The 57,547-nt window shown below is 41.3% G+C and carries 62 protein-coding genes (2 of these 62 cut by a window edge); 18 read left to right on the top strand and 44 right to left on the bottom strand.

The features are described 5' to 3' along the window. A protein-coding gene (locus MHI23_RS07320; RefSeq protein WP_342492405.1) for a nucleotidyltransferase crosses the window boundary here: on the top strand, nt 1-624 show its end. It extends 624 nt beyond the left edge of the window; only the last 624 of its 1,248 coding nucleotides appear in the window; the start codon falls outside the window, past its left edge; it ends in the stop codon at nt 622-624. 233 nt (nt 625-857) lie between these two features. On the opposite strand, the gene MHI23_RS07315 is transcribed toward MHI23_RS07320, so the two are convergent. Both MHI23_RS07315 and MHI23_RS07310 read right to left on the bottom strand, forming a co-directional pair. Further along, nucleotides 858-1,886, bottom strand: a complete 1,029-nt coding sequence (locus MHI23_RS07315) for a SepM family pheromone-processing serine protease (RefSeq protein WP_024424271.1) — start codon at nt 1,884-1,886, stop codon at nt 858-860. Nucleotides 1,887-1,890: 4 nt separating this feature from the next. Next, nucleotides 1,891-2,670, bottom strand: coding sequence for a patatin-like phospholipase family protein (locus MHI23_RS07310; protein WP_326160955.1), 780 nt, complete (start codon nt 2,668-2,670; stop codon nt 1,891-1,893). 156 nt (nt 2,671-2,826) lie between these two features. Between MHI23_RS07310 and ylbJ the strand changes: the two genes are divergently transcribed. Beyond that, nucleotides 2,827-4,035: a sporulation integral membrane protein YlbJ gene (gene ylbJ / locus MHI23_RS07305; protein ID WP_042968177.1), complete on the top strand. Its 1,209-nt coding sequence runs from the start codon at nt 2,827-2,829 to the stop codon at nt 4,033-4,035. A 14-nt stretch (nt 4,036-4,049) separates the two neighbouring features. On the opposite strand, the gene coaD is transcribed toward ylbJ, so the two are convergent. From coaD to MHI23_RS07260, 9 genes are all read right to left on the bottom strand, one after another. Further along, nucleotides 4,050-4,532, bottom strand: coding sequence for a pantetheine-phosphate adenylyltransferase (coaD, locus tag MHI23_RS07300; RefSeq protein WP_024424274.1), 483 nt, complete (start codon nt 4,530-4,532; stop codon nt 4,050-4,052). A gap of 1 nt (nt 4,533) precedes the next feature. Next, entirely contained in the window at nt 4,534-5,091 is a 558-nt protein-coding gene (rsmD, locus tag MHI23_RS07295) for a 16S rRNA (guanine(966)-N(2))-methyltransferase RsmD (protein WP_034623702.1), read from the bottom strand. A gap of 310 nt (nt 5,092-5,401) precedes the next feature. Next, on the bottom strand, nt 5,402-5,674 hold the full coding sequence (locus MHI23_RS07290) for a YlbG family protein (protein WP_024424276.1): 273 nt from the start codon (nt 5,672-5,674) through the stop codon (nt 5,402-5,404). 65 nt (nt 5,675-5,739) lie between these two features. Beyond that, entirely contained in the window at nt 5,740-6,189 is a 450-nt protein-coding gene (locus tag MHI23_RS07285; RefSeq protein WP_007499807.1) for a YlbF family regulator, read from the bottom strand. A gap of 57 nt (nt 6,190-6,246) precedes the next feature. Next, nucleotides 6,247-6,657, bottom strand: coding sequence for a hypothetical protein (locus tag MHI23_RS07280; RefSeq protein WP_225315492.1), 411 nt, complete (start codon nt 6,655-6,657; stop codon nt 6,247-6,249). A gap of 70 nt (nt 6,658-6,727) precedes the next feature. After that, on the bottom strand, nt 6,728-6,976 hold the full coding sequence (locus MHI23_RS07275) for a YlbE-like family protein (protein WP_024424278.1): 249 nt from the start codon (nt 6,974-6,976) through the stop codon (nt 6,728-6,730). 19 nt (nt 6,977-6,995) lie between these two features. Beyond that, nucleotides 6,996-7,409 carry a YlbD family protein gene (locus MHI23_RS07270; protein WP_024424279.1) on the bottom strand — a complete coding sequence of 138 codons (414 nt, stop codon included), beginning with the start codon at nt 7,407-7,409 and terminating at the stop codon, nt 6,996-6,998. 110 nt (nt 7,410-7,519) lie between these two features. Then, complete coding sequence (locus MHI23_RS07265) at nt 7,520-8,563, bottom strand: CAP domain-containing protein (protein WP_024424280.1); 1,044 nt, start codon at nt 8,561-8,563, stop codon at nt 7,520-7,522. Nucleotides 8,564-8,685: 122 nt separating this feature from the next. Beyond that, nucleotides 8,686-9,135, bottom strand: a complete 450-nt coding sequence (locus MHI23_RS07260) for a CBS domain-containing protein (RefSeq protein ID WP_024426912.1) — start codon at nt 9,133-9,135, stop codon at nt 8,686-8,688. A 134-nt stretch (nt 9,136-9,269) separates the two neighbouring features. Between MHI23_RS07260 and MHI23_RS07255 the strand changes: the two genes are divergently transcribed. After that, nucleotides 9,270-9,635: a YugN family protein gene (locus MHI23_RS07255; RefSeq protein WP_342492404.1), complete on the top strand. Its 366-nt coding sequence runs from the start codon at nt 9,270-9,272 to the stop codon at nt 9,633-9,635. 156 nt (nt 9,636-9,791) lie between these two features. Next, a protein-coding gene (locus MHI23_RS07250; protein ID WP_098677243.1) for an IS3 family transposase occupies nt 9,792-10,942 on the top strand; the annotation gives its coding sequence in 2 pieces (ribosomal slippage) (nt 9,792-10,065 and nt 10,065-10,942; 1,152 coding nt in all). A gap of 57 nt (nt 10,943-10,999) precedes the next feature. Here MHI23_RS07250 and ctaG read toward each other — a convergent pair. The 6 genes from ctaG to cyoE form a co-directional block, all read right to left on the bottom strand. Then, nucleotides 11,000-11,878 (bottom strand): cytochrome c oxidase assembly factor CtaG, encoded by an 879-nt coding sequence (gene ctaG, locus MHI23_RS07245; RefSeq protein WP_024424782.1) that lies wholly within the window; start codon nt 11,876-11,878, stop codon nt 11,000-11,002. A gap of 30 nt (nt 11,879-11,908) precedes the next feature. Further along, nucleotides 11,909-12,238, bottom strand: a complete 330-nt coding sequence (ctaF, locus tag MHI23_RS07240; RefSeq protein ID WP_024426910.1) for a cytochrome c oxidase subunit IVB — start codon at nt 12,236-12,238, stop codon at nt 11,909-11,911. A 2-nt stretch (nt 12,239-12,240) separates the two neighbouring features. Next, nucleotides 12,241-12,864, bottom strand: coding sequence for a cytochrome c oxidase subunit III (gene ctaE / locus MHI23_RS07235; protein WP_087977219.1), 624 nt, complete (start codon nt 12,862-12,864; stop codon nt 12,241-12,243). Then, nucleotides 12,861-14,732 carry a cytochrome c oxidase subunit I gene (ctaD, locus tag MHI23_RS07230; RefSeq protein WP_034621096.1) on the bottom strand — a complete coding sequence of 624 codons (1,872 nt, stop codon included), beginning with the start codon at nt 14,730-14,732 and terminating at the stop codon, nt 12,861-12,863. Before ctaD ends, ctaE begins: the two co-directional genes overlap by 4 nt. A gap of 175 nt (nt 14,733-14,907) precedes the next feature. Then, nucleotides 14,908-15,975 (bottom strand): cytochrome c oxidase subunit II, encoded by a 1,068-nt coding sequence (gene coxB / locus MHI23_RS07225; RefSeq protein WP_024426909.1) that lies wholly within the window; start codon nt 15,973-15,975, stop codon nt 14,908-14,910. A 279-nt stretch (nt 15,976-16,254) separates the two neighbouring features. Beyond that, nucleotides 16,255-17,172: a heme o synthase gene (cyoE, locus tag MHI23_RS07220; protein ID WP_024424777.1), complete on the bottom strand. Its 918-nt coding sequence runs from the start codon at nt 17,170-17,172 to the stop codon at nt 16,255-16,257. 393 nt (nt 17,173-17,565) lie between these two features. Here cyoE and MHI23_RS07215 point away from each other — a divergent pair, with 393 nt between their 5' ends. After that, nucleotides 17,566-18,489: a heme A synthase gene (locus MHI23_RS07215; RefSeq protein WP_024426908.1), complete on the top strand. Its 924-nt coding sequence runs from the start codon at nt 17,566-17,568 to the stop codon at nt 18,487-18,489. Nucleotides 18,490-18,526: 37 nt separating this feature from the next. On the opposite strand, the gene MHI23_RS07210 is transcribed toward MHI23_RS07215, so the two are convergent. The 5 genes from MHI23_RS07210 to glsA all read right to left on the bottom strand — a co-directional run bounded on the left by MHI23_RS07210 (nt 18,527) and on the right by glsA (nt 26,345). Continuing rightward, entirely contained in the window at nt 18,527-19,963 is a 1,437-nt protein-coding gene (locus tag MHI23_RS07210) for a deoxyribodipyrimidine photo-lyase (RefSeq protein WP_268749031.1), read from the bottom strand. Nucleotides 19,964-20,063: 100 nt separating this feature from the next. Next, nucleotides 20,064-23,510: a pyruvate carboxylase gene (gene pyc, locus MHI23_RS07205; protein WP_034621095.1), complete on the bottom strand. Its 3,447-nt coding sequence runs from the start codon at nt 23,508-23,510 to the stop codon at nt 20,064-20,066. Nucleotides 23,511-23,589: 79 nt separating this feature from the next. Beyond that, a complete protein-coding gene (ftsW, locus tag MHI23_RS07200; protein ID WP_034621092.1) occupies nt 23,590-24,801 on the bottom strand; it encodes a putative lipid II flippase FtsW in 1,212 nt (403 codons plus the stop codon). 210 nt (nt 24,802-25,011) lie between these two features. Next, nucleotides 25,012-25,293: a YlaN family protein gene (locus MHI23_RS07195; RefSeq protein WP_003212509.1), complete on the bottom strand. Its 282-nt coding sequence runs from the start codon at nt 25,291-25,293 to the stop codon at nt 25,012-25,014. Nucleotides 25,294-25,415: 122 nt separating this feature from the next. Next, nucleotides 25,416-26,345, bottom strand: coding sequence for a glutaminase A (glsA, locus tag MHI23_RS07190; RefSeq protein WP_034621090.1), 930 nt, complete (start codon nt 26,343-26,345; stop codon nt 25,416-25,418). Between the two features lie 120 nt (nt 26,346-26,465). Between glsA and MHI23_RS07185 the strand changes: the two genes are divergently transcribed. Then, nucleotides 26,466-26,948, top strand: coding sequence for a hypothetical protein (locus MHI23_RS07185; RefSeq protein WP_024426903.1), 483 nt, complete (start codon nt 26,466-26,468; stop codon nt 26,946-26,948). A gap of 15 nt (nt 26,949-26,963) precedes the next feature. Here MHI23_RS07185 and MHI23_RS07180 read toward each other — a convergent pair whose 3' ends face one another. Next, nucleotides 26,964-28,286, bottom strand: a complete 1,323-nt coding sequence (locus MHI23_RS07180) for a PhoH family protein (protein ID WP_025092370.1) — start codon at nt 28,284-28,286, stop codon at nt 26,964-26,966. 140 nt (nt 28,287-28,426) lie between these two features. Here MHI23_RS07180 and MHI23_RS07175 point away from each other — a divergent pair, with 140 nt between their 5' ends. Continuing rightward, entirely contained in the window at nt 28,427-29,044 is a 618-nt protein-coding gene (locus MHI23_RS07175; protein WP_342492403.1) for a YhcN/YlaJ family sporulation lipoprotein, read from the top strand. Between the two features lie 99 nt (nt 29,045-29,143). After that, complete coding sequence (locus MHI23_RS07170) at nt 29,144-29,377, top strand: YlaI family protein (protein WP_223250959.1); 234 nt, start codon at nt 29,144-29,146, stop codon at nt 29,375-29,377. Between the two features lie 31 nt (nt 29,378-29,408). Here MHI23_RS07170 and MHI23_RS07165 read toward each other — a convergent pair whose 3' ends face one another. Both MHI23_RS07165 and typA read right to left on the bottom strand, forming a co-directional pair. Beyond that, a complete protein-coding gene (locus tag MHI23_RS07165; protein ID WP_003210819.1) occupies nt 29,409-29,732 on the bottom strand; it encodes a YlaH-like family protein in 324 nt (107 codons plus the stop codon). 54 nt (nt 29,733-29,786) lie between these two features. Then, the gene (gene typA / locus MHI23_RS07160) at nt 29,787-31,625 is read right to left on the bottom strand and encodes a translational GTPase TypA (RefSeq protein WP_024424768.1); all 1,839 of its coding nucleotides are present in this window, start codon (nt 31,623-31,625) and stop codon (nt 29,787-29,789) included. Between the two features lie 113 nt (nt 31,626-31,738). Between typA and MHI23_RS07155 the strand changes: the two genes are divergently transcribed. Further along, on the top strand, nt 31,739-31,918 hold the full coding sequence (locus tag MHI23_RS07155) for a DUF5325 family protein (protein WP_024426900.1): 180 nt from the start codon (nt 31,739-31,741) through the stop codon (nt 31,916-31,918). Nucleotides 31,919-32,193: 275 nt separating this feature from the next. Beyond that, nucleotides 32,194-32,829 carry a hypothetical protein gene (locus tag MHI23_RS07150; protein ID WP_024424766.1) on the top strand — a complete coding sequence of 212 codons (636 nt, stop codon included), beginning with the start codon at nt 32,194-32,196 and terminating at the stop codon, nt 32,827-32,829. A gap of 41 nt (nt 32,830-32,870) precedes the next feature. On the opposite strand, the gene MHI23_RS07145 is transcribed toward MHI23_RS07150, so the two are convergent. From MHI23_RS07145 to MHI23_RS07120, 6 genes are all read right to left on the bottom strand, one after another. Further along, entirely contained in the window at nt 32,871-33,167 is a 297-nt protein-coding gene (locus tag MHI23_RS07145; RefSeq protein WP_024426899.1) for a zf-HC2 domain-containing protein, read from the bottom strand. Next, nucleotides 33,164-33,682 (bottom strand): sigma-70 family RNA polymerase sigma factor, encoded by a 519-nt coding sequence (locus tag MHI23_RS07140; RefSeq protein WP_029707654.1) that lies wholly within the window; start codon nt 33,680-33,682, stop codon nt 33,164-33,166. The genes MHI23_RS07145 and MHI23_RS07140 overlap by 4 nt, the downstream gene beginning before the upstream one ends. Beyond that, nucleotides 33,682-33,945: a hypothetical protein gene (locus MHI23_RS07135; protein ID WP_034623302.1), complete on the bottom strand. Its 264-nt coding sequence runs from the start codon at nt 33,943-33,945 to the stop codon at nt 33,682-33,684. Before MHI23_RS07135 ends, MHI23_RS07140 begins: the two co-directional genes overlap by 1 nt. Further along, nucleotides 33,935-35,860 carry a hypothetical protein gene (locus MHI23_RS07130; RefSeq protein ID WP_342492402.1) on the bottom strand — a complete coding sequence of 642 codons (1,926 nt, stop codon included), beginning with the start codon at nt 35,858-35,860 and terminating at the stop codon, nt 33,935-33,937. Before MHI23_RS07130 ends, MHI23_RS07135 begins: the two co-directional genes overlap by 11 nt. Before the next feature lie 112 nt (nt 35,861-35,972). Continuing rightward, on the bottom strand, nt 35,973-36,779 hold the full coding sequence (locus MHI23_RS07125) for an inositol monophosphatase family protein (RefSeq protein WP_342492401.1): 807 nt from the start codon (nt 36,777-36,779) through the stop codon (nt 35,973-35,975). A gap of 133 nt (nt 36,780-36,912) precedes the next feature. Next, nucleotides 36,913-37,101: a hypothetical protein gene (locus MHI23_RS07120; RefSeq protein ID WP_024424761.1), complete on the bottom strand. Its 189-nt coding sequence runs from the start codon at nt 37,099-37,101 to the stop codon at nt 36,913-36,915. 277 nt (nt 37,102-37,378) lie between these two features. On the opposite strand from MHI23_RS07120, the gene MHI23_RS07115 reads away from it, so the two are divergent. After that, nucleotides 37,379-38,014, top strand: a complete 636-nt coding sequence (locus tag MHI23_RS07115; protein WP_171464198.1) for a DUF1054 domain-containing protein — start codon at nt 37,379-37,381, stop codon at nt 38,012-38,014. A 227-nt stretch (nt 38,015-38,241) separates the two neighbouring features. Here the strand turns inward: MHI23_RS07115 and MHI23_RS07110 are convergent, their stop codons facing one another. Next, complete coding sequence (locus tag MHI23_RS07110; RefSeq protein ID WP_024424759.1) at nt 38,242-38,511, bottom strand: UPF0223 family protein; 270 nt, start codon at nt 38,509-38,511, stop codon at nt 38,242-38,244. Between the two features lie 189 nt (nt 38,512-38,700). Here MHI23_RS07110 and MHI23_RS07105 point away from each other — a divergent pair, with 189 nt between their 5' ends. Beyond that, entirely contained in the window at nt 38,701-40,173 is a 1,473-nt protein-coding gene (locus MHI23_RS07105) for an aminotransferase class I/II-fold pyridoxal phosphate-dependent enzyme (protein WP_341053254.1), read from the top strand. Between the two features lie 43 nt (nt 40,174-40,216). Here MHI23_RS07105 and MHI23_RS07100 read toward each other — a convergent pair whose 3' ends face one another. Next, a complete protein-coding gene (locus MHI23_RS07100; protein ID WP_003212464.1) occupies nt 40,217-40,336 on the bottom strand; it encodes a GapA-binding peptide SR1P in 120 nt (39 codons plus the stop codon). Between the two features lie 316 nt (nt 40,337-40,652). On the opposite strand from MHI23_RS07100, the gene MHI23_RS07095 reads away from it, so the two are divergent. After that, complete coding sequence (locus MHI23_RS07095; RefSeq protein WP_223250976.1) at nt 40,653-41,033, top strand: hypothetical protein; 381 nt, start codon at nt 40,653-40,655, stop codon at nt 41,031-41,033. A 127-nt stretch (nt 41,034-41,160) separates the two neighbouring features. On the opposite strand, the gene lpdA is transcribed toward MHI23_RS07095, so the two are convergent. From lpdA to MHI23_RS07070, 5 genes are all read right to left on the bottom strand, one after another. Then, on the bottom strand, nt 41,161-42,573 hold the full coding sequence (gene lpdA / locus MHI23_RS07090; RefSeq protein WP_024426892.1) for a dihydrolipoyl dehydrogenase: 1,413 nt from the start codon (nt 42,571-42,573) through the stop codon (nt 41,161-41,163). A 4-nt stretch (nt 42,574-42,577) separates the two neighbouring features. Next, nucleotides 42,578-43,918: a dihydrolipoamide acetyltransferase family protein gene (locus MHI23_RS07085; RefSeq protein WP_024426891.1), complete on the bottom strand. Its 1,341-nt coding sequence runs from the start codon at nt 43,916-43,918 to the stop codon at nt 42,578-42,580. Nucleotides 43,919-44,025: 107 nt separating this feature from the next. Further along, on the bottom strand, nt 44,026-45,003 hold the full coding sequence (gene pdhB / locus MHI23_RS07080; RefSeq protein WP_012009824.1) for a pyruvate dehydrogenase complex E1 component subunit beta: 978 nt from the start codon (nt 45,001-45,003) through the stop codon (nt 44,026-44,028). Between the two features lie 3 nt (nt 45,004-45,006). Then, a complete protein-coding gene (gene pdhA, locus MHI23_RS07075; protein WP_024424754.1) occupies nt 45,007-46,122 on the bottom strand; it encodes a pyruvate dehydrogenase (acetyl-transferring) E1 component subunit alpha in 1,116 nt (371 codons plus the stop codon). A gap of 409 nt (nt 46,123-46,531) precedes the next feature. Next, entirely contained in the window at nt 46,532-47,200 is a 669-nt protein-coding gene (locus MHI23_RS07070) for a YkyA family protein (protein ID WP_342492400.1), read from the bottom strand. A 233-nt stretch (nt 47,201-47,433) separates the two neighbouring features. Here MHI23_RS07070 and MHI23_RS07065 point away from each other — a divergent pair, with 233 nt between their 5' ends. Then, entirely contained in the window at nt 47,434-47,625 is a 192-nt protein-coding gene (locus MHI23_RS07065; RefSeq protein ID WP_029706718.1) for a YjcZ family sporulation protein, read from the top strand. A gap of 111 nt (nt 47,626-47,736) precedes the next feature. Next, the gene (def, locus tag MHI23_RS07060) at nt 47,737-48,294 is read left to right on the top strand and encodes a peptide deformylase (protein ID WP_224426296.1); all 558 of its coding nucleotides are present in this window, start codon (nt 47,737-47,739) and stop codon (nt 48,292-48,294) included. Nucleotides 48,295-48,332: 38 nt separating this feature from the next. Here def and MHI23_RS07055 read toward each other — a convergent pair whose 3' ends face one another. Continuing rightward, nucleotides 48,333-49,112, bottom strand: coding sequence for a Cof-type HAD-IIB family hydrolase (locus MHI23_RS07055; protein WP_024426890.1), 780 nt, complete (start codon nt 49,110-49,112; stop codon nt 48,333-48,335). A 397-nt stretch (nt 49,113-49,509) separates the two neighbouring features. Between MHI23_RS07055 and MHI23_RS07050 the strand changes: the two genes are divergently transcribed. After that, nucleotides 49,510-49,719 (top strand): DNA-directed RNA polymerase subunit epsilon, encoded by a 210-nt coding sequence (locus MHI23_RS07050; protein ID WP_008345114.1) that lies wholly within the window; start codon nt 49,510-49,512, stop codon nt 49,717-49,719. Between the two features lie 5 nt (nt 49,720-49,724). Beyond that, on the top strand, nt 49,725-51,392 hold the full coding sequence (gene rnjA, locus MHI23_RS07045; RefSeq protein WP_012009818.1) for a ribonuclease J1: 1,668 nt from the start codon (nt 49,725-49,727) through the stop codon (nt 51,390-51,392). A 91-nt stretch (nt 51,393-51,483) separates the two neighbouring features. Here the strand turns inward: rnjA and ade are convergent, their stop codons facing one another. The 5 genes from ade to MHI23_RS07020 form a co-directional block, all read right to left on the bottom strand. Further along, on the bottom strand, nt 51,484-53,214 hold the full coding sequence (gene ade, locus MHI23_RS07040; RefSeq protein ID WP_342492399.1) for an adenine deaminase: 1,731 nt from the start codon (nt 53,212-53,214) through the stop codon (nt 51,484-51,486). A 261-nt stretch (nt 53,215-53,475) separates the two neighbouring features. Beyond that, a complete protein-coding gene (locus tag MHI23_RS07035) occupies nt 53,476-54,144 on the bottom strand; it encodes a TrkA family potassium uptake protein (RefSeq protein WP_008345123.1) in 669 nt (222 codons plus the stop codon). A 37-nt stretch (nt 54,145-54,181) separates the two neighbouring features. Then, on the bottom strand, nt 54,182-55,018 hold the full coding sequence (locus tag MHI23_RS07030) for a gamma-glutamylcyclotransferase family protein (RefSeq protein WP_034623312.1): 837 nt from the start codon (nt 55,016-55,018) through the stop codon (nt 54,182-54,184). 4 nt (nt 55,019-55,022) lie between these two features. Further along, nucleotides 55,023-56,333 carry an ATP-binding protein gene (locus MHI23_RS07025; RefSeq protein ID WP_024426886.1) on the bottom strand — a complete coding sequence of 437 codons (1,311 nt, stop codon included), beginning with the start codon at nt 56,331-56,333 and terminating at the stop codon, nt 55,023-55,025. Between the two features lie 145 nt (nt 56,334-56,478). Continuing rightward, complete coding sequence (locus MHI23_RS07020) at nt 56,479-56,757, bottom strand: AbrB/MazE/SpoVT family DNA-binding domain-containing protein (RefSeq protein WP_024424746.1); 279 nt, start codon at nt 56,755-56,757, stop codon at nt 56,479-56,481. A 276-nt stretch (nt 56,758-57,033) separates the two neighbouring features. Between MHI23_RS07020 and mreBH the strand changes: the two genes are divergently transcribed. Continuing rightward, nucleotides 57,034-57,547: the 5' portion of a rod-share determining protein MreBH gene (gene mreBH / locus MHI23_RS07015; RefSeq protein ID WP_024424745.1), read on the top strand. The gene runs 494 nt beyond the window's last position; the window shows 514 of its 1,008 coding nt (coding positions 1-514); the start codon lies at nt 57,034-57,036; its stop codon lies off the right edge, out of view.

Raw genomic sequence — 57,547 nt, 5'->3', positions numbered from 1 at the left:
ATCCGAAAAGCCTTAAAAGAGAACGGGTCATTTGAAACTGTCGCCTCTTATCTCCCGGAAGCTTCGCTTAAGCAATTACATGACTATTATTCTTCTTATGGTCTTTTACATACGCAAGAAGACTATTTCAGCTTCTTAAAACATGTGTTTCACACAATGGATACAGCAGAATTAGAAGGCATCTATGAAATTGAAGAAGGCATCGAACACCGCATGCAAAAGGCGATCACACATGCGTCCACCTACGAGGAATATCTATCACTTGTGAAAACAAAACGATATACGTGGACAAGGCTGCAGCGGATGAATACGCACCTTTTAATGAGGGTGAAGAAAACTGTTATGCATGAGCTGCTAAAGGAGAAACACGCGCCATACATTCGTTTACTTGGTATGTCAAAGAAAGGTCAGCAATACTTATCTCTTGTCAAAAAGGAATTGGACGTACCGCTTGTCAGCAAGCTGTCTTCCTTTTCACATCCTGCCCTTGATCTTGAAATTCGCGCTTCCCGCGTCTTCAGCCTTCCCATCAGCGAACCAATGCAAACAAAGTTAACAGAAGCAGAATTTAAAACCTCACCGATCCGCTATGATGAAGAGACTGGTCTCTTCCAATCTCGATAAAAAGAGCAGCCTTTGATGAAGGCTGCTCTCTGATTGTTGACAAAGGGCTAAAATGATCTTTATTTTATCCCTTTGTCTTCTTTTCAGCGTGATAGAAAACCTTTGAAGTCTAGGAAGGGCGAGCACCGGAACGGAGCGAATTTGACATTCGTGAGTACCGGCGCAGAGACCTGACACCGAATGCGAGGGTTTGTCTACACGCTGAGAGCAGCCTAAGGCTGCTCTTTTTTCACTTAAGATGCTTTCTCTTTTAACTTGTTTAAATAGTTCAGTGCGTCCTGCATAGTGTCCACAGGAACGATTTTCATATTACTTTTAATATCTTTCGCTGTTTTCACTGCATTTTTGTAGTCTGAATTTGGATCACCTTTATCATTTGGTGCAAAGAAGATATCTTTTCCTGCTTTATCTGCTGCAACAACCTTTTGATCTATTCCGCCAATTGGCCCGACCGTACCATCAGCGTCTATCGTTCCAGTCCCTGCAATCGCATAGCCATGTGTTTCGTCTTCTTTTGTCAGCTGGTTATAAATTTCAAGTGACATCATTAAACCTGCCGACGGGCCGCCGATATTTTCAATATCCACCTTAATAGAAGGCGACACTTTCACATTTCGGTCTGTAAATAAAGATACGCCAATTCCGACTCGGTTCGGCTCTTCTTTAAAAGGCTTCAACTTCACTTTCTGCGTGATATCCTTGCCGTTTCGTTCAAGGACAAAACGGACAGATGTACCAGCTTTTTGACGGCTGATATACGACACCATTTTATCAGCCGAATCATACGTCTTGCCATCAACGCTTTTAATCCGGTCGCCCACTTCAATTTTGCCGTAAGCAGGCATGCCTTTCATGACGTAGCTCGCATATACCCCATTAAACGTATAATCTACTTTTTTGCCTGCTTTTGTATACGCTGCAATCATGGCATTTTCTTGAGAACTTTTCATCAGCTGAAGCTGTCTTTTCATATAATCTTCATCCGACTCTCCGTCCGCTTTAATATTTTCTTCTGGGACGATTTCGTCATATTTATTCATTTTCGCAAGCAAATACGTATACGGATTGGCTGGGCCTACTTTTATCGTCATAAGAGAGAAGCTGCCCTTCTCGCCGTATCCACCATCCACTTGAATGTGAGGGGCAATCTCTGTTGCATCACCCGGTTTTGTCACGTAATACGGCAGTTTGACAAAAGTTAAGCCAAATAAGACAAGAACAACGATAAAAAAGCTGAGCCAGCGAATATTCAATTTTTTCATTCGATTAACACTCCCATTTATCAATGACATCTTTCAGTTCACCTGCTAATTGGTCTGCGGCAAGCTCACCGGCCTCAATCATCCCCTGAACCTGTGTGAATGAACTGGAGCTGAATGTTTCAAGCCTCGGCCGAATCATGAGATCTGCATGAATGGTTTGATGACGGACCAATTCATTTTGAAGGATGTCCAAACTTTGCATAATCACATCCGATAATCTCGTCGCCTTTTCTGTTTTTTTCACCCTAGATACATCAGAGGCGATAATAAGGTCTGCACCCATTTCTTTTAAAACAGACACAGGAATGCGGTCAACAACCGCTCCATCCACTAGCTGTCTGCCGCCCATTTCGTGAGGAACAAACACGCCTGGAATGCTGATGCTTGCTCTGACTGCTTGTGAGACAGACCCTTCTTTAAACACAACCTTTTCCCCTGTTTCGAGGTCACAGGCAACCACCGCAAGGGGCATTCTTAATTCTTCGAATTTTTTCCCATATGTAAACGTGTGAATCAGCTGCAAAATTCGATTTCCTTTTAAAAGACCGATTTTTGGCAGTGTATAGTCAGCATAATACTTTCTTCTGAAGACAAGTGCAAGTTTTTTCATTTTTTCTACGTCTTGTCCTGCCGCATAAAAGCTCCCAACAAGTGCGCCAATACTGCTTCCAGCGATCATATCTACCTGTATCCCTTGCTTCTCAAGACTAGACAAAACCCCGATATGCGCCATTCCCCTCGCACCCCCGGAGCCTAGTGCAAGCCCGATGATCGGTCGCTTCATGAAAATCCACCCTCCTCTTTCTATGCATATATACGAATCTATAGGTCTAAACATGCCCCTACTGCTCGTATAGTAATAGAAGACAGGCTCGGCTAGTTTCTTTTTCTATAATCACGAGCTCGCCAATAGATCATAACGGCAAGGGGCGAAATCTCCATGAAAAAATGGAACACTCTGTTCATCGCTGCTTTTTTTATTTTCTTAACAGCCACTGTGATTACACACCCACAAGCCTCTTTGCAAGCATCGAAAAATGGACTTGCAATGTGGTGGGAGGTTGTATTTCCATCATTGCTTCCTTTTTTTATTTTGTCCGAGCTATTAATTAGTTTTGGGATTGTCAGATTTGTCGGGGTATTATTAGAGCCATTTATGCGCCCCATCTTCCGGGTGCCGGGTGTAGGGGGATTTGTACTGGCTATGGGAATGGCTTCAGGGTTTCCTTCTGGTGCGAAATTAACGACAAGACTGAGGCAGGAAAGGCAGCTGACGCGGATCGAAGCAGAGCGTCTCGTTTCCTTTACAAATTCATCGAATCCATTGTTTATTTTCGGTGCGGTGGCTGTTGGTTTTTTTCATCATCCAGCTTTAGGCATTGTATTGGCCAGCGCTCATTATTTAGGGAATCTCGCTGTTGGTGTGACGATGAGGGGATATAAAGCGCGGCATGATGCACACCTAAGAAGCCGAAAGAAGTTTTTATTCCCGCCGTTTAAAGAGGCATTCAATGCTCTTCATACAGCAAGACTCGCAGAGAAAAGACCGCTCGGCCAAATTTTAAGTGATGCAGTCATGTCATCAGTCCAAACACTCTTTATGATTGGCGGCTTTATTATCTTATTTTCTGTGTTTAGCAAAATGTTGTCAGTTGTCCATGTGACAGACCTTTTATCTATCGGGCTCGGATATATGCTGCAAACGATGCATCTTCCGCCAGAATTAGACCTTGCCATGATTGCCGGTTTATTTGAAATCACATTAGGAAGCCAGATGACGGGGTCACAGGAAGTCACTCTTCTCGCTAAAACCATTGTCGTCAGCTTTATTTTAGGATTCAGCGGGTTTTCTGTTCAAGCCCAAGTCGCCGGCATTTTAGCGGCAACCGATATCCGCTTTAAACCGTTTTTCTTCGCCCGTTTGCTTCACGGAATTTATGCAGCTGTTTTTGCCTTTTTATTATTCAAGCCTCTTTATGTCTCTCGATCAGACATGGCTCTCCCAGCGGGTGCCTTTGATGCAAGCCAGCAGGTCGTCATGTTCAGCAGCGTGCTTTGGAATCAGCTTGTGAAAGCCGGTCCCTTCATCACACTTTGCAGTATGATAGTGTATATCGCGCTATACTATCGGAAATTAAAAAATGGATGAGTGCCGGGTGGCACTCATCCATTAAATTTTTCCTTCAGCGCTGCTTCTACCTCTTTTGGTACAAGATCGTTGACTGCCCCATGATATTTCGCTACTTCTTTGACAATGCTGGAGCTTAAGAAAGAATATTGATTGTTGGTCATCATAAAAAACGTTTCAATTTCATCGTCTAACACTTTGTTCATTGAGGTGCCTTGCATCTCATACTCAAAGTCCGTCACAGCTCTTAGTCCGCGTAAAATGACTTTGGCTTCTTTTTGCTTCGCATAATCAACAAGCAGACCGTGAAACGATTCAACTTTGATATTTGGCAGCTCCTTCGTTGCTTGGCGAATAAGCTCACACCGTTCTTCAACAGTAAATAACGGTTTTTTAGATGAATTATTTAGTACACATACATACACTTCATCAAAAATCTTTGCACCTCTTTTAATGATATCCAAATGCCCCAATGTAACTGGATCGAAGCTGCCCGGACAAACGGCTATGTTCCCCATGCTAATTTCCCCGCTTTCTATAGATCGTAATACCAGTCAATCCGTACAGTTCCTGTCTTGTGATGTGGAGCTGCCCTGCTTCTTCTGGCAGCTTCACATCTTTATCATGCTCACACACGATCACGCCGTCATCTGTTAACAAGGCGTGCTCGTCAATCATTTCAAGAAGTGCTTTTAGCTGTTGATCTTTATAGGGCGGATCAAGGAAAATGGCTTGAAAGGATTCCTCTCGTTTCACAACAGCTGCAAGTGCACGCTTTGCTTCATTTCGAAACACTTCACTTTGATCCATTAGCGACAATTGATTCAGGTTTCCTTTAATCGTCTGAATCGCCTTTATATCTCGATCAACAAATATGCAATGATCGAATCCTCTAGAAAGCGCTTCAATCCCTAAACCACCGCTTCCTGCAAATAAATCAAGAGCCCATCCGCCATCAAAATACGGGCCGATCATATTAAATATTGATTCTTTTACTTTATCTGTCGTCGGTCTTGTTGATTGACCTGGTACCGCTTTAAGTGTGCGGCCTTTTTTCGTTCCAGAGATGACTCTCATTTTTCCACCACTTTTTCTACTTGCTTCTATTGGTCATTGTTTATGACAAAAAATTCAACATTATCTTACCACATCACTCCTCAAGGAACAATGCAATGATATTCATTCATTTTCTATGTATAGATCAAGAAATACGGGGTCATACTATTTATAACAGCATCTGATGTGGTGCTGTTGCCAACCGCGGAGAAGACTTACGTTTCCCCATAAGTTCTTCCTCCGGTTTCTCCTCTCCCTTTGCCTTCTCCTTAATGAATCATTAAGAATAGAAGGACCCCGCGGGTGATGCCGCGGGGATTTTTTTGTGTCTTTAAAAGCCCACCTTATAATCATACTCTTTTGCTTTGTCCAATTTGGATTCGTACTCTAATTTAATAAAAGGTTTATATGAAGGCTCAACACGTTTCACAAATGGTAACGAGCTGAGTTTAGCCATATGGCGCTCAAGATCATCCATATCACAATAGATCACAGCATATTTCATTTTCCTTGAAATATAGTGAACATTCCCGAATTTTCTTAGCGCTTTTGACTGCTTTAACGAATGCAGCCAGACGACCATCCCTTGACGTTTGGTTTCCATCTTTTCACCTGCCGCTTTTCAATTCTTTTCATTCATTATGTAAAAGACGAGACATTCAAGTCTCGTCAAGATACTTTACAGCCGCAGCTGCCACCTGATCCACAGCCACCGCCGCATGATGATAGACCATCAAAATATGGGTTCCCTGTTGGAACTTTAATATATGCTGATACAGCTTGACCGATTTCAATACTAATCTCATCTAAGATGGATTGAATCGCTGTTTCTGCTTTTTTGAAATCAACCACTGTATCGTGAAGATCTAGCTTTCTTTTGACCTCACGCATTTCCTTTGAGATCGTTCTATAGTCCGGATGATATTTGCCGAACCGCTGCACATCCTCATACTGCTCTTTTACTTTTGTAAAATGGGCAATAATTTGTTGGGCTTCTTCGTCTTGCTGGAGACGCTTAAAGCAGTTGCGGTAATGTTCAGCCTCCTCCGACTGAAGAATCATGGCAGCCAATTGATTTGCTTCCTCTTGGAGCTCCACAGATTCGATTGTCGCATACATAAATGTTGCACCTCCAATTCATAGTTTACCACGAAACCTATGGATCAGAAAATGCTTTTACGTGACAAATACATCCCATGTTTCTCTTTTCTGTTTATATTCTGGATGACGGGAATTCAGCACAACAGTCATTTTATGCTTTCCTTTTGAAAGATGCTTGACCACAAATGCCGCGGTATACTCATTCCCTGCACGTTTCCCGTCTACATACACTGTAAAATATCCCGCCTTCTCGTTCTTTTTCAGACGCTCTGGCTGAAGATGAAAATCTTGAAGTGTACTTTCTATATAGACAGACGACCCTTGCACTTTGTATTTCAAAAAGCCTTGCTGCTTCATTTCGCTTTGGGCTTGCTGCATGACTGGTACTGCTCGGTCATGCTTAATCACTTGCTCTTCTCCATGTTGACTTTGACACCCGGTGACAAGAAAAAGCAATGCGCCTATTGACAGCATCCATTTCATCATCTGATTCTCCTTTCATCTACGTTTATAGGATGCTCAGGAAATAGACATCTTAATCAACTCAAAAAAAGCCTCAGCCGGCTCCATTTTGATTGCGCATTGCTTGGAACATTTGAATCATCATTTCAGCCATTTGGACGCTATTGCTCAACTGACTCACACGATGAGGAATGGTTTTTTCGTAAAAGTTCATTTTATCTAATTCAAAGGACGTTAGATTTTCAGGATGTCGCGTCAGCTGTCTGTACCAGATAGGACGCTGTCTTATGAATTTGATTCGCTCCTCTTCGGCCATGACAAATTCCTGTACTTCTTTTCGCACCAGAAGCATCCCCTTTCACTTAATCTTTCCTGAAGGAGAATGGGTGCTGACTGCCTCCAGATGAACCTTTCTTTGAACCGTTGGATGAAAATTGGCCGAGTAAGCTTTGTAAAGAGGAAATAGACTGGCTCATTTTGTTAATTTGTTCATTCATTTGATCAGCGTCCATTTTTTTCACAGCAGAAACCATTTTAGACATAAAATCTGCTTTTCCTGCTTCACTTGGCTTAGAGGCTTTTTCTTCTTTCGCATCTTCAGATTTCGATTGCCGGTAAGGTGACCACATCTCATCTTCCTCACCAAACATGACCCAATTCTCGTATACACTTTGCCAGCTTTTTTCTTGCGTTTGCACTTCTTGAATTAACTTCGGATGGCGTCTGACGAATTGTTTAAATTCATCAATGGATGTTTGTTTTTGCTTGTTTGTCATATCCTCACCCCCCATACAAATGCCTACTATACTATATACACCAGCATCTGTTTTGGTGAGCCTCTTTTTCACCATCAAAAAAACAGCTGCGACCATGCAGCTGCTTTCGTTTAAGAAGTTTTCTTGATGAAATTTTGGGTGTAATATTTTTCTTTCACCCCTACGCCAAGATGCGTGTAATCTTTATTTAATAACGCCTTCCTGTGACCTTCACTATTGAGCCAGCCCTCTACCGCTGCAGGTCCATCGACATAGTTATAGGCAATATTTTCACCTGCGAGCTGAAAGCCCACCTCGCCTCTTTCTAACCGGTCTTTCAGCGTACCGTATTTTTTAGATTCATGGGAGAAATAATGATTCTCTTTCATGTCCTCACTATGCATGAAGGCCACTTCAGAGGTTTCATCATCCCACTTTAAGATCGGCAGGTTGTACTTATGGCGGATAATATTGGTCATATCAAAAATTTGTTTTTGACTGGAAGCTTCGATATCTTTCCACTTTTCGCCTGATATCGCCTCAGGTTCTACCAATTGACCTCGGTAGACCACCTCATACGGCTTTTGTTTCACAAATGTATCTGCGTTGAAGGCCCTGATACTTGAAAGGGTGCTTTCAAACTTATCCATGTAAAGCTGAACATACACATCATCTCCCACTTTCACAGTAGGTCTTGTATTCATATCATCTTCTGAGAATTCAAAGCGGTATGAATTTTGTTCATCCTCCACATGAATGTAAGGTGCAATTTGTGTTTTCTTAAATACTTCACTCGTGGCTTGACCGATTTTAAACGGTTCTACATTCAGACCGTCTCCTGTTGCAAACAAGGTCACCACTTTACTATCCTTTACCCCTACTTGAATATAGTGCTTCTTCGATTGGTTGTAAATCCACCAGTCATAATCATATGCGGAAGGATCAATGCGATCTGGTTCTCCCAGCTGTTTAAGCACTTCGTTTGAAGATTTCCCCATAAAGGACATGAGCCCCTTTTTGGGGATGTTGATCGGCTTATCGCTAGATGTTTCTTCATTAGACACCTTCGGTTCATTGCTGTTTTCTTTTTCTGGTGAAGATCCATATTGAATAAACAGAACGTACGTTCCAGATATAATCAGGAGGATGAGGAGTGTTTTGAGCACAGTTTTCAAATAAACACCTCCGTTAAATTGGCAAGGTACAAAAAGTACCTTCTACTGTCATTTAAACAAAACTTGCTCCATTTATCAACGACAATACAGCCTATTTAACACGAATTTAAAATATGCCCCTCTTAATGAAGAAATCCTTGTCCATGATCTTGATCCTGTTGAGAGATTTCTGTCAGTGCCTCTCCCGCGCGATCATTTGATAAATCTTCGACTGATAAATCTCCTAGAGCGACAATCCCTGTTAATGCGCCGTTTTTTACAACAGGAATGCGGCGGAGCTGATGCTCTGACATGAGCCGGACAATTTCTTCAAGTGTTGCATCTTCTTCAGCTGTTAGTACTTCCTTTGTCATCAGCGAGCCCACTTCCTGTGAGTTTGGCTTTTTTTCTGCAATGCCTCTAAGCACAAGGTCACGGTCTGTTACTATCCCAACGAGCTGATCTCCGTCAACCACTGGAATGGCACCGATATCAGCATCTCTCATTTTGACTGCTGCTTCATACGTATTGTCATCTTGCTGACATGTCACTACTTTTTTTGTCATAATATCTTTGATTTTTTTCGTTTTCATGTTGATTCCTCCATCCGTTATTTTCTTTATTACTGTAACCAGCTTATAAAAGAACATACCTTTCACAGTTGAAAGTTTAACGCTTTCATACTATGATTGTCAGTAAAGGGAAATTTTATAAGGAGGGGTTTTGGGTGAAGTTTGAAGATACGGGGATTGAAAAGGTATCAGCTGACTTAAATAAATTAGATTTCATTATGGAAAGTGAAGGATTTGTACGAGCCGATCAATGGGATTATGAGCGTGTGACATACGACAGAAAGTACAGCATGGTAGAGGGAACCTTTTATTTACGGATTTCCGGCTACGCTACTGAAGGAGATGTCGGTTCCAAAAAGGCACACATTCAGCTTCTAACACCGTTACTTGGAAAACACTATTATCCACATGGCGTTGAATACGGCGAAGGCGAAGAATTCCCTAACTCTCTCATCCAATCAAGCAAAAAAACACTTGCACAGCTGAAGGAAAAACTAGAAGCCATGACGGCTGAAGCATAAAACAAAGGGCTAAAATGATCTTAATTTTAGCCCTTTTTCTAAGATGAAAGCACAGCCAGATGGGACTGACCCCATAAGATGAGACAAATAAAAAACACCTTCAAGTTTGAAAACGGATCGTTGTAATCCGAAATAAAACATGGAGGTGTTTTTTCTATGGGGACAAGAGTGAGTTATCCGGTTGAAGTCAAACAGAAGGCTGTAGAAATGAGATTGGCAGGCGTATCAATGAAAGAGATTTTGCGGGAATTGAATATCAAAAATAAAACGCAGGTTCAGACATGGGTGAGGTGGCATAAGGCTGGGGATACACACCGGTTCGAACAGCCTGTTGGAAAACAATATACCCATAGAAAGGGTCCCGAGTACTCTTCCGAATTAGAGAGACTGCAGGCAGAAAATCGCTATCTGAGTCAACAGAATGAAGTTTTAAAAAAGTACAACGAATTGGAAAGGAAGTTGATAAGGAAACGTCAATCAAACTGGTAGAAGAATTGTGCAAAACAATGACAGTACAGGACATCTGTGTCCATTTAGGCGTCTCACGCGCTTCGTACTATAGATGGAAAAAAGATCTGACTCAGAATCATTCTAAAAAACAACTAGAGGAACAAATCGGCACGTTGTGCCGAGAGCACAAGTATCGATATGGATATCGAAAAATCACAGCCATACTAAAAATGAGGATGCATATTAACCATAAAACTGTTCAACGTATCATGCAGAAAAACCAGTGGCAGTGCCGGGTTAAAATGAAAAAGCGTAAGAAGAATGGGCAGCCCTATGCCGTGGCCGGTAATATACTGGATCGGAACTTTCAATCTGATCGCCCTCTTGAAAAACTAGTAACGGACATCACGTATTTGCCTTATGGACAGAAACAATTGTACCTTTCCAGTATATTGGATTTATATAATGGAGAAGTAATTGCGTTTACGATTGGTGATAAGCAGGACACAGACTTTATTTTAAACACACTTGATCAGCTCCCAGCACTGCCTGAAAACTGTGTGTTACATAGCGACCAAGGTTCTGTGTATACATCTTACGAGTATCAGAAAGCTGTTCATATAAAAGGCATTACCATGAGCATGTCCCGTAAAGGGACGCCCGCTGATAATGCCTCCATCGAATCGTTTCATTCCTCGCTAAAGTCTGAAACGTTCTATCTTAACAGCATTGATCGAACTACAACCAACATTGTAGAACGCACTGTCAAAGAATACATTTATTATTATAACAACATTCGTATTCAAACAAAACTAAACAACCAATCACCGATCAACTATCGGCAATTGGCTGTATAAAGGTGTTTTGATCCCTGTCTCAAAAACGGGGGTCAGTCCCAGATGGCTGTGCTTTTTTTATTCATATTTCGGAATAAGCGCATCTGGTACGGCATCTTTTGCTCTTTCTTTTCTTGCCCAGTCAAAAAAGACAACAGCAAGAATAGAGCCGTACACAATCTCCTGAATAATTTTCATCAAAATCGCACCTAGCTGCTGGTCCTCTAGCAGCGGCAAGGTGTGGAACATATCAGGGCCAGTGAGAGCAAGGCCTGCAAGCATATCACTTGGCACACATAAATGCAGTGCTTGTATCCATGCGCCGGCATCTGAATAGGTTGCATAGATTGGTGCTTCACTAAACATGATGAGTGCACAGGCCGGTGTCATCAATATCCCGTCTGCCATGATATATCCAAGCTTCAAAATGCCTGTGATCTGCGGCTGACTTTGAACTTTATGGACAAGCGGCCACCACATGAAAAAGGCAGCGATAAAAATAACCACCGTCATCACTGCGTGGTAAAACGGATCTGTTTTCACAAAATCAAACACAAGCGGAATGTGATACAGCGAAAACAAGCCGTTAAACCCAAGCAGTGCAATTAAAGGTTTGGAAAACAAACGGAAGACAGCTTGAATACCTGGTGTTTGAATGATCCGCTCCCAAATGGCTGGAGGCAATCCTGTAATAAGGAGAGGCGGGATGACTAAGTACAGCACCGCCATTTGCGCCATATGTGCACTAAACATAATATGCCCCATTAAATCAATTGGGCTCCCTTTCACAGCATATAACAGAACAAGCCCTGTCAGAAACAACGTCTTCTCTTTCACCGTCGCACGGTGCTTTCCCTTTGTCACAAGAAGCAGATAAAGAGCAGCTGCTATCACAATACAAGTCAAATAATAAGGGCTCCATAAAGCCCGAAATCCGAAAATTTCTAAGTTCTCCATTGCTGCGCCTCCTTCAAGGGCAAAGCGGGTTTACCACCATATAATGGTCAAAAAGGCTAATACGGTAATAAACGCAACAAACACACCTGAGTATAGAAACAAGGCGGGTGTTTCATGCCCTTTTTGGTTCATGTGCATAAAATAATAAAGCTGAAAAGCTACCTGAATGCCTGCAAGCAGTAAAATAAATGGTACTGCGAACCAATTTCCAACGTCTTCTGAGGCGATCGTTAAAAACGCAACAAATGTTAATCCAATCATCAAGCCGAAAGAAATGAGCTGATGCTTCATTTCTTCGGCATTTTTCTTTTTACGATATACAAGGTCGACTTTAGACTGATTTGTGTTTTTATTTCCCATTCTTATCCCACCATTCCCATTAAATATACAACGGTAAAGATGAAGACCCACACAACATCAATGAAGTGCCAATAGAGACTAGCCACATAATATTTCGGCGCATTGTATAAATCGAGTCCGCGTCTCATATTTCGAATCATAAGAGCGGTAATCCAGCAAAGTCCGAAGGCGACGTGAGCTCCGTGAGTTCCTACAAGAGTATAGAAGGAAGAACCAAGAGCAGAGCTGGTAATCGTAAATTCATACGCATGCACATAGTGATAAAACTCATATATCTCAACCCCTAAAAATCCAGCACCTAAAAGGACCGTGATACCAAGCCAAAGCTGCATTTTTTTAAAGGCAAAGTTTTTCATATGATACATGGCATACACACTCGTTAAACTGCTCGTTAATAGAAGCATTGTGGCAATAAAGACAAGTGTGAGGTCAAACATATCAGTTGTTTTTGCTCCGCCTGCATTTGAGTTTTTCAGCGCCAAATAAGTGGCAAAAAGCGATGCAAACAGAACGGTTTCTCCTCCAAGAAACAGCCAGAACCCGACAAACTTATTCTTCCCTTCTAACGTGGCCTTCTCAGGAGAAGCCGGAAAGGTTTCCGCCGTCATTTTTTGTGGTTCCATTATGCTTTCACCCCTTTATCATCGTCGTCAGTCAAATCTTCTTTGTGAATATGGTATCCATGATCATCTTTCAGAGATCTAACGAGCATGGTCGCAAACGTAATACCAAGACCAATGAAGATCACCGGAAGCCCCCAGCTGTGCTCTTGACGATACATGAAACCAAACGCTGACACAAATAGACCGAATGAGATAATGACAGGCAAAATGGAGTTATTCGGCATGTGAATATCATCGAGCGGTTCAGATGCTGTCATTCCTTTTTTACCATCCATTTTTTCAATCCATAATGGATCTAGTCCTCTCACAAGCGGCAGCTGTTTAAAGTTGTATTCTGGCGGAGGCGAAGAAACTGCCCATTCAAGTGTTCTTCCATCTCCCCAAGGATCGCTCGATACCCGCTCTCCTTTTGCTGTTGTCCAGATGATGTTAATCAGCATGATCACAACAGCTACAAACATAAACAGTGCTCCAATCGTACTGACTAAGTTCCCAAGCTCGAGACCCTGACCTGGCAGGAATGTAAAGACCCGGCGCGGCATGCCCCATAAACCGAGAAAATGCTGGATAAAGAAAGTTAAATGGAAACCGACGAAAAACAGCACAAAGCCAATTTTCCCAAGCTTCTCATTCAGTATTTTTCCAAACATCTTCGGCCACCAGTAATGCACACCTGCTAGAATACCGAATACAACCCCGCCGATAATGACGTAATGGAAATGCGCCACAACAAAATACGTATCATGGAACTGATAATCCGCTGCAGCTGCTGCAAGCATGACCCCAGTTACCCCGCCAAGTAAGAACGACGGAATAAAGGCAACAGAATAAAGCATCGGCGTTGTAAACTTCACATTACCGCCCCATATCGTGAGCAGCCAGTTGAATACTTTAATTCCTGTTGGCACCGCAATTGCCATGGTCGCTACAGCAAAGATCGCATTGGCGATAGGTCCAAGCCCCGTAGTGAACATGTGATGCGCCCACACCATGAATCCAAGGAAACCAATCAATACAGTAGCGAACACCATGGACGAGTAACCAAACAATCTTTTTCTTGCAAACACCGGAATGATCTCAGAGAAGATTCCGAATGCCGGCAGGATCAAGATATATACTTCCGGGTGTCCGAAAATCCAGAACAAATGCTCCCAGATGATTGTATTTCCTCCAAGCTCTGGATTGAAAAAGCTCGTGTCAAACATTCTATCAAGCATCAGCATCGCAAGCCCTGCTGTCAGCGGAGGGAATGCGAATAAAATAAGTGCGGAGGCGACAAATGTCGTCCAAGTAAAGAGCGGCATTCTCATATACGTCATACCAGGCGCTCTCATATTAATAATCGTTGCAAGAAAGTTAATTCCTGCGATCAGCGTACCAATACCCGCGATCTGTAAACCTAAAATGTAGAAATCCATTCCATGACCTTCTGAATTCAGCGTGAGCGAAGCGTATGCAGTCCAGCCTGCATCAGGTGCTCCGCCCATAAACCATCCAAGGTTTAAGAAAATTCCTCCGAAAAAGAATAACCAAAAACCAAGTGAATTCACAAACGGAAATGCTACGTCACGTGCACCAATTTGAATTGGTACTACCGCATTCATTAATGCAAATAACAGCGGCATAGCTGCAAGGAAAATCATTGTCGTTCCATGCATCGTCATGATTTCATTGTAAACCCCTGCACTGACAAAATCATTTTCAGGGATGGCTAGCTGAATACGGATAAACATCGCTTCTAGGCCGCCAACCAAAAAGAAAAATCCCCCTGCCACTAAATATAATATGGCAATTTTTTTGTGGTCAACCGTTGTCAAGTAATCCCATAAGACAGCGCCAAACCCCCGCTTTTTAGCTATTGTACTCACCATGAAATCCCCCTCTTATCTCCCATTTGCCCCTTTTCATATAGATGTCTTTCTTCACGATCCTTTAAGCAGACTATGTCTGACAGATGACGACTTCTCGGTTGTAGAGACATATTCGGGAGCTCTTAACAAAAACTTCACATCGATCACATACCCTCTTGAATATTTGCTCTAGTTGTTACTCGATTTTAAGACCTTTTAAATACTCGTAAAGTGCATCTGCTTCTGAGTCATTTAATTTAGGGTACGTTCCTGTCATCTTATTACCTGGTTTAAAGCTTTCTGGATCTTTCAGCCATGCTTTCACATTTTCTTTGTTCATGTCTTTAATTCCAGCTACTTTCGTCCGCTCTCCGAAGGTCGCAAGGTTTGGTGCAGTTCTTGCTGCTTCCGGCCGTTCGTCACCAGGCTCTACTGCGTGACAGCTTAAGCAATTTTTCTCTTTAAATAGCTTTTCACCCTCTAAAGCGAGATCCTTTGTGGATTCAGGCTTCTTGTAATCAGCCATTTTTTTCGTCCATCCTAAAAACTCATCTTGAGAAAGCGTTTTAACTTTAAAGTCCATTAAAGCATGTGACGGCCCGCACAGCTCCGCACATTTCCCGTAGAAATATTCCCCTGCATCTTTCGTTCGTTTCGAGTCAAAGGTTAAATAAAATTTGTTTTCATTATCTGTGTTTGTATCAATTTTACCGCCAGCCGATGGAACCCAGAATGAGTGTTTGACATCGGACGCTTTCAGCTTAAAATATACCTTCTGATCTGTTGGTACGATCAATTCCTGACTTGTGACAATCCCATAATCAGGGTATTCAAATTCCCACCAATATAAGCTGGCTCTTACATTAACAACAAGTGTCTTTTCAGGATCTCGTTTTTTCTTATCCATAGCGCTTGTATCCCCTAGTTCAAGCGTGTATGCCACAACAGGTACAACGAGAATAATGAGTAGAAGAATCGGAATCGCTGTCCATGTGATTTCCAGGTTGCGGTTCCCTTCCACCTGCTTTGGAATCGTATCTTCTCCCACTTTAGAACGTTTGAATTTAATGATGACGTAAAAGAAAATGATCGATACAACAATGACGACAAGAACCATAATGAGTGTACTCAGTACCGTTAGGAAAAACTGTTTATCTGCTACTTCCCCAACAGGCTTGAGTGTTGATAAGTATGGTTCACCACAGCCCGCCAAAACGAGCGTCAGTAAGAGAAACAGTGAATAAACACGCCATTTTCTTATCATAATTTGTCCCAACCCCTTTTGCTTGATCTCCTTTGCCTTTCGCTTTTTACCTCTTATTTATAAAATCACTTCTCACCCATGCATAACCCCCGCCTCTTATAAAAGCACTTACATTTCCTCTTTTCATAAAAAAATGATGTTTTTACTCAAAATACCATCTATGTATAAACAGAAAGCCGCCTAAATAGAACTGAATATCAGGCGGCTTTCATAGTTGTTAGAAAATGTTGTGTTATAAGATATAGCCATTGTTTTGATGTGATCAAAGTGTATTTCACTCTAGAATAGTGTAATAATAATCATCGCTACGAAAAAGATGGTTAAGTAGTTTAATGAATAAACGAACATGAGCGTTGACCACTTCATGATGTCTTTCATTTTAAAGCCCATAAGGCCAATAACAAGCCATCCAATATTAAGCAATGTACCAAGTGCGACAATCGGCCATCCTAATCCACCTAAGAAAAATGGAAGCGGAAGAAGACATGCTGTCCAAATGATGATCTGGCGTTTTGTGACTTCAAAGCCGTAAACAACTGGCAGCATTGGAATGCCCGCCTTACGGTAATCTTCCGTTTTCTTAATCGCAAGTGACAGGAAGTGCGGGATTTGCCAAATGAACATAATCATAAACAAAACCCAAGCTGTTGTGTCGATTGTACCTGTGACAGCTGTCCAGCCGATTAATGGCGGAACCGCGCCAGATACACTTCCGATAACTGTATTGATGGTGTAGTGGCGTTTAGACCACATGGTGTAAAGAACCGCATAAGTAAAGACTCCAATAAATCCAATCACTGCTGATGTAATGGTTGTCATCAGAAGCATAATGAGTCCTAATACAACAAGCAGAATGCCAAATGCATACGCTTGCCCCGGCTGAATTTTACCTGTAACCGTCGGTCTTGTTTTTGTTCTTTCCATTAATATATCAATATCACGGTCAAACGCATTATTAATTGCGCATGAACCGGCAATAATAAGAGAAGAACCAATCATTGTTAACAGCACAATATCAAGATTTCCAAGAAAACTCATATCTGTAAAATAAAAAGCAAGCCACATTCCAGTAAATGTCGTAATGAAATTGGAATTGACGATGCCCATTTTAATCAGAGCAAGAAAATCTTTCCACGCTGTTGTTTCTTCTATTTGTCCATGAATAGCTGCTTCCGCGGCTGTTTTGGAATTTGCCAATGTGTATAACCTCCCTTGCCCAAACCTTCAAACGAACGAATGACACGTAAAATCATTACAACTCTATCATACAAGATAAACAGCTGTAAAAAAACATCCTATTAAATAATAAACGACAAACTTGAAGTTATTTGTGAACTTTTCGTGAATTTATTAGGATATATGTGTGTTTCAGAAGGCGGTGCAAAATGAAATATTCTCTCCTCTATTTCTATCAGACTGTCAAAGAAAGATCAAGCACTCTAAATCTGTAAACTTTGTGAACTAACATATCATTTTTTTGTGAACTTTGGTCATTATGAATTGCAACAGAACACGCATTTGGCTTAAACTTGAGAGCATGTGAGGTTTTCATTTACATCAGAAGTTTTTTAGAGAAGGTGAAATAATTTGATGAAATTTGCTTTAAGGCTATTGAGCGTGATCACAACGTTTGTGATGCTGATCGTACTGATTGGCGGTGCGCTTGTGACGAAAACCGGTTCGGGTCTTGGCTGCGGTAGACAGTGGCCCCTTTGCCACGGTCGTTTCTTTCCTGAAATGAACCCCGCTTCCATCATCGAATGGAGTCACCGCATGTCAACAGGGGTTTCCACCATTCTTGTTCTGGCACTGGCGGTCTTATGCTGGAAAAAAATTAGTCCAGTATTCCGTGAAACCAAATTTTTGGTCATCATGTCCATTATATTCTTAATGCTTCAAGCGCTGTTAGGAGCTCTTGCCGTCGTATTTGGTTCTAACGCACTTGTAATGGCACTGCACTTCGGTATTTCACTCATTTCATTTGCTTCAGTATTACTGCTTGCACTTCTTGTCTTTGAAGCAACCAGATCTGAAACAAAGCTTGTGAAGCCGCTTCATATCGGCAAAAAAATGCAGTTCCATATTTATGGGTTGATCACGTATACGTATATCGTGGTATATACGGGCGCTTATGTGAGACATACAAAGTCAAGCCTTGCTTGTTCTGTCTTCCCGTTTTGTTCAAAAGACGGTGCGCTTCCAACGTATTTTAATCAATGGGTTCAAATGTCTCACCGAGCAGCAGCACTTCTTTTATTCGTCTGGATATTTGTCGCAATGTTCCATGCCATGAAACATTATAAAGAACAGAAGCAGCTTTATTACGGGTGGATTATCTCAGCCATTCTGATTACACTTCAAGCCATTTCAGGTGTGATGTCTGTTTATTCTCAGCTTGCACTTGGTTACGCGCTGGCTCATTCATTCTTTATTTCTTGTTTGTTTGGGGTACTATGCTACTTCTGCTTACTCATTGCCCGGTTTAAATATGAAAGCAAAGAGCCATTTAGATAAGAATTGTATCCCCCTTTCATGTGGAGAGGGGGATTTTTTATTGTTGTTTTGCTTCTTCGAATAGCGAGATGGCTTTTTTGCGTCTTTCCTTGTGATCAACTGTTGGCAGCGGGTATGTATCCCCTAGCACACAGCTCGATTTCAGTTGTTCATCGGTCGGCATTTTACTTGGTTCATGAATCCATTTTTCATCAACATGCTCTAGCTCTGGTACATATTTTCTAATATATTCCCCGCTTGGATCAAACCGCTTCGACTGGGTCGTTGGGTTAAAAATACGGAAGTACGGCACGGCATCTGTCCCAACAGAAGCTGCCCACTGAAATCCTCCGATATTCGAAGCCTCATCATAATCCACAAGCTTTTTTGCAAAATACGCTTCTCCCTTTCTCCAATCAATCAAATAATCCTTTGTTAAAAATGAGGCGGTGACCATTCTTAAACGGTTATGCATCCAGCCTTCCTCATTTAACTGTCTCATCCCTGCATCAACGAGAGGAAAGCCTGTTTCACCTTTACACCATGCTTCAAACAGCGTCTCATCTTCATTCCATTTCATCCCTTGAAACGCTGAATTGATTTCTTTTTCTTTCATCTCTGGATAATGAGCATAAATCATATGGTAAAAATCTCGCCACGCCAGCTCTTTGATAAAGGTTTCTCTGCCCTCGTCTTCAAACAGTGCTTCCTCATGTACCGCATGAAAGATCGTTCGAATTGAGATGGTCCCTGTTTTTAAGAAACGTGACAGCTTGCTCGTTCCAAAAACAGATGGCATATCTCGTTTTTCATGGTAACGTGTTAGTCTTTTTTGGATAAAGTCATGCAGCGTGTTCATCGCTTTGTGTGAGCCGATTTGATCAAATTTTCTTGAGCATCTCATGATTATACTGCGCAGTTTGTCATTCCCTTTGTGTGAAAGTGACTCATCACAAATCGTATGAGCGCTATTGAGAAATGATTTGTCAACTTTTATCACAGGCTGCTTCTCTTGCTTTCGCCATGATTGATAGTATGGAGTAAATACTTGATAATGAGTGCCATCCGCTTTTAAAATATCTTGCGCCCCGTGAAGGTGTGTATCTTGCCATTTTGATACATGAATGCCCTTCTTTTCTAAAAAAGCGGTTACTTGATGGTCACGCTTTTGACCGATTCCCACTTGATCTTCATTAAAAAAGACAGCTTTGATGTCATACACATCGATAACTTGCTGAAAGGCACGCAAGACATCTCCATAGAGAAGGTGAATATACATTTGAGATTCTCTTGCTTCCTTGACGAAATGCGCCAAGTTTTGAAAAAAATGTTCGTTGTTTAAATCGAGGTCCATTTCAGTAAAAAATGGATCTAGATGATAAAGAGCAAATAATTTGCACTCGTGTTTTTTTGCATATGTGATCGCTTTTGATAAGGCGATATGATCATCTAATCGCATATCCCGGCGAAACCAAATCACAACAATGTTGTCCAACCTTCTTCACCTCACTCTATAGTGTAATCACTCTCACTTGCTGCTGCACATTTTAATGCGCTCAAAAAAAAGACACATCACGGTGGATGTGTCTCGCTTCTTATTCAGGCTTTAATACAATTAAAAGATCACCGGTTTGAATCGGTTCTCCATTTGTCACATGTATTTCATCTACGACCGCAGAAAATGGAGCTTGTACAGTCGTTTCCATTTTCATGGCTTCATTGATCATCAAATGCTCACCTTGTGAAATTTTCTGCCCTTTTTCGACGAGTACTTTGATGACAGTGCCTGGCATCGATGCGGCGATGTGATTTGGATTTGAACGGTCCGCCTTCATTTTTTCTTGAACGGAGGATTTGATGCTTTCATCCTTAATCACCACTTCACGCGGCTGGCCATTTAACTCAAAGTAAAGAACTCTTGTGGCATCTGGATTCGGTTCACCAATTGATACGAGTTTGACAATCAGGGTTTTTCCTTTTTCGATTTCTACCTCAATCTCTTCTCCGAGTCTCATCCCGTAGAAGAACGTTGGTGTATCAAGAACAGAGATGTCACCATAGCTTTCTGCTGTTTGGACAAATTCAGAAAAAACTTTCGGATATAAGGCATACGCAATTGCGTCTTGCTCTGTTAACGTCAGGTCATGAGATTCTTTGAACTGCTTCTTAATGTCTTCAAAGTCCACTGGCTTCAGCTTCTCACCAGGTCTGACAGTAAGAGGCTCTTCCCCTTTTAAAATCAGCTTTTGTAGCTTTTCTGGGAATCCGCCATGCGGCTGGCCTAAATAGCCTTTAAATAATTCCACAACAGAATCCGGGAAGTCTAGTGTTGCGCCTTTTTCATAAACATCTTCTTCTGTTAGATCATTTTGCACCATATAAAGTGCCATATCTCCAACTACTTTAGAGGATGGTGTCACCTTTACAATATCACCAAACATGTCATTCACACGTCTGTACATTTCCTTTACTTCATTCCAGCGCTCGCCAAGACCGACACCTTTCGCCTGCTGCTGCAAGTTACTATATTGACCGCCAGGCATTTCATGCTCATAAATTTCTGTATGAGGCGAATTCATGCCGCTTTCAAATTCATGATAGTATTTTCTGACGGAATCCCAGTATTGAGAAAGGCGTTCGACAGATTGGACATTCATGTCTGGCTTTCTTTCATGTCCATCTAAAGCATAATAAAGTGAGCTTGCACTTGGCTGCGATGTGAGTCCTGCCATAGAGCTGACGGCAACATCCACAATATCAACACCTGCATCAATCGCTCTTGCATAGGTGAACAGTCCATTTCCACTCGTGTCATGCGTATGAAGATGGATAGGGATCGTAAGCTCATCTTTTAAAGCAGAGACTAGCTCGTAGGCTGCCTGCGGTTTTAATAGCCCCGCCATATCTTTAATACCTAAAATATGTGCGCCGGCAGATTCAAGCTCTTTTGCAAGAGATACATAGTACCCAAGATCATATTTTGGACGAGATGGATCAAGAATATCCCCCGTATAACAAATCGCCGCCTCTGCCACTTTGCCTGATTCCCGAACAGAATCAATAGCAAGCGTCATGCCTTTGACCCAGTTTAAGCTGTCGAAAATACGGAACACATCAATGCCTGCCTCGGCTGATTCTTTTACAAATGCTTTGATCACATTATCTGGATAGTTTGTATATCCGACAGCGTTTGATGATCTTAATAGCATTTGGAACAGCGTGTTTGGCACTTCTTGACGAAGCTCTTTCAATCGTTCCCAAGGATCTTCTTTTAAGAAACGGTACGCAACATCAAATGTAGCCCCGCCCCACATTTCCATACTAAACAGCTCTGGCCATAAACCTGCTGTCGGCTGGGCAACTTTCTTTAAATCATGTGTTCTGAAGCGTGTCGCAAGCAGAGACTGATGCGCATCTCTAAAGGTTGTGTCAGTTAAAAGGACGTTACTTTGTTCTTTCACCCAGTTAGCAAGCCCCTCAGGTCCATGCGTATCTAACAATTGTTTTGTCCCAGACGGAATCTCTTGATTGAGAGGAAGCTTCGGTACGTCTGGCTTGTCAAAATGAGGCTTCTTTTTCTCCGCAATACCTGGGAACCCATTAATGGTAACGTTACCAATATAAGTCAACATCTTCGTTCCGCGGTCTTTTTGCTTAGGGAAATTAAATAGCTCTGGCGTTGAGTCGATAAACGATGTATCGTACTCCCCTTTTAGGAACTTCTCATGCTTAGCCACATTTTCAAGAAATGGGATGTTAGTTTTAATTCCGCGAATCCTGAATTCTTGTAAATTTCGAACCATTTTAGCAGCCGCTTGATCAAACGTGAGCGCCCATGTAGACAGCTTGACCAATAGTGAGTCGTAATAAGGTGTAATGACCGCACCTTGGAAGCTGTTCCCTGTATCAAGACGTACACCAAATCCCCCACCTGAGCGGTAGGCCATAATTTTTCCTGTGTCTGGCATAAAGTCATTTAAAGGATCTTCTGTTGTGACCCTTGATTGAATGGCAAAGCCGTGTGTAAAGATATCTTCTTGCTTTGGAATACCAACTTCTTTGCTGTGAAGGTTATGCCCCTTTGCAACAAGAATTTGGGTTTGAACGATATCGACACCTGTGATCATTTCTGTGATCGTGTGTTCTACCTGCACCCTTGGATTGACTTCAATAAAGTAAAACTCTCCATTTGCAACTAGGAATTCTACAGTCCCTGCATTAATGTACGATACATTTTGGGCCAGCTGGACAGCCGCTTCGCAAATATCTTCACGCAATTGATCTGTTAGAGACACACTTGGCGCCACTTCAATGACCTTTTGATGCCGCCTTTGAACAGAGCAGTCACGCTCATATAAATGAATGATATTGCCGTGATTGTCTCCAATCACCTGCACTTCAATATGTTTTGGATTTTCAATCAGCTTTTCAACGTATACTTCGTCATTTCCAAAAGCAGCTTTTGCCTCTGACTTCGCACGGTCATAGGCTTCCTTCAGCTCTTCTTTTGATCTGACAATCCGCATACCCCGGCCGCCGCCGCCTAGTGAAGCTTTAATAATAAACGGGTAACCGTATTCTTCACCGAATTTTTCGACTTCTTCGACCGAATCAACTGGTCCGTCACTTCCTGGAATGACTGGAATACCAGCTTTTTTCGCTTCATCTCTCGCCTTTACTTTATCTCCAAACATATCTAAATGCTGAGAAGTTGGACCGATAAATTGAATGCCTTCCTCTTCGCATCGTCTTGCAAAATGAATGTTTTCGGATAAAAATCCGTAGCCTGGATGAATCGCATCCACGTCATTTCGTTTTGCAATTTCGATGATCCCCTCGATATCGAGGTAGGCATCAATCGGTTTCTTCCCTTCTCCAACTAGATATGCTTCATCAGCTTTATAGCGATGATAAGAGCCCGAGTCTTCTTTGGAATAAATGGCTACTGTACGTAAATTGAGCTCCGTACAGGCCCTGAAGACTCTGATAGCGATTTCCCCTCTGTTTGCAACTAGAACCTTTTGAATTGTTCTCTGTGACATTCTCACTCCTCCATATCCCTTAAAATTTTATATGTACTCTATAATAAAGGAAGAAATGAAAACTGTACACTTTTGTTTTCTAAAGATTCAAAGTTTTCTGCAATCCATTTTTTTCAACCGATGGTTTGCTCATTGATTTTTTCTTTTTGTAACGCTCTTTATATTCAGTAAACATGCTGATATTCAGCAGCATTCCCATACAGATGCTAAGTAAAATGATAGACGATCCCCCGTAGCTGATAAACGGAAGTGTCACCCCAGTAATTGGAATAAGACCTGAAACACCGCCTAAATTGATACAAGTTTGGATCGCAATCATGGAGGAAATTCCTATTGCAAGCAAACTTCCAAACGGATCTTCACACTTTCTCGCAATATAAAAACCTTTCACGACGATGAAACCAAGAAGAGCGAGAACAAAAAACACGCCGAAAAAGCCAAGCTCTTCTGAGATAATTGCCATGATAAAGTCTGTGTGCGGTTCTGGAAGATACCCGTACTTTTGAACGCTTTCTCCTAGACCGAGTCCAAAAAAGCCGCCTGATCCAATCGCATAATATGAATTAATCAATTGATGCCCAGTAGCCCCTGCATCTTTAAATGGATCTTGGAAACTCTCAAAACGTCCGAGACGATTTTGCGTGAAAATTTTATCCCAAAAAAGAATAATAAACGGGGTCACGACGACCATTACTGCACTAAATAGCGCCAGCAGCTTCGCAAGCGTTTTGCCGCTAAAGCCTGAGCATAAAATCATCGCAAGGGCAATCATGCCAATGATAAAGGCTGTCCCATAGTCTGGCTGCAAAATGATAAATCCGCACAGGATAGAGACAATCACGATTGGAGGCGTGACACCTCTTAAAATATGATCAATATAATGCTGCTTTTTGGCATACACCGCAGCAAGATAGATGATGACGACAATCTTTACAAATTCAGCTGGCTGAAGACTAAAAGGGCCTAATTTGATCCAGCTTCTTGCGTTCCCTGCAATATGACCGCCAAAGTACACATAGATGAGGGAAAAAACTGAAATCAGCAGCATACCAATCTGGAATTTCTTATTTGAAAACAGCTGATATGGAACTAATGCTGTAAAGATCAAGATGACTGCTCCAACAATCATAAATAAGAGCTGTTTCTTAAAAAAGTTATCTGGCGCGGCATCGTATCTGATAACAGATGTAATCATACTTGAGCTATACACCATAACCAAACCAAATGCGCTGATTAAGATAATGGCGAACAATAATGAGTAGTCATACGATTTTAGCATTCTCTTTAACATATAATCCTCTTCCTAACGTCTGTTTCTACTGCTTGATATCTTCTTAGCTGTTCTTATTCTACTACATTTTCTCCGTTTGATCCCGTTTTACCTCTTTTATATTGTTCGTCATTCATGAAAGAATCAAGTCCGTTTGCCGTCAATCCATCAAAAGAAAATAGGGGACAAAAAAACTCAAACTTATGTTGTGGAAGTTTGAGTTTTCAATCGTTATTTTTTTGTGAACGCATCATGAAGTGCGGAAAGCTCTCTCTCAAGTTTATCGAGTAGTTTCTTGCCTTCATGTTGATCAACTAATCCAAGCCGGACAGCAAAATCAATCTCTCTCGATAATCCGAACATTTGAGTATCTAAAACCTCTTCATAAAGAGGACATTGCGGCATCGTTAAGTTGTCCATTTGCACTTGGATCAATTTTAAAATTTTATCTGCATCCAATTTTAATAAAGCCAGTGCTTTTTGCCGATGATCGACTAAAATTTCTGACGCCAAAAGTATCCCTCCGTTCCCCAGGCGAGTACCTAATTCTTCTATTTATCATAAAGCGAAACGCCCAAAATTGCAAGCAGATTTGTACAGTTCGCTTTGTGAAAATAAAAAGAAGACATTTCTCATTAAAAGATACTCATCTCATATTTTTCACTCATGAGCTCAAGCAGCTTAATCCCAGCAATACTATTCCCTTTTTCATCCAGGGCAGGACCGAAAATTCCGATCCCAAAATCATATGGTGCCGCTCCCATAATCCCGCCTGAAACACCGCTTTTAGCAGGTATGCCGATATTAATGGCAAATTCCCCGCTTGCATTATACATGCCGCACGTCACCATAAAGGTTTTACAAATTCTAGCGACATCTTTTGAAAGAATTTGCTTGCCCGTCTCTGGATGTCTGCCATCTAATGAAAAAACACAAGCAATTTTCGCCAAATCTAAGCTGTTCATCATGATGGCGCATTGTTTCGTATACACATCCATGACCTCTTCTACGTTCCCTCTAATAATATGATATTGCTTCATATAATAGCACATAGCCCGGTTAATCATCGATGTCTCAAATTCGGATGCGGCTGTTTCCTTGCAGTATGTAATGCTTTTGTCATTTGCGAGCTCTCTAATAAAGCCAAGCAGGCGGTTCAGCTGATCTTGCGGAGTCGCTCCTCTTATTAAGCTTGTGACTGCAAGCGCTCCTGCATTAATCATCGGATTCAGCGGCTTATTCGGACTTGCTGTTTCCAGCTTAATCATTGAATTAAACGGGTCACCTGTTGGCTCTTGTCCAACAAATTGAAAGACTTTTTTTGGCCCTTCTTCTGAAAGCACGAGCGCAAGGGCTAATACTTTAGAAATACTTTGCAGGGTAAAGCGTTTATCTACATCTCCTGCCGAGTGGCAAGTATTACTCACATGGTACACAGCCACAGATAAATCCGTCTGATCCGCTTTGGCGAGAGCGGGAATATAGGATGCTACTTTGCCACCTTTGGCCACTTTTTTTGCTTCTTCTACAAATCGCTGAAGCTCTTCATTGTCACGACATGCCATGCCCAACATCCTCCCTATCTTTCATGTACGATTAGTGTGTACAAGGAAAAGCATGTTTATGAAAGTGACAAAGCAGGCGAAAACTTCTATAATTTATGTTGGAAAGGGGTTGTCTTGAACATGAGCATCATTCAAATTAAGGGGAACGTAAAGTACAAGATCACCATTGATCCAAGTGTATGGATTTTTGATGACCGCAAATTTTTAATGGATTCATTTTTTGAAAAAAGCACGGCAAATGAAGAAAGTCAGCTGGATCAGGAGCTTGACCAAGAGCGGGTGATCAGAGAAGGACAAACACTTCCACCCACTTTAAAAACAGAGAAGAAGTACGAAAAGGAAAGACTCATCACAGGCAGCTTCGGGATGAAGCTGGGTGATATGCTGAAAAATGCAGAACCGCTTGAACATGCAGACACATGCGAATTTGTCACAGAAACAGAGACAATTGCTGTTCCGCTTTCTCAGGCAATGGAAAGCATTGCACACTTCAGCCAAAATGGGAAGCCGATGACAGAAGAAGGACCAATCCACGTTTATTTCGCAGATCAGTCCAACCTCACTCAGCCGATAAAAGGTGTCAAAGAGCTCATCATTACATAAGACAGAGGGTCTGGACTACAGCAAATCAGCTGCAAGCTGTGCAAGTCCAGACCTTTCTCCTTTGACAAGCTTGACATGTCCAGATATTTGCTGACCTTTGAACCGCTCAATGACATACGTAAGCCCATTATTTAAGCTGTCTAAATAAGGATGATCAATCTGCTCCGGGTCCCCCATCAGCACGATTTTACTTCCCTCTCCGACGCGCGTTAATAATGTTTTTACCTCGTGTTTCGTTAAATTCTGCGCCTCATCAATGATAATAAATTGATCAGGAATACTTCTTCCACGGATATACGTTAAAGCTTCCACTTGAATAGAACCAATTCCCGCCAAAATCGCATCAAGTTCACCAGGTTTTTTTGTATTAAATAAAAATTCCAGGTTGTCATAAATCGGCTGCATCCATGGTCTGAGTTTCTCTTCCTTTTCACCTGGCAAGTAGCCTAAATCCTTGCCAACAGGGACAATGGAACGGGCTACGATCAGTTTTTTAAACATGCCGAGATCCTCTGTCTGCATTAATCCGGCAGCAAGTGCAAGGAGTGTTTTACCAGTACCCGCTTTTCCGATCAATGTCACAAGCGGAATATCACGTCGCAATAGCAGCTCTAGGGCCATCGTCTGCTGAACATTTTTCGGACGGATTCCCCAAACATGCTCTTGATCATAAATAAGCCGTTTCACATGCTCTGCCTTTTGATCGAGCATTCCTAAAGCAGAACCGCCTTCATTCCCCTTCATAATGACAAATTGATGAGGGTTTAATGGTGCACTTGTGACTTCTTTTATCGGCAATTGACTTTGCTTATAAAATGTATTCAATTGCTCGGTCGGAATATAGAGCTCATGATAGCCGTTATCAATGTCTTCGTTTTGCAGCACACGATCACTTAAGAAGTCCTCTGCTTGGAGACCTATAGCATCTGCCTTTACCCTGACTAAGACATCCTTACTGACCAAAATGACAGGCCGGCCGTGAGGCTTTGTTTCTTCCTCTAAGCTCAAATTTTTCGCGACCGCTAAAATCCGATTATCGTTCGTTTTTTCAATAAAAATTTCTTGAAGTTCATGGAAAGAGCGGTGATTCAGCTCGATGCGCAGCGTCCCTTTTGATTCTAGTGTAATTTTTTCATGCAGTTTCCCTTTCGATCTCAAACCGTCGATTAAACGTGAGACGCGCCGGGCGTTTTGCCCAACCTCGTCCATGTATCTCTTTTTCGAGTCTACTTCTTCTAACACAACGGCCGGAATGACGACCTCGTTGTCTTCAAATGAAAAGATTGAATTCGGATCCTGTAATAACACATTTGTGTCTAATACATAAATTTTACTCAGGTCCTTCGCCTCCTGATCGGGGTTTCATTCATCCTTGTCTTTCCCAAAACGATTGTTAAAATATATGTTTTCATGAATAAAGTTAGAAGGTTAATTCAACAATAAAATAAATCATGCAGTTTGTGAAGGAGGGAATTTAGATGCGACTATTTTTAACATTATTCATGATTCAAACGATCATTCTGTTAGGCGCTTGCCAGCAGCAGGAAAAGCCAGAGGCGCTGGACAAGCAAGATGGACGCCAGCACTTAGTAAGGGTGTCTGACTCATCGAAGAAAAAGACAGATCAAGCCCGCCCATCCACAGATGTTGCGCAGCATCTTGTCAATGTGACTGAGCACGTAGCAGATGTCAATGATGCAACGGCAATCGTCATCGGACGCTATGCTGTTGTTGGTATTGATGTAAAAGATGATTTAGATAGAAGCAAAGTAGAAACCATTAAATATTCAGTTGCAAAAGCGCTGAGAAATGACCCGGAAGGTGCAAATGCTGTTGTGGTTGCTGATCCGGATACAGTCAGCCGTTTAAAAGAAATGGGCAAAGAAATCCAAGCAGGCCGTCCGGTAAGCGGTATTATGGATGAACTGGCTGCCATTGTCGGCCGCGTGATGCCAGAGATGCCGAGAAATGAGATCGACCGTAATGAAAAGGATCCGACAAATGATCCGAATAATCAGCTCAAAGAACAGGATCAAAAGCAGTTAGAAAAAAATCAAAACGACCAATCAAACCATCATATGAATCAGAAGAACTAATGAGAACGGCTTATATCTCCTGTGATATAAGCCTTTTTCTACGCTGATTTTAAGTAGCTGGAAAACATGCTATAATAAATGCAATAAAGTGAGGTGAAAATGATGAGAGTGAAGTGCTCATTATGTGAAAAGCTTGAAACCATTGATGATGATACACTCGTTGCGAAACGGTTAAGAAACCGGCCAATTCATACATATATGTGCGATGACTGCCAAGAACGCATTAAAATAAAGACAGAAGCTCGCATCAAAACCGGCAGATTCTCTCTTTATCAGGATCCTGCGACAAAAGAGAAAAAGAAGAAAAAAGGAAAGAAAGAACAAAAGACATAAAAAAAGACCTGACACATGTTCAGGTCTTTTTTTACGTATTGACTGTTCCTTCTTTTTTCGCACGATGCAGCCGTATTTTATAAATAATCAAAATGGCAGCTGCCACAACAAGGCCTTCCGCTACTGGCAGGAAGATTCCTAGAAATGTGAGAAACGTGCAGCCAAAAATCAAAAACAAATAAATCACGAGCGCTTTTAAAATCGGTAAACGTCTTGCAAAGCCGAGCTTAAAAACAATAATCGCTAAAACAAGGATGGTGCCATATAGGAGCCACATCCCTGTTTGCGGATTTTCATCGACACGAAACAGCATCGCGAAAAAGGATAGATTTTCACTTACTTCCTGATCATTCAAAAAGATTCCCTCCCCTTATCTTTCAGGGTTCTATCTTTTTAATTCTTCATGGAATTAAGATAATCCTGCTAGCTTTTTCTTCTTCGCTGCTTTCTCACGTTCGTTTTTGTCTAAAATTTTCTTTCTAAGACGAATTGATTCAGGTGTAACCTCACAGTATTCGTCTTCATTCAAGTACTCAAGAGATTCCTCAAGTGACATAATGCGAGGTTTTTTCATGCTAACTGTTTGATCTTTCGTCGCTGAACGTACGTTTGTTTGTTGTTTCATACGGCTTACGTTTACAACAAGGTCGTTCTCACGGTTATGCTCCCCAACAATCATCCCTTGGTATACTTCAGTACCCGGCTCAACGAAGATCACACCGCGCTCTTCAACACCTTGGATTCCGTAAGCAGTTGCTTTACCTGTTTCCATTGAAACAAGTACACCTTGACGGCGTCCGCCAACTTGACCAGACTGCATTGGCTGGTAGCTGTCAAACGTATGGTTCAAAATACCAAAACCACGAGTTAATGAAAGAAATTCAGTTGTATATCCAATTAAACCACGTGATGGCACTGTAAAGATCAGGCGAACTTGACCGTTACCATTATTGATCATGTCAATCATTTCACCTTTTCTTGCACCCATTGATTCCATAACAGAGCCAGTATGCTCTTCTGGTACATCAATTTGAACGCGCTCTACAGGCTCACATCGAACACCATCAACTTCTTTTACAATAACTTCTGGCTTCGATACTTGTAATTCAAAACCTTCACGTCTCATATTCTCAATGAGAATGGATAAGTGAAGCTCTCCGCGTCCAGAAACAACCCAAGCATCAGGTGAATCAGTTGGATCTACACGAAGACTGACGTCTGTTTGAAGCTGCTGCTCTAAACGCTCTTCAATTTTACGTGATGTCACGTATTTTCCTTCACGGCCTGCAAATGGGCTGTTGTTTACAACAAACGTCATTTGAAGTGTCGGCTCATCAATACGAAGGATTGGAAGTGCCTCTTGGTGTTCTACCGGACAAACCGTTTCACCTACGTTGATGTCTTCCATTCCAGATACAGCGACAAGATCTCCCGCTTTCGCTTCGTTGATTTCCACTCGTTTTAACCCTTGGAAACCAAAGATCTTTGTCACGCGGAATTGTTTCACAGTGCCGTCGACTTTCATCAAGGCTACCTGCTGTCCTACTTGCATTGTTCCTCTGAATACACGGCCAATTCCAATTCTGCCAACATAATCATTGTAATCAAGTAGCGCCACTTGGAATTGAAGCGGCTCTTCATGGTTATCAACCGGGCAAGGAATATGGTTCACAATGGCTTCAAACAAAGATTCCATGTTTTCATCTTGCTTGCTCGCATCGTTACTTGCTGTACCATTGATTGCTGATGCATAGACAACTGGGAACTCAAGCTGTTCTTCTGTTGCATCCAATTCAATGAACAAGTCAATCACTTCATCGACTACTTCAGCCGGACGAGCAAAGTCGCGGTCAATTTTATTGACGACAACGATTGGTGTTAAGTTTTGCTCAAGTGCTTTTTTCAGCACAAAGCGTGTTTGAGGCATACAGCCTTCATAAGCATCCACAACAAGGAGTACACCATCTACCATTTTCATGATACGCTCAACTTCACCACCGAAATCGGCGTGTCCTGGTGTATCTAAAATATTAATGCGTGTATCTTTATAATTTATCGCAGTATTTTTAGCTAAAATCGTAATACCGCGCTCTCGCTCTAAATCATTTGAATCCATGGCTCTCTCAGCGATATTTTCATTCGCACGGAAAGTACCAGCTTGATGGAGCAATTGGTCAACAAGCGTCGTTTTACCATGGTCAACGTGGGCAATAATTGCGATGTTGCGAAGGTCTTTTCGAAGTTTCACATTTTCATCTCCTAAAATAATTAGATAACTTTCATATTATATCACAATCCCCTTTAAATGCCGATCGTTTTTCTGTAAACTTATATTAACTCTAAAAAAAGGGATGGGGACATATGAAACAAATCAAATGGCTTCTATTATTATGTGCACTACTTGCAGTTGTCAGTATGGCGTTTATTGGGGTAACTCTTGCAGAAAAAAACATACTGGGTATATGTCTAAGCATTGTATTCGCCATGATTTTCATGGGTACAGGATTTACATTAAAAAGAAAATTAAACGTGCAATCATAAAATTAGTTAAAAGCCTTTTACATTCTACATGTAGAAGGCTTTTTATTTTGAGTAAAAACAAGACAAATCACCTATGAAAGCTTCATTCATCAGACGGAACGTATCTTGAAGAGTTGACAAAAGTAAGCAATCTGAACCCCTCCATTTTTCGACAAGAACTTTTATAGTTCTCCAAAATCAAACATAAAGTTACAATTTTCCTATTCTTCCACAAAGTTTCTCATGGTATGCTTTTCTTGCAACAAAATTTAACAGAAAAGGGAGAGAAAAGAAGCATGAAGAAGTTTTTGAGCAAATCGCTCAGCTCTGTTGTATTTTTCGCTTTAGCTATCATTCTTACTTTCACAACAGTAGCTCCTGGGCAAGCAAGCGCTGCAACTTTCAAAGGAATTCCTTTTGAACAGCAGCAAATCATTAAAGAATTATTGGAGAAAAACGAGCGTGTCATCAACATTCTCATCAATTCATTTGTTGAGGAAGACAACAACTACACATTTGATGTGAAAAAAGCTGTTGAGCTCGGACTAACTGAAGAAGAAGCGGCGACTGCTGAGAAATTCTTAGATCGCGCAGCTGTTCTTACAATCGTTTTCAGTGAAAGCATCACTAAAAACGAAAAAGGGAAATTGGTTTTTGATGCAGCAAAAGCTGTTGAACTTGGTCTTACAAAAGAAGAAGCGGCTAAATTCGAAAAGCTTTTCAAATCAGTGATCAGAATTGCTGATCTTGCTGGTGATGCCCTTGTTCTAGACAAAAAAGGAAACGTTGTGATTGATTCAAAAATCGCAAAAGGTCTTGGATTCAGCTCTACTGAATTACTTGTTTTCAACCAAATGCTTAAGAAAATTCCTCAAGAGCAATTGAAAACGTTCTATGATGCAGTTCAAATTGCGAAAGAAAAATTAAGCTAAGCTAGAAAAACCCCCACCTGGTTTATCCAGATGGGGGTTTTTTATTTCAGCCAATAAAGAATGATCATCACGACATATCCCATACAAAACGCGATACTTGCTCGATATAACAGCTTGCCATAGTAGCGCTTTTCGAATTTTCTTCTTTCTTCCTTTTCATCTATATATGGCATGAGATCAGGGGTTTGTATAAAGGTTATTGGCTCTTTCATTTCGTGATAAAGGTGTTGGCAGCTCTCGCAGGATTGTAAGTGCTCTGCAACAATTTTATTTGTTTCTGCACTTGTGTCCCCCTCTATATAAAGTGGTAACAATTCTTCAATCAAATAACAGCTCATTTATTGAACTCCTCACAATGTAGCTTTCGCTTCAGCTCTAATCTGGCTCGATGAAGGGTTGTTTTGACTTTAGATAAACTCCAATTCAAAATTTCAGCTACTTCTTCATATGACAATTCTTGAATATCTCTTAAAATAAGGACCTCCCGGTAGGAATCCTTCAGCTGATAAATATGATGCCACAGCCTTTCTATATCAGCTTGTTTTTCAATGTGATCTTCTGGTGTCGTGAACGACTGCTGCTCTAAGAAATCTATTTCCTCTACGTTCGTAAAAGTCCATCTTATTTTTCGGCGATAATCATTCACAAATGTGTGATACGCAATGGTATAAAGCCATGTTTTCATACTTGAATGTCCCTTAAAGGAGGACAACCCATGCAGTGCCTTCATAAATACGTCCTGTGCAAGGTCCTTGGCCGTTTCCATATTTCCCGTCCGGCGATATAAATATTTAGTGATTTCCTGAAAATATTCTTCATAGATTTTTTCAATTTGGTCTGCTGGTCTGGACATCAAAAATAAAACCACACAGTCATCCAAATCGATAAAACGATAAAAAAGAAATATAACGAGTAAATAAACCCTTTCATACGTTTTAACTCGTCATAGTCATTCTGACCTTTCATCGGCGATGAAGACTGCTTTTTACCCGTGTCTACATGCTGAAATTGCTGCTCGTGTGCCTTCATCCAGCTCGCTGCCTCGGCTCCCAGATCCCCTTCTTGATACAGTTCATATAAGTCTTGAAAGATGGCTTGTTTTTCTTTATCTGTCAAAACGATGCACCTCTTTTGTTCGTCCATTCACTTCATAGATTTTATGCTCATTTGATCCGAAGGTTTGTATGATGACAAGCCATGAAATGTCGATGTTCCCTTCTTTGTCGATCATCTTCACAGGTTTTATTTGTTTTTTATAGATCGTATATGGTTTATACCTTTTAAGTACTTGCTGATAGACGTCCTCTCGATCTTGATTAGATACTGCGTGCGGGATTGAAGAATCTGATTGTACTCTCAACTCAATTCCATCATCCCCTTTAAACAGATTGACGACATGAGAGGAACGGTTAAACGTATATTGTTTGCTTTCACTAGTACCTGTTTCTTTCCTTACGTCTTTTGGCGTTTTCCCTATGATTTTTAACAAATCTTCATCGCTGACGTTCCCTTTTTTCTGTTGAAGAATCGCTTTTGACAGCTTAAAGCTGATAACTTCTTTTGTTGAGCCATTAAACAGAAACTCCGATTGATCTTTAGTTGTGACCCTCACTTCATGCTGCCAATTAAAATAAAATTCATCAATGCCTGTGATTTGATAAGCTGGCGGCTTTAAATTTAAATGTTTATAAATACTGTTGATCCTGTTTTTTATCTCCGTTTCTGTTAAATGGATTCCGTCTATATCCTTTAATTGAAAGATGGCGTTTACGTATCGCGCTTGTCGAAGCGTCCCTTTTTTCCAGGTGGCAGACGCTAAACTGTCCTCTTCATTCTGAGACATTTTTGGCAGAAGAAGAACGTCCGTCTCTCCGTCCTCTTTTTTTACAGCTAATTGAATGCGCTGTAGATCGATTGACCGCCCGCTTCTTTCGAAAAATTCGATGGTTTTTTTCCTATATTCTTTATCGGTCATCTCCTTTCCCTCTACACGACCTCGATAAGAAAAATCGCTTAATTCACCTGTAAACGCAGACATATTCACTTCATACTGATCATCTGCAAACACGTAATGATAAGGGATAGGCTGATGACTAGCATTTAAATAAAGCGATTGATCCTCTGGTACAAATTTTGAAGCGAATGCTTTTGCACTCACTGCTGATAAAGGGCGATATTCTTGTGAAAAAGTATCTACCAGTTCCGTTTTGGTAAATTGGAACATGGTATGAGGAATATTGACAACCGGGTTGAGTAACAGCAGAAAAAAGACAGCTATACAACCAGCGCCCCACTGCCTTAATCTCAGCTTGTCCCGTAGTAAAGCAGATAACAAATCAATCGTCATAAAGCTTCCTGCTGCTGCCGCTAAAATGACTATCGATTTAAATGAAGATTGGAGCTCATACTTCGAGATAGAAGGATAAAATATATAAAGCAAGGCTGCGAAAATTAAGCCATAGAAGAAAAGCAATTCCTTCCACTTTCGGTGCCAAAACAAGCGAAAGAAAAGGTGCAGCACCAAAGCGGCGAAGCAAGCCATAAGCAAAATGGTGATCATATCTCTCCATACTAGCCCCGTATCACCGCTAAGAAAGAACTTTTTGCTTTCAGCAAACACAATAAACACTGTTTGACATAAAGGCAGAAGTAATACAGATAAATCAAAAACAAAGAACATACCTTTATTTTTTAAATAAGGAAGAGTAATCACATAGTACAGTGATGCAAGCAAGACATACCCATAAATGAGAAATTGCATAAAATCTGTCAGCACCTCGAATGTTTCGATCGTATACTGTCTAGACAGAACTTGGTGGATCATTTCAACTGTCATCCCGCCAAGCAGAACAACTCTTAATACGATTCCAGCATAAAATACATAACCACTCTTCTTTTCTTTCCATATGGGGAGTGTCACGAACAGGACAAATAGTCCAAGTACACACCATTGAATGATGTGGATACTGTACTCATTTAAAATAAAATACCTTTCAAAATGGAGCGATAAATCACTAAACAAATCAAACATTGATACACAATCCTTTACATGAAATTAAGGCCTCATTCGTATAGACATCTGCCTTACCAAAAAGTTTCAGGAAAAACAAAAAATCACTTCATTCTCATGAAGTGATGTCGTTTTATTTTTTATTTCCGCTTCCTTTTATGTAATCATGCAAGATTTTTTCACAAATGGATCGATTTCCAGCCACTATGCTGTTTTTGTCTAGGAACGTAAGACGTTCTCCGTGAATATTTGAGTAAACGGCCCCTACTTCATCAAGCAGTACGCAGCCCGCTGCATAATCCCACGGCGCAAGCCTTAAGGTGACATATGCGTCACTTCTGCCGCTTGCAATATAAGCAAGCTCAAGGGCAGCTGATCCAATCGTTCGTGTCCCTCTCACGTCACGCACAAGACGGGCAAATGGTTTGGCGTCAAAATAAGGGTTTTCGATCGCCCATGTCGGATTAATCCCCACAATGGCTTTTTCAATCTCCACATCTTTTAATGGAGGGAGCAGGATATCGTTCATATAGGCTCCTTCTCCTTTAATGGCATGGTAGAGCTCGTCATGAATGACGTCATAAATAAGACCGATTTTCCCCACACCATTTTCAAATATCCCGATTGAAATGGCAAAGTTGCGTTTTTGATGGACAAAGTTCATTGTGCCATCGATCGGATCAATGATCCACACAATTCCATCGAGTGAGGTCACCTCTTCCCCTTGTCCCTCTTCTCCTAAAATGTGATGATCTGAAAATGTCGACTGTATTTTTTCAATAAAAAAACGTTCTGTTTCTTTATCGATATTCGTGACTAGATCATTTGGATTTGATTTTGTTTCAATTGATAGACCTTCCTGCATGGACGCTTTAATACGGCTTCCTGCTTCTTTTACCCAGAGCTTTGCAAGACGGTCAATTTCCACCCAGTTTGTCATCAGATTGTAAACCTCTTTTCTATGTAGGACCTATTTGTAATAGCATACTGATATTATGTACGTAAAAGCAAGAAAAAAGCAGCTTCATACAAAAACGAACCGATGAATTGGTTCGTTTTTACCTCACGCTGTTTTACCCTTGAAGCTGCTCCCATTCTTTTCTTAGGCGCTCAAGCTTTCGTTTGCTGCGTTCGATTTGGATGTCATCTTTTTGTTCGATGGCTTCATGAAGCGTAGAAAGCTCATAATCAACCTCTAATCTCCACACAGCGATGCGATTTTTCTTCTCCTGTCTATAGCCCTGCTTCACGATTTGCTTCATTGGTCAACGCCCCTTCCAGAGAATGATTCATTCCTTGTCAGTTTTCATTGATAAAAATTCAATCGATAAGAGAAATGGTTCTTGCTTATATCGTATGAAGCGATCGCATAACCGCAACGACATTCTGAAAATTGTGTCTTTACCTATTAATGATGTACCACAAAATGAAAGGTTTTAAACGCTGCACCACGCCCTTTTATCTGCCGGTGCATCTTTTTTTGAGCTTGACCCAAGCTATGATAAAATATGATCAGCGAAAAGATACAGGAGGCATAACATGAGTGAAATGCGTTTTAGAGATGAAGATTTTGAAACATTCACAGTTGATGGTTTAGATGAACGAATGACTGTATTAAAAGAAAGAGTCCGTCCAAAGCTTGAGGCACTTGGCGAACATTTTGCACCACTTCTTTCTTCTATTACAGGAGACGAAATGTTTGTACACGTCGCAAAGCATGCTAGAAGATCTGTCAACCCGCCAAATGATACATGGGTTGCTTTTGCAAACAGTAAGCGCGGATATAAAAAGCTCCCTCATTTTCAAATTGGGCTTTGGAAAACACATGTCTTTGTCTGGTTTGCGCTCATTTATGAATCTCCAGTTAAGGGTGAGTACGGCCAGCTATTTGAAAAAGAGCTAGACACCATCCAGCAGAAAATACCGCAAGATTTTGTTTGGTCTAAAGATCATATGAAACCAGATGTCATGCTTCACAGCGAACTAGATTCCGAACAGCTGAAAACGCTTTTTGAACGTGTTCAAACAGTGAAGAAAGCCGAGCTTCTGTGCGGCATTCAGCTGCCTAGAGAGGAAGTCGTTCAAATGAATAATGAAGAATTCCTATCGAAAATCGAAAATGCTTTCCGCACGCTGACGTATCTATACCGCTTCACACAGAAAGAATCTGTATAAAAAAACGAGCCCTTATAGGCTCGATTCAAATTGTTGACAAAGGGCTAAAATGATTTTGATTTTAGCCCTTTGTCTTCTTTTTCAGCGTGATAGAAAACCTTTGAAGTCTAGGAAGGACGAGTACCGGCGCGGAGCGAATTTGACATTCGTGAGCACCGGCACGCAGGCCTGACACCGAATGCGAGGGTTTGTCTGCACGCTGAAACGAGCCTTTATAGGCTCGTTTTTTACATACGTATAATAGCAGTCTCTTCTGCCTCTCTTGCGGTTTTCACTGCACGATAAGGGGAATACCCACTTCCCTTTTCAAACGCCGCACAATGCGTTTTTTCCTCTGCTTTTGATGGCACAACCTCTTTAAATCGTTTATAAGCATCTAATAACTCCTGCTTCGCAATTCCTTTTTCATAGGCTTTTTCAACAGCCTGAAAAAATGAAATGACTGCAATTTTTTCCTCTGTCGTCCAGTCGACATCCATTGGATATTGATATTCCATTTACTTGTCCCTCACTTTAACACTCATTTCTCATTTGAACTTTTATTATAGCATCTGTTTGATCAGAAACCGATTGATTTATGCTTTACATTCCGATCAGTTCATAATATAATTCTTTTGTTTTATGCAATGAAATCTGCTGTAATTGGCACAATAATAGCAGGTATTTCGATGAAGGTGGGAAAGCAATTGTCACAACATGATACACCCTTATATACTGGACTAAAAAAACACGCAGCAACCAATCCAGTCCAATTTCACATTCCAGGCCATAAAAAAGGAGCCGGAATGGATCCTGAATTTAGAGCATTCATTGGCAACAATGCATTAAGCATTGACCTCATTAATATAGAACCTCTCGATGATTTACATTCACCTCGAGGGATGATAAAAGAAGCACAGGAGCTTGCTGCTGAAGCCTTCGGTGCTGATCATACGTTTTTCTCCATTCAAGGCACAAGCGGCGCTATCATGACAATGGTGATGACGGTATGCGGGCCTGGAGATAAAATTATCGTTCCGCGTAATGTCCATAAATCAATTATGTCCGCGATTGTATTTTCTGGCGCAGTTCCTGTTTTTATTCACCCAGAAATAGACAAAGAACTTGGCATCTCTCACGGTATTACACCTGAATCAGCCAAAAAGGCGCTCACTGAGCATCCAGATGCGAAAGGTTTGCTTGTCATTAATCCAACGTATTTTGGTATTTCAGCTGACTTAAAATCAATCGTAGACATTGCCCATTCATTTGATGTGCCTGTCCTTGTCGATGAAGCACACGGTGTGCATATACATTTTCACGATGAGCTTCCCCTCTCTGCGATGCAGGCAGGTGCCGACATGGCCGCAACAAGTGTCCATAAACTCGGCGGCTCTCTTACGCAGAGCTCTATTTTAAATATGAAGGAAGGGCTTGTTTCAAAAGACCGAGTGCAATCGATTTTGAGTATGCTGACGACAACGTCCACTTCTTATTTGCTCTTAGCGTCACTTGATGTCGCTCGAAAACGATTAGCCACTGAAGGAAAGGCACTAGCTCAAGAAGCAATTCGTTTAGCTGAATCAGCGAGAGACCGCTTGAATCAAATTGAAGGCATTACCTGCATTGGCAAGGAAGTACTCGGTTCAGCTTCCACTTACGATTATGACCCAACGAAATTAATTATCTCCATTAAAGACCTTGGGTTAAACGGACATGATGTCGAAAAATGGCTGAGAGAAAGCTATCGAATTGAAGTAGAGCTCTCTGACCTTTACAACATTTTATGTATCGTTACACCTGGCGATTCAGATGAGACAATTGATACGCTCGTGACGGCGATGCAGGAAATTGCCGCAGCCTCTACTCGTGAGAGCGGCAAACAAGCAGTAACGGAAGTGCTGCTGCCTGAGATCCCATCGCTTGCTATGACGCCGCGTGACGCCTTTTACGCTACAACGGAAGTCGTTCCATTTAAGGAAGCAGTCGGCCGCATTATCGCAGAGTTTGTGATGGTGTATCCGCCAGGTATTCCGATTTTTATACCAGGTGAAATTATCACAGAAGAAAATATATCGTATATCTTTAAAAATATTGAAATTGGTCTCCCTGTCCAAGGACCTGAAGATTCAACGCTTGAAATGATCCGTGTGATTAAGGAACAAAAACCAATTTTATAAAAAAGAAACATGCAGCCCCAAATGGAGCTGCATGCTTTTTTATTTATTCAGAGGCTTCATCACAGCAATGACAGTGACCACACGTTCCGTATAGCGTTGTCACTTTTTCATTTTCAAATTGATCAATGGTTTCATTGCAATCTTGACAAATAATTGTACCCACGTACATTCCCCTTTTCTTCATTCATAGTTTGAAAGCGTTTGATCTATTTCTTATTTCTATAATATGATGTCACATTTAAGTTGTCAACGGTTAATTGTATGACACATTTAATCATTTTTTATAAATATGTGCTTTTTTCTTATCATATTGAGGGAACGTTTCAATTGTATTTTGCTTCATATCAATTCTGTAACAATTGAGTAACAATCGAAAATTGTCAAAAGGGACATGATACACTAGAGTGACTAACAGGGAACAAGCTCCTAAAAATGTTGGGACAACCCCAAATGATTTTGAGGTGAATAGATTGAATTTTATGAGGACACTTCTCATTATATTCCCCATGCTCTTTGTACTTAGTTCATGCTCATTTGCGTATATCATACCGAATCAGACCGACCAAGTCCGTCATATTCAAAAACCGAGAATTCTCTTTTTTACTGATGCAGAAAACCTTGATAAAGAAAGCCCTTATTATGATGCAGTCCTCGATTTAAAAAATGAATACCCTAAGGAAATGTCAAAAATGATTGTAAAAGAAGATCGTAAAGGGTGGAAAAATGAAGTGGACGAATTACCGGCTATTTTACTTGTCAATGATGAAAAAGTGATCGTGAAGGTGGAAGGAAATGTCCGCAGTAAACAAGAGATCTTATCGCCTTTATGTCATGCTTTAGACCGCGTCAATACAAACTAATGATATTAACCTTGCACTTATATATATCCATATGAAAAAACCCCTCACCTCATGAGGGGTTTTTCATATGGTGTTCAGGGCGCCAAAAAAAACCCTCTCCATCAAGGAGAGGGTTTCATAGGTTTCATTATTTTACGATGTGGATTGGGCTTCCGATTGCTACTTCAGCCGTTTCCATTGTAATTTCACCTAATGTTGGGTGAGCGTGAATTGTCATAGCGATATCTTCAGCAGTCACTCCAGCTTCGATTGCAAGGCTAAGCTCTGAAATCATATCAGAAGCGCCAACACCTGCGATTTGAGCACCGATAACTAGACCATCCTCTTTACGAGTGATCATTTTCATGAAGCCATCAGTTGCATCAAGAGAAAGTGCACGTCCGTTCGCTGCGAATGGGAATTTCGCTGCAACGATTTCGATTCCTTCTGCTTTTGCTTCTGCTTCAGTGTATCCAACAGTTGCAAGTTCTGGCTCAGAGAATACAACAGCAGGAATACCAAGGTAATCAATTTCAGCTGGCTCTCCAGCGATTGCTTCAGCTGCAATTTTACCTTCGTAAGAAGCTTTGTGAGCAAGTGGTGGTCCATCAACGATGTCACCAATTGCATAGATGTTAGATACGCTTGTACGGCATTGTTTGTCTGTTTTGACAACTCCGCGGTCAGTCAATTCAACACCAACTTGCTCAAGACCAAGCTCATCAGTGTTTGGACGACGACCAACAGTCACAAGTACGTAATCAGCATCAACTGTTTTTTCTTCGCCTTTTACTTCAAACGTAACAGTGACACCATCAGATTTTTCTTCAACGCCTTTTGCAAGAGCGTTTGTATGGATTTCAACGTTTCCTTTTTTCTTCAGGTTACGTTTAACCAATGAGCTCATTTGCTTTTCGAAACCTGGAAGGATTTCGTCTCCACCTTCAAGGATCACAACTTCTGTTCCAAAGTTTGCATAAGCAGTACCAAGCTCAGTACCGATGTATCCACCACCGATGACAACTAACTTTTTAGGTACTTCTTTAAGCGCTAAAGCACCAGTTGAGTTGATCACGCGGTCTGTGTATTTAAAAGTAGGCAATTCAATTGGACGAGATCCAGTTGCAAGAATTGCATTTTTGAAAGTGTAAGTCTGTGCTGAATTATCATCCATTACACGTACAGAGTTGCTGTCTACGAAATAAGCTTCACCTTTGACGATGTCTACTTTATTTCCTTTAAGAAGACCTTGAACTCCACCTGTTAACTTATTAACAACAGAAGCTTTCCACTCTTGAACTTTTGTGAAATCAACTGTTACGTTTTCAGCTTTGATACCCATGTCTTCAGAATGCTTAGCATTTTCAAAACGATGGCCAGCATTGATTAATGCTTTTGAAGGGATACAGCCAACGTTTAGACATACACCGCCAAGTGTTCCTTTTTCAACGATTGTTACTTTTTGTCCAAGCTGTGCAGCACGAATAGCAGCTACATATCCACCAGGACCTGCACCGATGACAAGAGTATCTGTTTCGATTGGGAAATCTCCTACTACCATGACATTACGCCTCCATTAAAATTAATTGTGGATCATTCAATAAACGCTTGATGTGGTTAAGGGCATTTTGCGCAGTAGCTCCGTCAATCATACGGTGGTCAAAGCTTAGGGAAAGAGCTAAGACAGGAGCTGCAACGATTTCGCCATCACGAACAACCGCTTTTTCAGCGATTCGGCCAATACCAAGGATCGCTACTTCTGGGTGGTTGATGACTGGAGTAAACCATTGTCCACCAGCAGAACCGATGTTTGTGATTGTGCAAGATGCACCTTTCATTTCAGCTGGAGCCAATTTACCATCACGTGCTTTTGTTGCAAGCTCATTGATCTCGTTAGAAACTTCGAAAATCGCTTTGCGATCTGCATTTTTTACAACTGGAACGAGCAAGCCTTTTTCAGTGTCAGCTGCAATTCCGATGTTGTAGTAATGCTTTTGAACAACTTCATCTGTTTTATCATCGATAGAAGTGTTAAGTACTGGGTACTTTTTCAAAGCAGAAGTTAGAGCTTTTACAACGTAAGGCAAGTAAGTTAACTTGATTCCTTGATCAGCTGCAACTTGTTTGAATTGTTTACGATGTGCAACAAGGTTTGTTACATCAACTTCATCCATTAATGTTACGTGAGGAGCTGTATGCTTAGAGTTCACCATTGCTTTTGCGATTGCTTTGCGGATTCCGCTCATTTTCTCGCGAGTTTCTGGGAATTCTCCTTCAAGAACTGGAGCTGCTGCCGCTTTTGGAGCTGCTTCTTCTTTCGCACTTTCAGCTGCTTGAGGTGCTGCCTCTTGAGCTGCAGAACCACCATTAACGAAGCTGTCGATATCTTCTTTTAACACACGGCCGTTTTTACCAGAACCTGCAACTTTGTAAATTTCAACGCCTTTTTCGCGAGCATATTTACGTACAGATGGCATAGCGATCACGCGTTTGTTTGGATCAGCGTCTACTTGCTCTTGTGCGCCTGCACCAGTTGCTGCCGCCGCTTCTTCTTGTGCTACTTCTTTCTTCTCTGGCTCGTTACCAGCTTCAGCAGTACCTTGTACTTGAGCTTCAGTTTTTGCTTCGCCTTCTTCTTCGCTGCCTTTAAATTGAAGATTTTCGTAACCAGGTGCATCAAACGTAATGATTGTTTGTCCTACAGTTGCAACTGTTCCCTCTTCAACTTTTAATTCTAATACTTTTCCTTTAACAGGTGAAGGAATTTCTACAACTGCTTTATCATTTTGTACCTCTGCTAAAACGTCATCTTCATTGATTTCGTCGTTTGGTTTAACAAACCACTTAACGATCTCACCTTCGTGGATACCTTCTCCGATGTCCGGAAGTTTAAATTCAAATGCCACTGTTTTTCGCCTCCTAGATTTTGTTGAACCCTTGTTGTGTATATTTACACGGTCATGTAATTGATAAAGGGGAAGAGAAATAAATTCTTTTCCCCTCTGTCATTTAATTAAAATTCAAGAACTTTCTTCGCTGTTTCAAGTACATCTTTATGGTTTGGAAGCCATACGCTCTCAGCTTGAGAGAAAGCAAATACAGTATCAGGTGCAGCTACACGAAGTACTGGTGCTTCCAAGCTAAGGATCGCTCTGTCATTGATTTCAGCTACTACGTTTGCAGCAATACCAGCTTGTTTTTGTGCTTCTTGAACAACGATCGCACGGCCTGTTTTTTCAACAGAAGCGATGATTGTTTCAATATCAAGCGGGCTTACTGTGCGAAGGTCGATCACTTCAGCAGAAACGCCTTCTTTTTCTAGCTCTTCAGCAGCTTTTAGTGATTCGTGAACCATTGCACCGTAAGTGATGATTGAAAGGTCAGAACCTTCACGTTTCACGTCAGCTTTACCGATTTCAATTGTGTACTCTTCTTCAGGAACTTCCTGACGGAAAGAACGATAAAGTTTCATATGCTCAAGGAACACTACAGGATCGTTGTCACGAATTGCAGAAATTAAAAGTCCTTTTGCATCGTAAGGTGTTGAAGGAATAACAACCTTGATACCAGGCTGTTGTGCGATAAGACCTTCTAAGCTGTCAGCGTGAAGCTCAGGTGTGTGAACTCCCCCGCCGAATGGAGAACGGATTGTCACTGGAGAATGCCAGCGTCCGCCAGAACGGTAACGCATACGAGCCATTTGTCCAGAAACAGAATCTAATACTTCGTAAACGAATCCGAAGAATTGAATTTCCATTACCGGGCGGAATTCTTGTAGTCCAAGGCCAATAGCAAGACCGCCAATACCAGATTCAGCAAGTGGAGTATCGAATACACGATCCTCACCAAACTCTTTTTGCAATCCTTCAGTCGCACGGAATACGCCGCCGTTTTTACCAACGTCTTCTCCGAAAACGAGAACGTTTTCGTCATTTTTCAGTTCTGTGCGTAACGCATCAGTGATCGCTTGAATCATTGTCATTTGCGCCATGGCTTACTTCGACTCCTTCTGTTTGTAAATTTCAAGCTGTTCAACTAAGTTGAATGGTTTTACATCGTACATGTTTTCAATCAAGTCAGTGACTTTTTGCTTAGGCTGTTCGTCAGCTTCTTTGATCGCTTGTTTGATTTGTTCTTTTGCATCTTCAATCACTTTATTCTCTTCTTCTTCAGACCATAGGCCTTTGTTTTCCAAGAATTTGCGGTAGCGTACCAATGGATCTTTTTGCTCCCACTCGTTTTCATCTTCTTTTGTACGATATCTTGTTGGATCGTCACCAGCCATTGTATGTGGGCCGTAACGGAATGTAAGAGTTTCGATTAATGTTGGACCTTCACCATTTACAGCGCGCTCACGAGCTTCAGCAGTTGCTGCATAAACAGCTAATGCATCCATACCGTCAACTTGTACGCCTACGATACCAGCTGCAGCTGCTTTTTGCGCAATTGTTTGTGCAGCAGACTGCTTTTCAACAGGTGTAGAGATCGCATATCTGTTGTTTTGGACAACAAAAATCGCTGGCGCTTTGTAAGCCCCTGCAAAGTTAATACCTTCGTAGAAATCACCTTGTGAAGCTCCACCGTCACCAGTGTAAGTGATTGCAACAGCTTTTTTACCGCGCTTTTTCAAACCAAGAGCTACACCAGCAGCTTGAATGATTTGAGCACCGATAATGATTTGCGGTGAAAGTGCATTCACATCTTCAGGCATTTGGTTACCAACAAAGTGTCCGCGAGAGAACAAGAATGCTTTTGTTAGCGGAAGACCATGCCAGATTAATTGTGGTACATCACGATATCCTGGAAGAATGAAATCTTCTTTCTCAAGTGCAAAGTGAGTTGCAAGCTGAGAAGCCTCTTGTCCAGCTGTTGGCGCGTAGAAGCCAAGACGTCCTTGACGGTTCAATGAAATTGAACGTTGATCTAATACTCGTGTAAACACCATACGGCGCATTAATTCTTTTAATTGGTCATCTGAAAGATCCGGCATTGCCGCTTCGTTTACGACTTCGCCTTTTTCGTTTAAAATTTGAAACGTTTCAAACTGCTTTTTGATGGCATCAAATTGCTTTTTGCTATCAACAATTGCTTTTTTTGTTTTTGCAGCCATTCTAAAGTCACCTCTTCCTTTCTTTTAACAGTCCATTTGTCGTGAATCCATTTATACATACAGATATAGGATAACCCAAAATACTCATATGACTCCTGTATATAATAGCCACTAAGATCGTTGTCGAAACATTGGTTGACCACTCGTTTTTGAGTCCTTCTAACTGTATTAACGATAGTTCACAAAAAACTAATACAACTTCTGTTAACAAGGAATAGTTTACAACAAGAAAAATAGTCCGTCAATTGATTTAACGGCTTTATTTAAATAAATGTATTCGCTTTACTTTTTATGGTGAACTGTATCAATCTGTTTAACAAACAACCTAATCTGTACTAGTATAGAGTGTACTGCTGTACTACAATAGAAAATGTTTGTTTTTGTCGAAAAATAAAAAAAGAGCTGTTTTTCAGCTCTTTTTCGACTCTTGATCTGCCGCATTATACAAAGCCTTTTTATGATCATTCAATTGATCTGTATATCGATTGAACTTCTTACTTTCTTTTCTAACTTTGCTATATGAACGATTCACGGTCTTCAGCTTTGACTTCAGCTCTTCATACCCTAGATCCTTTTTCTTCAAAGATTGATACAAATGCTGGTCTTGTTTCAGCGCCTTTTGATACTCCTTGTAAAGCTGATCATATGACGCATATCGTTTCTCAATCGATTTGACCGTTTGAGCTGCTTTCTCTTTTAACTCCGCATCTTGCAATCGTGCCGCAGATTCCTTTACCGTTTTCAATTCTTTTTTCGATTCATCCATACTGTCTTTTTCTGTTTTTAAATGTTCTTCTCGTTTCGCTGCCGATGCTAACGCCTGATCAGAAAGGCTTTCCACTGTTTTTGTATGGTCCTTTGTTGTTTGAATCATTTTTTTATACAGCTTCTGCTCTTTTTCTTCATAGCTTTGCAGTGTACCTTGCTCTTTTTCGAAGGATGCTTCTTTTTCACTCATTTTCGTCATTGCGTCCTGCATATCATTGAACGGACTTTGACCTCCGCACCCTGTCAGCAAAAGGGTACATATCCCCGCTAAAGCAGCACCTGCTTTCATGCTTCTTTTCATCTGTCTCATGACAAGGTCCCCCTTTACATCTCCACATACCACTATAATTTTTATAGACGTTTGTGACAAGGAAAGAGGTCAGTCAAATGAGGCGGAGAAGATTTTTTTCAAGCAATAGGCGCATGACTATACAAATAGTGCATTCATACATAGTTTATATTACACGCTTCGCCTTCACTTATGAGAGGCCAAGTGTATTTCCAAAGGAGGTCAAAAGTATGTCTAATTATAGTCATGGAAGTATGTATGGTGGATACGGCGGTTACGGGTATGGATTCGGTGGTGGATATGGCGGCGGCTGTTGTTACCCAAGCTATGGCGGTGGATACGGATGCGGATACGGCGGCGGACGTACATTCGCTTTAATCGTTGTGCTTTTCATCCTATTAATTATCGTTGGCGCAGCATTCTTAGGCGGCGGTGGCTGCTGCTAAGGCTGTTTAAGCCTCTGACCGGTCTCATAGGACCGGTCTTCTTTATTTCATTGCATATGTTGTGTATCATTTTATATACTTTACATACAAAGGAAATAGGAGTGAAGTTTTGTGATTACCATGGATGATATCGTAAGGGACGGACATCCCGTCTTAAGACAAACAGCTCAAGCGGTCGAGCTCCCGCCGACAGAAGAGGAAAAACAGCAATTAGCTGACATGATCGAATTCGTCAAAAACAGTCAGGATGCTGACATTGCTGAAAAATACGGACTAAGACCCGGCGTTGGATTGGCAGCTCCGCAAATCAATATTAGTAAACGAATGATCGCTGTTCACTGTGAGGATGAAGACGGAGAAGAATACAGCTATGCTCTGTTCAACCCGCGTATTGTCAGTCATTCAGTCAAAAGAGCTTATTTAGCGACTGGTGAAGGCTGCTTATCAGTTGATGAAGCCATCCCTGGATTTGTTCCTCGATATCAAAAAATCAGGGTCAAGGCCACTACGCTTGAAGGAGAGGACATTGATATCCGTCTAAAAGGGTTCCCTGCCATTGTCTTTCAACACGAAATTGACCATTTAAATGGCATTATGTTTTATGATCATATTCAAAAGGATCAGCCATTCGCTGAGCCAGAAAACTCTGTTGCGATCGGCAGATCATGACATAAAAAGAAGACCCGTCGATCTAAGGGTCTTCTTTTTTATTCTTCAATGAGGCCAAGCTGGGTCACTGCATGGAATATGCCGTCCTCATCTACTGGCTTTGTCACAAAATCAGCCAATGCTTTCAGTTCACTCACAGCATTTCCCATCGCCACGCCTGTTCCAGCAAACGAAATCATTTCTCTATCGTTCAGTCCGTCTCCAAAGGCAATGGTATCCTTTTGATCGTAAGGAAGTCTTTCGATGACTCGTTTGATTCCTTCAGCTTTTGATCCGCCTTTTGGCAGAACGTCTGTTGACAGCTCATGCCATCTGACAAGGTCAATTTCTTCGCGGAATGCCTTATACTCCACTTCCTCTTCTGCCTTACAAAATAACAGCATTTGAAAAATGTCGTTTTCTTTAAAGAAAGATACATCGTGCTCAGGATGCTCGGTTTTTAAAGTACCGATTCCTTCATGGATAAACGGATGATTCGGCACAGACGCCTTCATCGTTTCTTCTCCCATAAAAACAAGCGGATGATCATGACGATCCGCTGTCTCATAGATCCGCTCCATCAGCTCCTGCTTCAGCGGATTGCCGTAAATAACGTCTCCCTCATACATGACATACTGACCGTTATAAGCAATGAATGAATCAAGCCCTAATTCTTCTAAAATAGGCCGAATCAGAAAAGGAGAACGCCCAGATGCAATGAAGAGATGATGACCTTTTTCTTTTAATAAATGAACCGCTCGCTTCGTTGACTCAGGTATATTTTTATCATGGTCATATAAAGTACCGTCGATATCAAAGAAGATGACTTTTTTATTCATATCTCGCCCTCCTGCTCTTCGTTATGTATACACACTCCCTTTCATCATACAGAAAGATTTCCGCTTTCGAAACCTATTCCTTTTGAAAGCGCCTATTTCCCACATATAACCATGTAACATTCAATAGAAACATCATATAATACAAGTATATAGAGAGACCGGAACACGCTGGTTAAGCTTACTTCAACCCGAAAGGAGGCGGCATGTGATGCTTCGTCGTCTGCGTAAGAAAATTCGAAGACAATGGAAGGACATGCTTCGCAAAAAATCGATTGCTTAAAGGGATCTTCCGCACATTTGCCGAAGGTCCTTTTTTCTCAGAGACTTTTCTTATGCGCGTTTTTTTAATATAATAGAATAAGCGAGTGTAACATACGGTATTTAAGGAGAGATTTGGATGATATATAAGGTATTTTTTCAGGCAAGTACTACTGAGGTACCTGTAAGAGAACACACAGATTCACTATACGTTGAAGCGGTTTCTGAAAGAGACGTACGCGATAAGTTGAAAAAACATAACTACAACATTGAATTCATTCAGCCTGTAGACGGTGCTTTTTTAGACTATGAACGAGAAAGTGAAAATTTTAAAGTATTGGAGCTATGAGAGGAATGAAATTTGTTAAAAACGATCAGGCGGCAGTTTTTGCGCTCGGCGGTTTAGGCGAGATCGGTAAAAACACGTATGGCGTTCAATTTCAAGATGAAATCATTTTAATTGATGCAGGTATTAAGTTTCCTGAAGACGAGCTTCTTGGAATTGACTACGTCATCCCTGACTATACGTACTTAGTTAAAAACGAAGATAAAATCAAAGGTCTTTTCATCACTCACGGACATGAAGACCACATCGGCGGTATCCCTTACCTTCTCAAGCAAGTGAATATTCCAGTTTACGGCGGCAAACTCGCAATCGGCCTACTTCGTAATAAATTGGAAGAGCACGGTCTCTTGAGACAAACAAAACTTCATATTTTTGAAGAAGAAGATACCATTAAATTTAGAAAAACAGCTGTGTCTTTCTTTAGAACGACTCACAGTATTCCAGATTCTTATGGAATTGTCGTCAAGACACCTCCTGGTAACATCGTACATACAGGTGATTTCAAGTTTGACTTTACTCCTGTTGGCGAGCCTGCCAATTTAACCAAAATGGCTGAGATCGGAAAAGAAGGCGTCCTTTGTCTTTTATCTGATAGTACAAATAGTGAAATCCCAGAATTTACGATGTCTGAAAGACGCGTAGGTGAAAGCATTGATGACATCTTTAGAAAAGTCGATGGACGCATCATCTTTGCCACGTTTGCTTCAAACATTCACAGACTTCAGCAAGTGATTGAGTCTGCTGTTGCCAACGGCAGAAAAGTCGCTGTATTTGGACGCAGTATGGAGTCTGCTATTGATATTGGACAAGATCTTGGCTATATTAAATGTCCAAAAAACACGTTTATTGAACATAATGAAATCAACCGCCTTCCAGCAAACAAAGTGACCATTCTTTGTACTGGAAGCCAGGGTGAACCGATGGCAGCTCTTTCTCGTATTGCGAACGGTACTCACCGCCAGATTTCCATTAACCCTGGAGACACTGTTGTCTTCTCGTCTTCACCAATCCCAGGTAACAATATTAGCGTAAGCCGCACCATTAACCAGCTTTATCGTGCCGGCGCTGAGGTCATTCATGGCTCGCTTAATAATATTCATACATCTGGTCACGGCGGACAAGAAGAACAAAAACTCATGCTCCGTTTAATTAAACCAAAATTCTTTATGCCGATTCACGGTGAATACCGCATGCAAAAAACGCATATCAAACTTGCGAATGATTGCGGCATCCCTGAGGAAAACTGCTTTATCATGGATAACGGTGAAGTTCTTGCACTGAAAGGTGACGAAGCTAGTGTCGCTGGCAAAATTCCATCAGGCAACGTGTATATCGACGGAAGCGGCATTGGCGATATCGGAAACATCGTTTTAAGAGACCGCCGCATTCTTTCTGAAGAGGGCCTTGTTATTGTAGTCGTCAGCATGGACATGAAAGAATTCAAAATCTCTGCTGGTCCTGATTTGATCTCAAGAGGTTTTGTCTACATGAGAGAATCTGGAGACCTGATCAACGATGCACAGGATCTAATTTCAAAGCATCTTGAAAAAGTAATGGAACGTAAGACAACTCAGTGGTCTGAAATTAAGAACGAAATTACTGACACCCTTGCACCTTTCCTTTATGAAAAAACAAGACGCCGTCCAATGATCTTACCGATTATTATGGAAGTGTAATCACAAGAAGAGACACAAGCCGCTTGGCTGTGTCTCTTTTTTCACCATTCATTGAAAAAAGCGCATATATACATATGCGGTTTCTCTCTTTTTATGATTGAATTGGGAGATGCTGAAAGCTTCTGACATCAAACAAACCCTTTGTCGTCATTTTCACATCAGGAATGACTGGGAGTGCCAAGAAGGACAGCGTCAAAAATGGATTAAAATCTAAAGTAAAGCCTGTTTCTTTCAACGCTTCATGGAGTGCATGAAGGCTTTCATTTACAAGATGCGCCGGCTGATCTGAAAGTAAACCAGAGATCGGTAATGGCAGCGTATGAAGAGACTGGCCCTCTTTGACAACCGTCAAACCGCCCCCTGCTTCTTTTAATGCGTCAATGGCTTTCACGATATCAGCATCATTTGTGCCAACCGCAATTAAATTGTGAGAATCATGCGCAACCGTTGTTGCAATTGCGCCCTTTTCTAATCCAAAGCCGCTGACAACCCCTATCCCCATTTCAGATAAGCCTTGATGGCGTTCAACAAGCACCATTTTTAATACATCTCTTTCTGTATCACTAGTGAATTGTCCGTTCGTTTCTGATGGAGAGATGCGTTCTAATTTTGTTTCTAGCTGATTTGGAATAATGCGGATGACATTCATTTTTTGATGAGCTGTGATAGGCAGAGACAGATCTTGCTCTTGAACGTCTATAGCATGAACAGATTGTAATAAGGCTGGACTTGGTGCAATTTTTTCGACACTTGGCTTGTACTCTCCATGCTGCGCCACCAATTCTCCTGCAATAAATACGCTGGTGATGTCTACTTGATGAAGATCAGAGACAAGCATAAAATCAGCATCAAAGCCTGGCGCAATGGCTCCCTTTGTTTTGAGGCCAAAACACTCCGCTGCGTTTAAACTTCCCATTTGATACGCTAAAAATGGGTCTAACCCTTCTTTTATAGACATACGTACTTGTTCATCTATACTTCCTTCAGCCATTAAATCATCTAAATGTTTATCATCGGTACAAAAGAAAAAACGTCTCGCATTCTTTTCATTCACAGCTGGTAAAACGTTTTTCACGTTTTTGGCAACAGAGCCTTCTCTCAGCATGACATACATGCCTCGTTTTACACGTTCAAGGGCTTCGCCGGCTGTTGTTACCTCGTGATCTGTTTGGACACTAGCTGTGCGGTAAACGTTTATTAATCGGTCCGTTAAGCCTGCTAAATGGCCATCAATCAATTTATTCTCATTTTGAGCATCAAGCAGTTTTTGAAGCATATCTTCTTCAGCCTGCTCCACACCGACGTAATCCATCACCTCGGCAAGACCAAGTACCTCTTTCTCTTGATACAAAGGCTTTAAATCTTTCGCTTTTAAAACAGCACCTGATCGCTCAAAACTAACTGCCGGTACGCAGGATGGCAGCATGAAATAAATATTTAAGGCAGCTTTTCTCGCTTCTTCCAGCATAAAACGGATGCCTGTGATCCCTGACACATTGGCAATTTCATGCGGGTCTGTTACGACAGTTGTCACACCGCGCGGGACGACAGCTTTGGAGAATTCAGCAGGGGTCACCATAGAGGACTCGATATGAACGTGGCCATCAATAAAACCGGGTACAAGCATTTGACCTGCTGCATCCAGCTCCTGTTCTCCCTCGTACTCTCCAATCCCTACTATTTGTCCATTTTCAACAGCGACATCAGCGTCTAGCCATTCCTGGTTAAACACGTCCATAACCTTCGCATGTTTAATCACTAGGGCTGCTTTTTTTCTCTTTGCAGCTACTTCAATTTGATGTCTGAAAAGCTCCTTATCCAACGACACTGCCTCCTCCAAGTAAACAATATAATGTTTCTTATCGTAAACGAATCTGTTTGCCCAGTCAATGACATTTAGAGAAAATCATCCAGATAAAAAGACTGATTTTTATTTCTGAATAGTGATAATTGCATGAATAATATGATGATTGACTTTAGCTGTTTATGCAGAACAAAACAGCCCTTTTAAATGTCTTCTTCCCTCTTCACTGTCCACCTCATGTGTACACAATCATATAAAAAAACACCCCGCCCAGGGTGTTTAATAATCGTTCTGCATTTCTCGTTTTTCAAAGCGTCCAATATCGGCTACTGCCCCAATGACAATCAGAATATCTTCTTTTTGAATCATTTCATCTGCGAGCGGTGAAACAATCACTTCTTTTCCACGCTTAATCGCCACAATATTAATGCCATATCTCGCTCGAATATCGAGATCTAGAAGAGAATGCCCTGCAAGCCTGCTGTTGGCAACGATTTCAATGAGGCTGTACTCATCTGACAGCTCAAGATAATCTAATACGTTATTGGAGATGATTTTATGTGCAATTCGTCTGCCCATGTCCCGCTCTGGATGAACGATGCGGTCAGCCCCAATTTTATTTAGTACCTTTTCGTGGTAGTCGTTCTGCGCCTTTACTGTGACCATTTTGACGCCAAGCTCTTTCAGCATGATCGTCGTTAAAATACTGGCCTGAATGTTTTCACCAATCGCAACGATGACATGATCAAAATTGCGAATGCCGAGATTTTTTAAAACAGATTCGTCCGTCGAATCACCAATCACCGCATGTGAGGCAATTTTCGCGTATTCGTTCACTCGATCTTCATTCATATCCATGGCCATGACTTCAAGTCCTTCTTCGCTCAGCGCCTTGCAAATACTCCCGCCAAAGCGTCCAAGACCAATGACTGCATATTCCTTTTTCATGTTCAGACTCCTTTTATCTCACTTACCATGCATTTTACTACGGTTTGATTAACGAATCCATATGCGAGCGAATTTTTTTGCGGAACGCTTCACTTAAGTAAAGATCTGCTCCTTTTTCAATTTCACTGCGGTAATGACCTGGCGGAGCAATTTCATCGCTCTTTTGAAGAACTAGAAAGGTTAAACAGTCTGCATATATTTGATCACCTATTTTGACATCGACAAAAGCTGGACGATATGTGCCCTCATAGACGCCTTCTCGTTTGTACAAATATCGAATGGCATCAAAAGGAACCTCATATAAAACGCCCTCTGTTTCTCCGCCGTCTTCTACCATATCTGCTCTTGATCCATCAGGCCTCACCAACGTAAATCTAGTTGTAAAGCCGTTCAGAGCACCGCCGCCGATGATTTGTTTAAAATAATGATCAACTTCTGCCAGTTTAAATCTTGCATCATCCATACAGGAGCCATAGGCAAAATAATAGAAGGATGCCGGCTTCTGCTGCCACAGTCTATATTCCTTCCAGCAGCCGCTCTCGATCTCCTTCAGAGATGATGCCTTCTGCTTTGGTAAAGTGTATGTAACAGCCGCCACCAGCCCTTGGTCTGTCATGACATCGACCACCTGCTTGTCATACCCTTCCTCAAGAAAATCTATCTTATTCAGCGTGCTTGCGGTTACCTCGTACAATTCTCCATATACTGTGCTTTTCTCTTCTAGAACGCACGCAGGGTATCCTTGACCTGTATCATAGATTCTGCCGCTGATCCAAGCTGATTTAGCTAATGGCCTGCTATCTTTCATATACGCCTCGTGGTGCTCTTCATGCTGCAAAAGCGTCCCATATACAAATAAAGCTTTCACCTTCATGAAATCACGTCCTCTCGCCTTGCTGCTGTCTGCATTTTTGCCACACGGGTAAATAGATATGAAAAGCTGTACCTTTTCCCAGCTCACTGACCACATCCATCCTACCGTGATGATCTTTTAAAATCGCTGCACAGATGGTGAGGCCAAGTCCCGTCCCTTCTGTTTTCGTAGAGAAGAAAGGATCATATATTTTCTGAATATCCTCTTCAGACATCCCTTTTCCTTCATCTTGAATGGTAATTTTCCATTCGTTCATCACTTTTTCTGTTGATATGTATATGCTGCCGCCTTCGGGCATTGCCTCAATGGCATTTTTGATTAAATTAATGAACAGCTGCTTCATTTGATTAGCGTCTGCTAATATAGCGCCGGCATCCTGCTTTTTAAATGGCTGTTTGAGATCAATATTCGAAAGGACTGCATTGGTTTTCAGCAATGTAATGACCTGCTCTAACAGTCCATGAAGCTGAACTTCTTGAAAATGGACCGACTGCGGCTTTGCCAGCACAAGCAGCTCACTTAAAACAAAATCGATCCGTTTAATTTCGGAAAAGATAATGTCAAAATAATCGGTTCTTTCAGGATATTGTGTTTTCATCAGCTGCAAAAAGCCGTTTACTGAGGTCAGCGGATTTCTGACTTCATGGGCGATTCCAGCAGCTATTTGTCCTGCAACGGCTAACTTTTGCGCCTGCATTTGCACTTGTTGATTTGATCTTTCAAGTTCAAGCTTTGCCAGCTTTTGTTTTGTAATATCTGCAACTGTTCCAATACCTCCAGTAAACTGGTGCTGCTCATCAAAGTAGAGCTTATAATGAACGTCTCCCCATACTTTCTTTCCCTCTTTATGAAGAAGCTGCAGCTCGATCCGCCCTGAATCTTTATGCTCTTTGATGACAGATGACAAATGCTGAATAACTCTTTCTTCTTGATCAAAGTACTGATTGTACATCGTACCTAGACATTCATCTATGTCATAGCCGGTCATTTGTTTCCATGCTTGATTTAAGAAGATGATGTGCCCTTTTTCATCTGTTTCAAAGACAATTTCTTGCAAGTTATCTGTAATTCGATTCAGCCGCTCTGTCAGTTCGTGTGCTTCTTTTTCTCTCTTATTTAGATCTGACACAAGTAAATTCAAGCGGTCTACATATCCTGAGACAATCCAGATCCCTGCTAACACAACGACTGTAAAGGCTAGATCGAGCGGCCAATTAATTTGATAGCCGCCTAGATAATAAAAGAAATCCCAGCTTATGATTAAGATAAATGCAAGAACAGATAACACGATCCGCACTTGATATGTTTTGTTCAAATGATTCCACCTGCCGCCCTGAGATTCTTTGTCAATTGTACCATTTTCCACTTATTTTTTGAGGGAGATGGGGCATTTTTAAGGAACTTTTTTAAAGAAAAAATAGCCTGTTCTCAGCACAAAGGAAGAGAGCAGGCTATTTTGATTACTTCTGAAGAGCTTCTTGCAGCTCTTTTAACAGCAGTTCTGCGCCTTCAGCGCTTAATGTAATTTGACCATTTCCATATTCATGGTTCTCTGATGTAATCTCACCAGTCATGAGACAAACGCCCTCTGGCTGATATTTTTTCAAGACGATTTTATCTCCATCTATAAAAAATTCCATACTGTCTTTAATAGCGATATCAAGTGCTCTTCTCAATTCGATTGGCATCACAATACGCCCTAGTTCGTCTACTTTTCTTACGACTCCGATAGATTTCAATTTCGTTCCCTCTTTCTTTCATTAGCTCAAGATCAATCTGTTTTTCACCAATTGATATATCGTAGACGTAAGAGATTCTTAAAAGGTTTCTCCTCTATAAAAATTTTTTTCATAAAAGAAAAAACAAAGGGAAAATTTATTGTGATTGTCAAAATGATACTTGAATTTTACAGATTCATTTCAAGGTGATCACAAACCCCCACAAATGACATCAACCCTCTGAACTTTTAAATGTAAAATTGTTTAAAACAGCAAAAATAGAGATTGGGTGAAAACATGTTTCAAAATGCCGAAATTGGAATTGATTTAGGAACAGCTAACATATTGGTTTATAGTAAAAATAAGGGAATTATTTTAAATGAACCGTCCGTCGTAGCAGTTGATACAGAAACAAAGACTGTACTTGCCGTCGGATCAGAAGCAAAAGAAATGATCGGGAAAACACCTGGGAAAATTGTTGCGATCCGTCCGATGAAAGACGGTGTCATCGCTGATTATGATATGACAACAGATTTACTTAAACAAATCATGAAAAAAGCAGGAAAAAATATCGGGTTTACCTTCAGAAAGCCAACTGTCGTTGTATGTACACCTTCTGGTTCAACAGCTGTTGAGCGCCGCGCGATCAGCGATGCTGTGAAAAACTGCGGAGCAAAACATGTGCATTTAATTGAAGAACCTGTTGCAGCTGCAATCGGTGCTGATCTTCCGGTAGACGAGCCTGTTGCGAACGTCGTAGTCGATATTGGCGGCGGAACAACAGAAGTTGCAATCATTTCATTTGGCGGCG

The organism is Bacillus sp. FSL M7-0003 (assembly GCF_038628485.1).
Lineage (GTDB): Bacteria > Bacillota > Bacilli > Bacillales > Bacillaceae > Bacillus > Bacillus safensis.
Note: the sequence above shows the minus strand (reverse complement) of the source record. Positions and strands in the feature narration are given on the sequence as shown.

What these genes read in the sequence shown, in the direction of transcription:
- MHI23_RS07115 (WP_171464198.1), top strand. Translation starts at nt 37,379, where the DNA reads ATGAGTGAAATGCGTTTTAGAGATGAAGATTTTGAAACATTCACAGTT.
- MHI23_RS07130 (WP_342492402.1), bottom strand. Translation starts at nt 35,860, where the DNA reads ATGTTTGATTTGTTTAGTGATTTATCGCTCCATTTTGAAAGGTATTTT.
- MHI23_RS07095 (WP_223250976.1), top strand. Translation starts at nt 40,653, where the DNA reads ATGAGGACACTTCTCATTATATTCCCCATGCTCTTTGTACTTAGTTCA.
- MHI23_RS07155 (WP_024426900.1), top strand. Translation starts at nt 31,739, where the DNA reads ATGAAACAAATCAAATGGCTTCTATTATTATGTGCACTACTTGCAGTT.
- ctaG (WP_024424782.1), bottom strand. Translation starts at nt 11,878, where the DNA reads ATGGAGAACTTAGAAATTTTCGGATTTCGGGCTTTATGGAGCCCTTAT.
- MHI23_RS07315 (WP_024424271.1), bottom strand. Translation starts at nt 1,886, where the DNA reads ATGAAAAAATTGAATATTCGCTGGCTCAGCTTTTTTATCGTTGTTCTT.
- MHI23_RS07285 (WP_007499807.1), bottom strand. Translation starts at nt 6,189, where the DNA reads ATGTATGCGACAATCGAATCTGTGGAGCTCCAAGAGGAAGCAAATCAA.
- MHI23_RS07050 (WP_008345114.1), top strand. Translation starts at nt 49,510, where the DNA reads ATGATATATAAGGTATTTTTTCAGGCAAGTACTACTGAGGTACCTGTA.
- MHI23_RS07030 (WP_034623312.1), bottom strand. Translation starts at nt 55,018, where the DNA reads ATGAAGGTGAAAGCTTTATTTGTATATGGGACGCTTTTGCAGCATGAA.
- ctaF (WP_024426910.1), bottom strand. Translation starts at nt 12,238, where the DNA reads ATGGGAAATAAAAACACAAATCAGTCTAAAGTCGACCTTGTATATCGT.
- MHI23_RS07065 (WP_029706718.1), top strand. Translation starts at nt 47,434, where the DNA reads ATGTATGGTGGATACGGCGGTTACGGGTATGGATTCGGTGGTGGATAT.
- MHI23_RS07150 (WP_024424766.1), top strand. Translation starts at nt 32,194, where the DNA reads ATGAAGAAGTTTTTGAGCAAATCGCTCAGCTCTGTTGTATTTTTCGCT.
- MHI23_RS07290 (WP_024424276.1), bottom strand. Translation starts at nt 5,674, where the DNA reads ATGGAAACCAAACGTCAAGGGATGGTCGTCTGGCTGCATTCGTTAAAG.
- MHI23_RS07215 (WP_024426908.1), top strand. Translation starts at nt 17,566, where the DNA reads ATGAAATTTGCTTTAAGGCTATTGAGCGTGATCACAACGTTTGTGATG.
- rnjA (WP_012009818.1), top strand. Translation starts at nt 49,725, where the DNA reads ATGAAATTTGTTAAAAACGATCAGGCGGCAGTTTTTGCGCTCGGCGGT.
- ylbJ (WP_042968177.1), top strand. Translation starts at nt 2,827, where the DNA reads ATGAAAAAATGGAACACTCTGTTCATCGCTGCTTTTTTTATTTTCTTA.
- MHI23_RS07170 (WP_223250959.1), top strand. Translation starts at nt 29,144, where the DNA reads ATGATGAGAGTGAAGTGCTCATTATGTGAAAAGCTTGAAACCATTGAT.
- pdhB (WP_012009824.1), bottom strand. Translation starts at nt 45,003, where the DNA reads ATGGCGCAAATGACAATGATTCAAGCGATCACTGATGCGTTACGCACA.
- ctaD (WP_034621096.1), bottom strand. Translation starts at nt 14,732, where the DNA reads ATGGTGAGTACAATAGCTAAAAAGCGGGGGTTTGGCGCTGTCTTATGG.
- MHI23_RS07260 (WP_024426912.1), bottom strand. Translation starts at nt 9,135, where the DNA reads ATGAAAACGAAAAAAATCAAAGATATTATGACAAAAAAAGTAGTGACA.
- MHI23_RS07175 (WP_342492403.1), top strand. Translation starts at nt 28,427, where the DNA reads ATGCGACTATTTTTAACATTATTCATGATTCAAACGATCATTCTGTTA.
- coxB (WP_024426909.1), bottom strand. Translation starts at nt 15,975, where the DNA reads ATGATAAGAAAATGGCGTGTTTATTCACTGTTTCTCTTACTGACGCTC.
- MHI23_RS07055 (WP_024426890.1), bottom strand. Translation starts at nt 49,112, where the DNA reads ATGAATAAAAAAGTCATCTTCTTTGATATCGACGGTACTTTATATGAC.
- pdhA (WP_024424754.1), bottom strand. Translation starts at nt 46,122, where the DNA reads ATGGCTGCAAAAACAAAAAAAGCAATTGTTGATAGCAAAAAGCAATTT.
- pyc (WP_034621095.1), bottom strand. Translation starts at nt 23,510, where the DNA reads ATGTCACAGAGAACAATTCAAAAGGTTCTAGTTGCAAACAGAGGGGAA.
- lpdA (WP_024426892.1), bottom strand. Translation starts at nt 42,573, where the DNA reads ATGGTAGTAGGAGATTTCCCAATCGAAACAGATACTCTTGTCATCGGT.
- ftsW (WP_034621092.1), bottom strand. Translation starts at nt 24,801, where the DNA reads ATGTTAAAGAGAATGCTAAAATCGTATGACTACTCATTATTGTTCGCC.
- MHI23_RS07185 (WP_024426903.1), top strand. Translation starts at nt 26,466, where the DNA reads ATGAGCATCATTCAAATTAAGGGGAACGTAAAGTACAAGATCACCATT.
- MHI23_RS07145 (WP_024426899.1), bottom strand. Translation starts at nt 33,167, where the DNA reads ATGAGCTGTTATTTGATTGAAGAATTGTTACCACTTTATATAGAGGGG.
- MHI23_RS07110 (WP_024424759.1), bottom strand. Translation starts at nt 38,511, where the DNA reads ATGGAATATCAATATCCAATGGATGTCGACTGGACGACAGAGGAAAAA.
- MHI23_RS07280 (WP_225315492.1), bottom strand. Translation starts at nt 6,657, where the DNA reads ATGATGAAATGGATGCTGTCAATAGGCGCATTGCTTTTTCTTGTCACC.
- MHI23_RS07120 (WP_024424761.1), bottom strand. Translation starts at nt 37,101, where the DNA reads ATGAAGCAAATCGTGAAGCAGGGCTATAGACAGGAGAAGAAAAATCGC.
- MHI23_RS07035 (WP_008345123.1), bottom strand. Translation starts at nt 54,144, where the DNA reads ATGAAAAAGGAATATGCAGTCATTGGTCTTGGACGCTTTGGCGGGAGT.
- MHI23_RS07070 (WP_342492400.1), bottom strand. Translation starts at nt 47,200, where the DNA reads ATGAGACAGATGAAAAGAAGCATGAAAGCAGGTGCTGCTTTAGCGGGG.
- MHI23_RS07270 (WP_024424279.1), bottom strand. Translation starts at nt 7,409, where the DNA reads ATGACAAACAAGCAAAAACAAACATCCATTGATGAATTTAAACAATTC.
- MHI23_RS07140 (WP_029707654.1), bottom strand. Translation starts at nt 33,682, where the DNA reads ATGTCCAGACCAGCAGACCAAATTGAAAAAATCTATGAAGAATATTTT.
- MHI23_RS07310 (WP_326160955.1), bottom strand. Translation starts at nt 2,670, where the DNA reads ATGAAGCGACCGATCATCGGGCTTGCACTAGGCTCCGGGGGTGCGAGG.
- glsA (WP_034621090.1), bottom strand. Translation starts at nt 26,345, where the DNA reads ATGGCATGTCGTGACAATGAAGAGCTTCAGCGATTTGTAGAAGAAGCA.
- rsmD (WP_034623702.1), bottom strand. Translation starts at nt 5,091, where the DNA reads ATGAGAGTCATCTCTGGAACGAAAAAAGGCCGCACACTTAAAGCGGTA.
- MHI23_RS07125 (WP_342492401.1), bottom strand. Translation starts at nt 36,779, where the DNA reads ATGACAAACTGGGTGGAAATTGACCGTCTTGCAAAGCTCTGGGTAAAA.
- coaD (WP_024424274.1), bottom strand. Translation starts at nt 4,532, where the DNA reads ATGGGGAACATAGCCGTTTGTCCGGGCAGCTTCGATCCAGTTACATTG.